The sequence below is a fragment of the Pseudomonas sp. PGPR40 genome (assembly GCF_022014505.1).
In the GTDB taxonomy this organism is placed as follows: Bacteria; Pseudomonadota; Gammaproteobacteria; order Pseudomonadales; family Pseudomonadaceae; genus Aquipseudomonas.
In genome coordinates this window covers 57,672-111,862 of the sequence record NZ_JAKLSP010000024.1, presented here as the reverse complement: position 1 = coordinate 111,862, position 54,191 = coordinate 57,672, and the positions used below count along the sequence as shown (strand labels likewise).

Below are 54,191 nucleotides of genomic sequence, written 5' to 3'. Positions count from 1 at the left end.
CTCATCGAGGCGCGGGGCCACAGCCCCACTCAGACGCCGGATAGATGAAAGCAAGCCAAACACGCATCAAAAACAGTATTGCAGAAAAGGGGGTAACCATAGATGTGGGAGCGGGCTTGCTCGCGAAAGCGGTGGATCAAGCAACCAAAGACTTACTGACTCACCGCCGTACCTGCTTCAGGGTCTCAGCAATCAAAAACGCCAATTCCAGCGACTGATCGGCATTCATCCGCGGGTCGCAGTGGGTGTGGTAACGATCCGACAGGCCATCCTCGGTAATCGGCCGCGCGCCGCCGATGCATTCGGTGACGTTCTGTCCGGTCATTTCGATATGGATGCCACCGGCATAACTGCCTTCTGCTTCGTGAACCTGGAAGAACTGTTTCACCTCGCCAAGGATCTGCGCAAAATCGCGGGTCTTGTAGCCGCTGCTGGCCTTGATGGTGTTGCCGTGCATCGGGTCGGAGCTCCACAGCACCTGCTTGCCTTCACGCTGCACGGCGCGGATCAGCTGCGGCAGGTGATCGCCGACCTTGTTCGCGCCCATTCGCGCAATCAGGTTCAGGCGGCCCGGATCGTTGTCCGGGTTGAGCACATCGATCAGGCGAATCAGGTCTTCGGGGTTCATGCTTGGGCCGACCTTCACGCCGATCGGGTTGTGCACTCCGCGCAGGAATTCGACATGCGCGCCGTCCAGTTGACGGGTACGGTCGCCGATCCACAGCATGTGGGCCGAGCAGTCGTAGTAGTCGTTGGTCAGGCTGTCGCGGCGCACGAACGCTTCTTCGTAGTTCAGCAGCAGCGCTTCGTGGGCGGTGAAGAAACTGGTTTCGCGCAGTTGCGGCGAGCTGTCCATGCCGCAAGCGCGCATGAAGGCCAGGGTTTCATCGATGCGATCGGCCAGATGGCTGTATTTCTCGGCCAGCGCCGAGTTGGCGATGAAGTCCAGGTTCCACTTGTGCACCTGATGCAGGTCGGCAAAGCCGCCCTGGGCAAAGGCACGCAGCAGGTTCAGGGTCGCGGTGGACTGGTGATACGACTGCAGCAAACGTTCCGGGTCCGGCACACGGCTTTTTTCGTCGAAACCAATTCCGTTGACGATATCGCCACGGTAGGCCGGCAGCGTCACGCCGTTGATGGTTTCATCGTTGGCCGAACGGGGTTTGGCGAACTGGCCGGCCATGCGTCCGACTTTGACCACCGGGCAACCGGCGGCGAAGGTCATGACGATCGCCATTTGCAGCAACACTTTAAACGTATCGCGAATTTTTGCAGCGGAGAATTCGGCGAAGCTTTCGGCGCAGTCGCCGCCCTGCAACAGAAACGCCCGGCCCTGGGTCACTTCGGCAAACTGACGACGCAACTCCCTGGCTTCACCGGCAAACACCAGCGGTGGATAGCTCGCCAGAGTTTGCTCGACGTGCAGCAAATGCGCCGCGTCGGGGTAGTGGGGTTGTTGCTGGATCGGCAGGGCGCGCCAGCTGTCAGGGCTCCAGGGTTGGCTCATTGCAGTCTCTAGTGTTTTCCGCTCGGACGGTTATGTTATCAGCAATTAGTGCGTGACCTGCTCCCGTCGCTTCGCGGACAATCGCGCCTTTGCCGCCTTATTGCGCTGCTATTGACTGCGTTGCGGGCCCGGTAACGATCAGGAGACGAAATGACTGAGGAGCGCGTCGAGCATTTGCTCGCCGAGGTACAGGATGAATTCGGCGTGATTCGCGTGCTGGAAGTGGCTGATTACCGTTTTCTGGAGTTCGGTGATGCCATCGAACAGAGCTGCGTGTTCACCGCTGACCCGAGCTGGCTCGAGTACGATTACACCCGGGCGATGCTGATTGGCGCGCTGTGCCACGAACAGCCGGAAAGCGCGCTGTTCCTCGGCCTCGGTGCCGGGACACTGACCCAGGCTTGCCTCAAGTTCCTGCCGCTGGAGGACGTCGAAGCCATCGAGCTGCGTCCGGATGTACCGCGCCTGGCCATCGAATACCTCGGGCTGGATGATGATCCGCGGCTGTACATTCGCGTCGGCGATGCCCTGGAGCTACTCGAAACCGCTGAACCGGCCGATCTGATTTTCGTTGACCTCTATACCGATGTCGGGCCGGGTGTCGGGCATCTGGCCTGGGGTTTTCTGGAAAACTGTCAGAAGCGGTTGAATCCGGGTGGCTGGCTGGTGATCAACCAGTGGGCCACCGACGATGGTAGACCGTTGGGAGCAGCGTTGTTGCGTGGTCTCTATCACCGGCATTACTGGGAGTTGCCGGTGAAGGAGGGCAACGTGATTCTGATCGTGCCATCGGAGCTGGATCAGGCACTGGATATGGATGGGCTGATCGCACGCGCCGAAGGTCTTGCGCCGCGATTGGGGTATTCGTTGCAGTCGTTGATCAAGGCGATACGGCCGGCGACATAGAGGGTGGTTGGCCTTTAGGGCCTCTTCGCGGGCAAGCCTCGCTCCTACAGGTTTTATGTCGTCCGCCGGAAATGTGAATGACCCCAAACCTGTAGGAGCGGGCTTGCCCGCGAAGGCTTCCTTCCCGTCAATACATACCTCAAAGCCCTTTGAAAACACCCGGCCGCTTCTCGACCATCGACCGCACACCCTCCTTGGCATCCTCGCTGTTCAGCAACTTCTTCACCAGCGCCGGCAATGCCTGAGCTGCCGCGGTTTCACCCTCATAACGCGCCTGCCGGGCAGACATCAATGTCGCCTGAACCCCTAGCGGTGCCTGCCGGGCAATCCGCTCCGCCAATTCAATAGCTCGTGGCAACAAGTCCTCGCTGGCCATGATTTCCTGCACCAATCCCAGGTGCAAGGCGTCATGAGCGTCGAATTCATCGCCGGTGAGCAACCAGCGCATGGCATTGCCCCAGCCGGCGACCTGATGCAGGCGCAAGGTGGCGCCGCCGAACGGGAAGATCCCGCGCTGCACTTCCTTTTGGGCAAAACGGGTATTGCTGGCGCACAGGTTGATGTCGGCAGCCAACATCAACTCGATGCCAACAGTCAGGCAGTAGCCTTGCGCCGCGACGATCACCGGTTTGCTGACCCGGGGGCCGGCGAGTACGCCCCATGGGTCGCAGCCACCGGGCGGTGCCTGCCAGCCTTCGGCCAGGGCCGCGCCGGCGCTGACCAGATCGAGCCCGGCGGTGAAATGCTCGCCATGACCGAACACCACCGCCACTCGCGCCTCGCTGTCGGCCTCGAACTCGCCATAGGCCAGGCTGAGTGCGTTGAGCAAGTCGAGGTCGAAGGCATTGCGTTTGGCCACCCGATCCAGGCCGATCATCAGGACATGACCGCGTCGTTCACGGGTTACACGACTGGGGCTGGGCTGATTCATAGGACATTTCCTCGGGTGGGGAAGGGGGCATGAGACCGACGGTCTGCCTCACAAGAGTGAACCGCTTTAGCGCCATCGTCAGCAGGGCCGGGCCTTTGCAAAATAGACCGTCGTACGATTATCCGCAAAGCCCATGACACAACGCTGTACGCCGGTTTTTTCCGATAAAAAAAGCTCCCTTTTCGGGCGAATTCCGGTATAGTGCGCGCCGGCCTTTAACCGGGCCGCGTTTAGGTAGCGCAATTCCCCGAAGCCAGCTTCGGCTGCACGTCCGTACAGCGGACTCTTCCTTGACGAATCTTTTTCATTCATTCGTTTTCGCAAATCCCCGCCGACAAAGCAGCCAGGGCGACTCTTGAGTCTTACACGGCATGCGCAGCTTTGGAGCATGGGTCTTTGCGGATGCACTTTGAGGCAGACCCATGACCCAGGAAACCGGCGGCTTCGCCGCTTTTAATCTTAATCCGAATATTCTTGCAGCCGTCATTGCGACCGGCTACGAAGAACCTTCGGCTATTCAGCAGCAATCGATCCCGATCATCATGGCCGGCCACGACATGATTGGCCAAGCGCAAACCGGTACGGGTAAAACCGCCGCGTTCGCCCTGCCGATCCTGCACCGCATCGATCCTGCAAAGCGCGAGCCGCAAGCCCTGATCCTGGCGCCAACCCGTGAGTTGGCGCTGCAAGTAGCAACCGCTTTCGAAACCTACGCCAAGCAAATGCCGGGCGTTACCGTTGTGGCCGTTTACGGCGGCGCGCCTATGGGCCCACAACTGAAAGCAATCCGTAATGGCGCACAGATCGTTGTCGCCACGCCGGGCCGTCTGTGCGACCACCTGCGTCGTGACGAAAAAGTTCTGGCTACCGTGAACCACCTGGTTCTCGATGAAGCTGACGAAATGCTCAAACTGGGTTTCATGGACGACCTCGAAGTTATCTTCAAGGCCTTGCCTCCAACCCGTCAGACCGTATTGTTCTCGGCCACGCTGCCGCAGTCGATCCGTGCCATTGCCGAACGCCATCTGCGCGATCCGCAACACGTGAAGATCCAGACCAAGACTCAGACCGTTACCGCGATCGAACAGGCTCACCTGTTGGTTCACGCTGACCAGAAGACCTCGGCTGTATTGAGCCTGCTGGAAGTGGAAGATTTCGACGCCCTGATCATGTTCGTGCGCACCAAGCAAGCGACCCTGGACCTGGCCAGTGCCCTGGAAGCCAAAGGCTACAAAGCCGCTGCGCTGAACGGTGACATTGCTCAGAACCAGCGTGAGCGCGTGATCGATTCCCTCAAGGATGGCCGTCTGGACATCGTTGTGGCGACCGACGTTGCCGCTCGTGGCCTGGACGTTCCGCGCATCACTCACGTGTTCAACGTTGACATGCCGTACGATCCTGAATCCTACGTTCACCGTATCGGCCGTACCGGCCGTGCCGGTCGCGAAGGTCGTGCACTGCTGCTGGTGACTCCTCGTGAGCGCCGCATGCTGCAAGTGATCGAGCGTGTAACCGGTCAGAAGGTTGCCGAAGTTCGTCTGCCGGATGCACAGGCCGTTCTCGATGCCCGTATCAAGAAACTGACCAACAGCCTGTCGCCGCTGGTCGCTGATGCCGAATCGACTCACGGTGATCTGCTGGATCGCCTGACTGCCGACATCGGTTGCACCCCGCGTGCACTGGCCGCTGCTCTGCTGCGCAAGGCAACCAACGCTCAAGCGCTGACCCTGGCCGCCATCGAGAAAGAACGTCCACTGGTGCCGAACAACGCACCGCGTGGCGATCGTCCAGAGCGTTCCGGTGATCGTCCGGAGCGTGGTGATCGCGAGCGTCGTGCTCCGGTTCCATTGGCCGAAGGTCGTGCTCGTTGCCGTACCGCGCTGGGTGCGCGTGATGGTATCGCTGCCAAGAACCTGCTGGGCGCCATCCTGAATGAAGGCGGTTTGGCGCGTGAAGCCATCGGCCGCATCCAGGTGCGTGACAGCTTCAGCCTCGTCGAGCTGCCGGAAGATGGTCTGGAGAAGCTGCTGACCAAACTGAAGGACACTCGCGTTGCCGGTAAGCAGTTGAAGCTGCGTCGCTATCGCGAAGATTGATCCGCTCTCGAGCTGATTGATCGCACATAAAAAATCCCCGACTGGTTCGGGGATTTTTTTTGCCTGCTGTTTCTGCTCGGCTTTTGAGCGGAGTCGCCTCCTTCGCGAGCAAGCCCGCTCCCACACTTGATCTTCAGTGAATTCAGAATTCATGTACGACGCAGATCCAGTGTGGGAGCGGGCTTGCTCGCGAAGGGGACAACTCGGTCTACCTGTCAGCCAAAGCGATAAATATCCATCCCCAGCGCCCCCATGGTGAAACCCTGGTGCGCAATGCTGAACTCACCCCCAGCCGCGCGGGCAAAGTACAGCGGCAGCAGATGCTCGTCACTCGGATGGTTACGCACAGCGTTCGGAGCTCGCTGACGATAGTCGTGCAACGCAGCTTCGTCGTTCGCTTCGAGTTTCTCGATCATCCAGTCGCGGAACGCCTTGGCCCAGGGTTCGACGCTTTCCGGGCCGGCGTGCCAGTCCAGTTCGCGCAGGTTGTGGGTGATGCTGCCGGAGCCGATCAACAGCACGCCCTGTTCGCGCAGGCTGGCCAAGGCATGGCCGATGCGGGTTTGCAGGGCTGGGCCGCCACGGGTGGGTAGCGAAACCTGCACCACCGGTATATCAGCGTGCGGATACATCAACGACAAGGGCACCCAAACGCCATGGTCGAACGGTCGCTGGGTGTCGATGCGCGCCGGCAGATCATCGGCCTTCAGCAGCTCGACCACCTCCGCCGCCAGTTGCGGATTGCCGGGAGCCGGGTATTGAACTTCGAACAAGGCCTGAGGAAATCCGCCGAAGTCGTGCCAGGTTTCAGGCTGAGGGTTGCCGCTGACCAGCAGTTCGCTGCTTTCCCAGTGCGCGGAAACCATCACGATGGCCTTGGGTTTCGGCAATGCTGCGGCCAGACTCGCAAGGGCCGGTCCGCTGGCGCCGGGTTCCAGGGCTAGCATCGGGGAGCCATGAGAGATATACAGGCTGGGGAACATGAACGAGCTCCTGAGAGTAAGATGGCACCATCTTCAGTCAGATCATTGATCTAAATCTAATATAAGTTTTAGGGTCTTTTGATCGAATTTTTCGGGGTTAATTATGCAGCCGGAGTTTTGGCACAAACGATGGGCGTCGAATCAGATCGGCTTTCATCTGCCGGAAGTGAATCCTTATCTGCAACGGTTCTGGCCAGCGTTGAGCCTGGAAGAAGGTGCTCGCGTGCTGGTGCCGCTGTGTGGGAAAAGTCTGGATCTGTTGTGGCTGGCGCACCAAGGTCATGAGGTCTTGGGAATTGAGCTGTCGGAAAAGGCCGTGGAGGATTTCTTCAGTGAGCATCAATTTGACCCGGACGTCAGTGAGCAGGGGCCGTTCAAGGTCTACCGTGCCGGTTCAATCGAGTTGTGGTGTGGTGATTTCTTCGAGTTGACGGCAGGCGATGTCGCCGATTGCAGCGCGCTGTATGACCGCGCGGCGTTGATTGCCCTGCCGCCGGCGATGCGTGAGCAATACGCGGCTCATCTGATTCGGATTTTGCCGAAGGATTCTTTAGGGCTTTTGATTACGCTGGATTACGACCAGGCGCAAATGGACGGACCGCCGTTTGCTGTGCTTGATGATGAAGTGCGGCGGTTGTTCGGCGATGTGTGGGCGCTGAAGATTCTGGAGGATCAAGACGTTCTGGGTGAGAGCTGGAAGTTTCTTGAGGCCGGTGTCACCCGGTTGGAGGAGCGGGTTTATCGGGTTTCCAGTCATTAAGGTATGTTGAGTTTGCTGGCCTCTTCGCGGGCAAGCCTCGCTCCTACAGTGGACCGCGTCCATTCAGATCACGCGGTCAACTGTAGGAGCGAGGCTTGCCCGCGAAGAGGCCCAGATGAACACCGCATTAATCAAGCAGACAAAAAAAGGCCCGCATTCACTGCGGGCCTCTTCTTTTAGTGCGGAACCGATCAGCCCCGACGACGCAATGCGTCAATGCGCTCTTCCAGCGGCGGGTGGCTCATGAACATGCGAGCGAACCCTTGTTTGAGGCCACCGTTGATGCCAAATGCAGTCAACGTATCTGGCATATGCACCGGCAGACCCTGTTCCGCGCGAAGGCGTTGCAAAGCGCCGATCATTGCACTGGTACCGGCCAGGCGTGCACCGGCATCGTCGGCACGGAATTCGCGTTTGCGCGAGAACCACATGACGATGGCGCTGGCCAGGATACCCAGGACCAGTTCAGCGAAGATGGTGGCCACATAGTACGCGATACCTTGGCCTTCTTCGTTCTTGAAGATCACCTTGTCGACAAAGTTGCCGATGATCCGGGCGAAGAACATCACGAAGGTGTTCACCACGCCCTGGATCAACGCCAGGGTAACCATGTCGCCATTGGCCACGTGGCCGATTTCATGGGCCAGAACGGCTTTCACTTCATCCGGCGAGAAACGCTCGAGCAAGCCCTGACTGACCGCGACCAATGCGTCGTTCTTGTTCCAGCCAGTGGCGAAGGCGTTGGCTTCATAGGCCGGGAAAATCCCGACTTCGGGCATCTTGATCCCGGCTTCGCGGGACAATTGCTCGACAGTTTGCAGCAGCCATTGCTCGTGCCGGGTACGCGGCTGGCTGATGATCTGGGTGCTGGTGCTCATTTTCGCCATCCACTTGGAGATGAACAGCGAGAACAGGGAGCCGGCGAAACCAAAGACCGCACAGAAAATCAGCAGCTGATTGAGGTTGAGATCAACCCCGTTGGCCGCCATGAACCCGTTGAAGCCGACAAGGCTCAGGGTGATGCTGGCAATCAGCACGACCGCCAGGTTAGTGGCCAAAAACAGCAAAATGCGCATCATGGTTGTAGAAATCTCCTCGTGCTAAAGATGTAGCGTACTGCGGGGTTATATAAGGTGCTGCATCGAGCTATTCAACCAAGTGACTATTTCAAACTGTGTCCTACAGCAACAGTCTAGCTGCTTGAAGGACATTTCCGACGTTGGCATGGGAAACGGTTGTCAGACAATCAGCGTCGCAAGCCCCCGCCGTTGTTAGGCGCGGGGATGAAACGTGTCGTCCGTCAGTGCTTGAAACAACGATGCAGGGTGGGTGCACAGATGTGTTGCTGAATTAATCACCGTGCGACTTTAATCAGCGTCGCACGGTGACAGGCCACTTACTGGCGGTAGGACTTGAGGAAGTTGCCGATCCGGCCAATCGCCTGATCCAGGTCGTCGAGCCGTGGCAGGGTGACCACGCGGAAGTGATCCGGCCATGGCCAGTTGAAGGCCGTGCCTTGTACCACCAGCAACTTCTCCGAGAGCAGCAGGTCGAGCACGAATTTCTCGTCGTTGTGGATCGGGCAGACTTTCGGATCGATCCTTGGGAACGCATACAGCGCGCCCATCGGCTTGACGCAGCTCACGCCCGGAATGTCGTTCAGCAATTCCCAGGTACGATTGCGCTGTTCCAGCAGACGCCCTTGGGGCAGCACCAGATCGTTAATGCTCTGATAGCCGCCCAGCGCGGTCTGGATGGCGTGCTGGCTCGGCACGTTGGCGCACAGGCGCATATTGGCCAATATGTCGATGCCTTCGATGTAGCTCTGGGCGTGATGTTTCGGACCGGAAATAGCGACCCAGCCGGAACGGAAGCCAGCCACACGATAGGACTTGGACAGGCCGTTGAAGGTCAGACACAGCAAATCCGGCGCCAGCGAGGCGGTGCAGATGTGTACGGCGTCGTCGTACAGGATCTTGTCGTAGATCTCGTCGGAGAACACCACCAGATTGTGCTGACGGGCCAGTTCCAGCATGCCCAGCAGGACTTCTTTCGAGTACACCGAGCCGGTCGGGTTGTTCGGGTTGATGATCACCAGAGCCTTGGTGTTCGGGGTGATCTTGGCCTTGATGTCGGCCAGATCCGGCCACCAGTTGGCCTGTTCATCGCACAAGTAATGCACCGCGTTGCCGCCCGCCAGGCTCACTGCGGCGGTCCATAGCGGATAGTCGGGAGCCGGCACCAGCACTTCGTCGCCGTTGTTGAGCAGGGCCTGCATCGACATCACGATCAGCTCGGAAACGCCGTTGCCCAGGTAGATGTCTTCGATGCCGACGCCTTCCACCTGTTTTTGCTGGTAGTACTGCATCACAGCCTTGCGAGCGCTGAACAACCCCTTGGAGTCGCTGTAGCCCTGGGCGGTCGGCAGGTTGCGGATCACGTCCTGAAGGATTTCATCCGGCGCTTCGAAACCAAAGGGGGCCGGGTTGCCGATGTTCAGCTTGAGGATGCGATGGCCTTCCTCTTCCAGGCGTTTGGCGTGCTTGAGCACTGGGCCGCGAATGTCGTAGCAGACGTTGGCGAGCTTGTTCGATTTGCTGACCTGCATGGCGATGTGTTCCCGAAAATGAACGATCCAGGCGGCGTATGAACGACCGTGCTGGGAATCCTGCGTATTCACACAGGCCTGACGCCTTGAGCGACGGCACTCAGAATCCGTTTGAATGCGCGTGGTCTGGCTGCCAGACTGGCGTTTGACGAGGCGCAATCATACGTGCCGCCCGATCCGTGGAAAAGGTACAGATCGGGCTTTTTCAACTGCTGAGGTGTGATGATGGAAAAGTTGGAAAAAACCCTGGAAGAATGGCGTGAAATGCTCGACCCGGAGCAGTACAACGTTTGCCGCCTCAAGGGCACCGAACGGCCGTTCTCCGGTAAGTACAACGACAGCAAGGTCGACGGTGTTTACCACTGCATCTGCTGCAACGCGCCGCTGTTCGACTCAAAGACCAAATTCGATTCCGGCTGCGGCTGGCCGAGCTTCTACGCGCCGATCGGTGACAGCGCGATGGTCGAGATCCGTGATGTCAGCCACGGCATGATCCGCACTGAAGTGGTCTGCGCCACATGCGATGCTCACCTGGGGCATGTGTTCCCGGACGGTCCGCCACCCACTGGCCTGCGTTATTGCATCAACTCGGTATGCCTGGACCTCGTTCCCCGCTCGTAATGCGAGCCCTGTAGGAGCGAGCTTGCTCGCGAAGGCGTCTTGGCATTCAACACTGATATTGACTGTGCCGTCGTCTTCGCGAGCAAGCTTCGCTCCTACAGATGAGCGGCGTTCATTACTTTAAATTGCACACAATTCAATTGCTCGCTATGTTTGGTCTTTGTTCTTCCACTCGGAGTTCGTGCCATGAGCGACAACCTGCTGAGCATCCCTTGCACCACCATCAAGGGTGAGCAAAAGACCCTGGCCGATTTCGCCGGCAAAGCGGTGCTGGTGGTCAACACCGCCAGCAAATGCGGCTTCACCCCGCAGTACAAAGGCCTCGAAGAGCTGTGGCAGACCTACAAGGGTCAAGGCCTGGTGGTGCTCGGCTTTCCCTGCAATCAGTTCGGCAAGCAAGAGCCGGGCAACGAGGGGGCGATTTCCGAGTTCTGCGAGTTGAATTACGGGGTGAGTTTCCCGCTGTTCAAGAAGATCGAAGTGAATGGCGCCGACGCCCATCCACTGTTCGTGCAGCTGAAAAAGCGCGCACCGGGCGTGCTGGGTTCCCAGGGCATCAAGTGGAACTTCACCAAGTTCCTGATCGGCAAGGACGGTCAGCTGGTCAAGCGCTTCGCTCCGGCGACCAAACCGCAGGACCTGAGCCGCGAGATCGAAGCCCTGCTCAAATGAACACGTTGTCCGTTGATTCGCTGAAGCTCGACAGTCAGCTCTGCTTCAAGCTGTACGCCGCTTCTCGGGCGGTGATCCGTGCCTACAAGCCGATGCTCGATCAGTTGGGCCTGACGTACCCGCAATACCTGGCGATGCTGGTGTTGTGGGAATGGCAGGAGGCGGCGCCGGAGCAGCCGACGGTCAAGGCCTTGGGGGAGCGTCTGGCGCTGGATTCCGGGACCTTGACGCCGTTGCTCAAACGGCTTGAGCAACTGCAACTGGTGCAGCGTCAGCGTTCGACCCGCGATGAGCGTGAGGTGCACTTGAGCCTGTCGCCCACCGGCAAGGCGTTGCGCGAACAGGTCGGGCCGCTCAAGGCCCGGCTGTTGTGCGATAGCGGCGTCGATCTGGATCGCCTGAATGATCTGCGCGATGGCCTCGATCACCTGCTGGGGCAAATCAAAGCGCTGTCGTAGTGGGTATCCACAAGTCGAGCAGGGCGGCCAGTTCTTCCCGGCGGAAAGGCTTGGCCAGGTAGTCACTCATGCCTGCCGCACGGCAGCGTTCGCGTTCTTCGGACATGGCGTTGGCGGTCAGGGCGACGATGGGCAACTGTGGCCAGCGCCCGCTGCGACGGATCTGTCGACTGGCTTCATAGCCGTCCATCACCGGCATATTGCAGTCCATCAGCACCAGATCGAATTCGCTCTGCTCGAGCTGATCCAGCGCTTCGGCGCCATGGGCCGCGACGCTCACCTCGCAACCGAGTTTTCCGAGCATACCCTTGGCCACCAACTGATTGACCGGGTTGTCCTCCACCAGCAGGATGCGTCCGCGTCGCTGGGGTGAGATGGCTTCGATCCGGGCACCGTTGATCGTGGGGAGTTCCGGCTGCAAGATCCGCCGCAATGCCTGGTAAAGCGCATTGCGCGCCAAAGGCCGCGCTTGTTGCTGCAAGGGGGCCAGGGCATTGACTTGCTCGCTGGGCAGGAAACTGCCATAAGCGGTCACCAGCAGAATCGGCGCGGTGAAGGTAGGGCGCAGGCCAAACAGGCATTCGGGGCAGTCGGTAATCAATACATCCGGCTCCAGGCCGATCAACCGGTCATCGATGGACCGCTGCTGATAGTCGAGCCCCCAGCCGGGCAACAGGCTGCTCAACAATTCCGCCAGACCGCTGCTGGCGGCGGTAATCGCGACGATGTTGCCCCGCAGTGCTGCCGGAGAAATGGCCCGGGTATGGCAGGGCAGGGGCAGGTCGGCGCAGAACTGACTGCCGAAGCCCGCTTCCGAGCTGATCGTCAGACGCCCCTGCATGGTTTCGCAGAGGCTATACGTCAGCGCCAGGCCCAGTCCGGTCCCGCCGAATTGCCGGGTAATGCCGGCACCGGCCTGGGTGAACGGCTGGAAAATTTTGACCTGCGCCTCCTGGGCGATGCCGATGCCAGTGTCGCAGACTTCGATTCGCACACCGTCTTCGAACGTTGAAAGACGCACATCGACCCGCCCGAAACGGGTGAACTTTAGGGCGTTGGATAACAGGTTGCTGACGATCTGCCGGACCCGGGTCGGATCACCGAGCACCAGTGCGGGAAATTGCGGGTCAATCAGGCACGTCAACTCGACACTCGGCGCAGCGTTCTGAGACAGCAGGTTGGCGGTGTCTTCAATCAGCGAACCAAGGTCGAATGGAATGTGTTCGAGCTCGAGCTGCCCGGCATCGAATTTCGACAGGTCGAGAATATCGTTGAGCAGTTCCACCAGCACTTTGCCCGAGTCATGGGCGATAGACAGTTGTTGCTGCTGCTCGGCATTCAGCGGGCCGTCCAGCGAGAGCGCGATCATCCCCAGCAGACCGTTGAGAGGCGTGCGGATTTCATGGCTCATGTTGGCCAGGAATACCGAGCGCGCTTCGGCCATGTCCAGGGCAGTGCTGCGGGCGACTTCCAGCTCCTCGTTGGATTGGCTGAGCCGGGTGTTGATCGCCTTGAGTTCCGCGGTGCGGGCCGAGACGATGTTTTCCAGTTGCGAGAGGTAATCGGTCAGGCGATTTTCGGCGTTGCGCCGTTGCTGGATTTCGGTGGCGATGTTTTCGAACTGCTGATTGGCGACCTCGACCAACACCCCGATTTCATCGTTTTCATGCCCCGTCGGACACTCCAGCCACGTCGGCTCCGCGCTGCGCGGGTCACGACCGCTGAGTTCGCGGATGACCCGCACCAGCGGTTTGGTCAGCATCACGTAAAACAGCGCCAGGAGAATACCCGTGAGAATCAGGCTGCGCGCAAAGCCGTTGAGCAGGGTCACTTCGGCCCGGCGCAGGAAACGACTGCCGAAGGTGTAGGTATCGACTTCCAGGCGCAAGGTCCCGAGGGATTCGTCCGGCAAATGGTCGAGATAAAGGCGATCTTCGAATTGCCGGTTGGCGCCGAACAGGAAGTCGCTGATCATCCGGTCAGTGTTCTCCAGGCCCGGACGTTTGACGTTGGCCAGCACGGTATGGTTGTTGTCGGTCAATTGCGCGCCGATGATCGCCGGGGAGCGCAGCAGACCCAGGGCCAGTTCCTGAGCGAGTTCGGCATCGATGTTGTAGGCGATGCGGGAGGCGGGGTTATGGCTGATTTCCAGCAACGACAGTATTTCACGGTTGATGGAAGCGTCTTCGCTGGCATAATCGATGCCTATTTGAACCAGGCTGAGCAGCGTGCCCAGAATGAAACCGACCAGCACCGTAAGCTTGGCTTGTTTGTACGACAGCCGGTGACTGAACTTGATATCCATGGGATGTTGAACCACTTCCGTTTCCCTTCGCTGCTCAAGCATAGTCGATCATCAATGGATTCCGATGTTCTCGCAAAACACCTGTAAGGGGATAGACGCTGTGTTTCGTCGCTGTATCGCCATCATTACCGTGAATGAGCTCGAGGAGAAGACGTGGATTCCCGATTGAATGCTTTTCTTGAACGCGCCGATGCCGTTCTGGCGCGTATCGAGCCGCTGCTTCCCGCGCCTCGGCAAGCCATCGACTGGACGCACTGCCTGGCCGCACGCTGGCAGCGCGAGGGACGCAGCGGTTTTCTGTTGCCGCTGCAAGTCAGCCTGGACACGCGTTTGTCCGACTTGATCGGCGTTGACCGGCAACTGGAGCAACTGGGTCGCAATACCCGACAGTTTCTCGACGGCATGCCGGCCAATCATGCCTTGCTCTGGGGCTCGCGTGGCACCGGTAAATCGTCGTTGGTGCGCGCCTTGCTGTCGGAACATGCCAAGAGCGGCTTGCGGCTGATCGAGATCGAACGCGATCACCTGGCGGACTTGCCGCGCGTGGTCGAGCAGATCGCCAGGTTACCTCAACGTTTTGTGCTGTTTTGCGATGACCTGTCGTTCGAGTCGGGCGAGGGCGATTACCGTGTGCTCAAGAGCGTGCTCGATGGTTCGCTCGAACAGGCACCAGACAACGTTCTGCTGTACGCCACCTCCAACCGTCGCCATCTGGTGCCGGAAAAGGAAAGCGATAACGAAAACTGGAAAAGGGTCGATGGCGAACTCCATCCCAGTGAGGCGGTGGAAGACAAGATCGCGCTGTCGGACCGTTTTGGTCTATGGCTGTCGTTCTATCCGTTTACTCAGGAACATTTCCTCAACGTCGTCGAACACTGGATCGGTCAATTGGCCGACAAGGCCGGCCTCGAGTGGCAGCGTGACGAAGCACTGGACATCCTCGCCGTGCGCTGGGCCACGGGGCGGGGCAATCGCAACGGACGTTGCGCGTATCAATTTGCCCGTTATTGGGTCGGGCTGAAGCTGTTGGAGCACAAGGCATGATCGATTTACAAAAGAGCGGCCAGGGCCTGGAGGGCTACGGCATGCTGTGGGCGCAGCTGGAATCATTGCTGGCAGACGAGCGTGATTTTATCGCCAATGCCGCACAATTTTCGGCCTTTCTGTTCAACCAGCTCGATGACCTGAATTGGGCCGGTTTCTACCTGAATCGCAACGAGGAACTGGTGCTTGGCCCGTTTCAGGGGCAGATCGCCTGTGTACGGATTCCATTCGATCGCGGTGTGTGCGGGGCGGCGGCAGCCACTTTGCGGACACAGCGGGTCGAAGACGTACATGCATTCCCCGGGCACATCGCGTGCGACAGTGCCTCGAACAGCGAGCTGGTGGTGCCGCTGGTCAAGGACGGTCGACTGATCGGTGTGCTGGACCTCGACAGCCCGACACTCGCGCGTTTTACCGCGCAGGATCAGGCCGGTATCGAGCAACTGGCGGCGATTTTCCTGCGTCTGACCGATTGCTGATCAAACTATCAAGCCGGCTCTGTTCGGTAGGCTTGACGAGTCGACCGCATTAATTTGTCGAGGGTCGAGAAAGCGATTGGCGTACTGCACTGCTCAGCCCCCAAGCATAGTTAATGCTCCTTCATTGTGCTTTTGTCATGGCGTGCCATCTGTTGTTGCAATGATTGCTCCAATTCGAGCATGGCGCGCTCCATGGACTTGCTGCAATCGGCCACTTCATCGGGGTGGAGTCTGTTATTGCAGGCCTGTTCGAGGGCCTCGCAACTGCTGATCAGTCTGGAGGCCTGGACGATTCGGGCTGCGCCCTTGATTTTGTGGGCAATGTCGAGGAGTGACTGCCGGTCCTTCGACTCGGATAACGCCAGCAGCGCTTTGCGGTCCAGGCGGTTGCTGTTCAGCAGTTCGGTCAACAATCGCTGGTTCAATGTCGGGTTGCCACCGGTCAACAGGTGCAATCCTTCCAGACTGAAGGCCGGCTCGCAGGCCGGCGTGATGCCTTCGACCCATTGGCTCAAGGCCGTCAGGCTGAGGGGTTTGAACAGGCAATCGTTCATGCCGGCCAGTTTGCAGCGTTGTCTTTCCTCTGGCTGCGCATTGGCGGTGAAACCCAGAACGATACAAGAAGGACGCTGCAGGTGCTGTTCATGTTGGCGAATGGCACGGACCAGCTCATATCCATTCATGATCGGCATGTTGCAATCAGCAATCACCAGATCGAATGGCTGATTCTTCCATGCCTCGAAGCCCGCCTCGCCATCTGCTGCGAGAGTGAACCGATGCCCCAAAAATTCCAGTTGCTGGCACATGAGCAACCGATTGGCCGGATGATCATCGACCACCAGAACGTTCAAGGGAGCAGTACTCGGGTGGATTTGCGGCTCGGCAGGCTCCGGCCGGCGTTCCATCGGCAGGGTTGCCAGGTTCAGCGAAATCCGGACTTGTGTGCCGACTCCCGGCTGACTGTTCAATTGCAGATTGCCGCCCATCATTTCGCACAGATTGCGGCTGATCACCAAGCCGAGTCCCGCACCGCCCCGGGCTAACTGGCCGGAGTTATCGGCCTGAACGAAAGGCTCGAACAGCCGCTGTTGATCCTGCTCGCTGATCCCTGCGCCACTGTCTTCAACCAGCAATTGCAGGTTGACCCGGTCGGACTGGTCGGTCGGTTGCAACTCCACGCGGATACTGACTTGACCCTGTTGCGTGAACTTGATCGCATTGCTGACCAGGTTCGACAGCACCTGCTTGAAGCGCATCGGGTCCAACAGGACATCGAACGCCGGTTTGGCAGGGCTGAACTCCAATTGCAGTCCGAGATTTTTCTGCCGGGCCAGCCCGTCGAAAATCCGCACCACCGAGGCTACGGTTTCAGCCAGATTGACGCGCTCCGGGCTCAGGCTCAAACGCCCGGATTCGATGCGCGCAATATCGAGAATGTCCCCGATCAGTTCCAGCAGGTCTTTCGCCGAGTGGTACGCGACGTCGATGGCGGGTCGATCCGGATGACTGTGATCGATACGTTTGAGCGTCAGTTCGAGCATGCCGATGATTGCATTCATGGGCGTGCGGATCTCATGGCTCATGGTCGCCAGAAAGGAGCTTTTAGCTCGGTTGGCAGCATCGGCTTGCTCTTTTGCGGCCCGCAATTCATCGAACAGTTGCCGCCGTTCGCTGATGTCGATCCAGCCGCCAATGATGCCTTGCACGTCACCGCTGGAGTCTCGATAGGGAAGAATCCAGTGATAGATCGTCAGCTTGCGGTCGTCGATGTGCAATGGACGATCGAGAATCAGTGGCGTTCCCTCGGTCATGACGCGCTGGTAGTCCGCCTGATATTCCCGTGCTTCGAAGGCGTTGCCAAGGGTGCCCGGTATGATGCCTTTACCGATGATGTCTTCGCGTTTCGCGCCGAAGGTTTCCAGGTAACTGTCGTTGCAGCTTTGCAGCAATCCCTGGCGATCGCGTACGTAAATGGGATGAGGCGTGCCATTGACCAGCGATCGCATGAATTCCAGTTGATCGTTCAATGCACGCTCGGCCGCCTGCCGCTGTTTTATCTGGCGCCTCATATAGGCGTTCCAGGCAATGGATATCAGCAGTAACACACTGGCACTGATAACGATCTGATAGAACACGCGGTGATAGTTGTGCCAGGTACTTTGCGAGGCCGCTGAATAGCCACGCCAGCGGTTGTTGATGATGCCCAGCTCTTCCGGTGAGATGCTCAGCAGTGCCTTGTCGAGGATGCCATTCAATTCTTTGGCGTCGCGCCCTGTCGCCAGGGAAAACGCGGCCTGACGGGTGCCGATGGTGGTGCTGATCTGAAGTGTCTGTTCGAAGATCCGTGATGTGATGAAGTAATTGGCTATCACCAGTGAGTTCACCGCACCTTCGGCCCGGCCCTCGGCGAGCAACTCCACGGCACTGAACGTGTCCGGGGTTTCAACCAGATTGATCCGTGGAAACTCGCCGCGCAGGTAGTCCACCAGTGGATTGCCCTGGGCGATGGCCAGGCGTTTGTCCTGCAGTTGCGTGAGGTTTGTCGGGCTGTCGGCCGCTTTGCGCGTCAGCAGCACAAAGGAGTTTTCCAGGTAGGGGCGGCTGAAGTTCAACGTCGTTTCACGTTGCGCGCTGGGGAGCAGGGCGGCGATCAGGTCGGCCTGATGGTTAGCGATCTGCTCGATCATCTTGTCATCGCTTCGGCTGCGCTGGATCTCGAAACGTAAACCGGTGCGCAATCTGATCAATTCGAGCAGGTCAGCTGTGACACCCCGAAAGTTTCCGTCGCTGTCGAAAAACGTCAGCGGCGCAAACGCTTCATTGACCGCGACGCGCACGACCGGATGTTGTGCCAGCCACTGTTCTTCGCGGTGGCTGAGTTGCAGTTTGTGATCGGTGAGAAGAATGTCGCTGCCGGCACTCCAGCGTTTGACAATGTTTTCTCGCTCACTGGTGGGGATGGTCTTGAGTACCGCGTTGATGATCCCGAGCAGATCCGGGTTGCCCTTTTGCACGGCAAAACTGAAACCATGGGCTTCGTGTTTACCGAAGTTGGCCATGCGGATGTTGTTCAGATACCCCTTGTTGATCATGTAGTGAGTTGAAATGGTGTCGCCGAGAAAAACGTCGGCCTGGTCGAAGGCGACCGCATTGATTGCATTCTGGTAGGACGGGTAGGAGGTGATGATTGCCTTCGGATACAACGCCCTGACCTCGTCCAGAGGCAGATAGTGATACACCATGCTCAGTCGCATCCCGGCAAGTCCATCAGTCAGCGATCTGGTTTCTCCTTCTCGTGTCACCAGAACGGGTTGATCCACCGCATAAGGTGTGGATAGGGCAATGTCGGCATTGTTGGCCTCAAACCCATTGGCGGTGCCGAGCATGTCAACCTGGCCTTTTCCCAGCGCCTCGATCGCGGCCCCTCGGGAAGCGAAGCGCTGAACCTTGACCGGCAACCCTATGGCCTTGCCGAGGATGCCTGCGTAATCAGCGGTGAAACCTTCATAGTCGTGGCCGCTGAGGGTCAGGTCGAAGGGAGGATAATCCGGGGCCGATGTACCCAGGATCAATTCACGTTTGTCTTTAACCCATTGTCGTTGTGAGGTATCCAGTGGGACTTCCATGTGCCCGACCGTCGAGCGACTGAGCAGGGTGTAGTGCTCGCTGGCTGTCTGAGCCGCGGGTACTGAGGTGCTCAGGCACAAACCCGCGGCCATGAGTATTAGATAATCCTTAAAACGGCTGGGCATCCTGTTTCTCACACTAACGCATTACGTTTTGCCATATCGATGAGTTCAACCAGGGATTTGGCCTTGAGTTTTTGCATGAGTCGTTTTTTATAAGTGCTGACCGTCTTGTTGCTGAGAAACATCCCCTTGGCAATTTCCTTGTTGGTACGACCTTGGGCGAAAAGTTGTAATACCATCAGTTCTCGATCATTAACGGATTTAAATAATTCCAGGTCGGCCCAGCGCGCGTCGTCGCGACGCACAGGGTTCAAGGCTTGACTGGGGAAGTAGTTGTAACCTGATAAGACCGCTTTGATCGCACTCATCAGTTCACTGAGGTCTTCCCGATCAATTTCTGTTCAGGTTGATATGGTTGACTGTGGTTGGTGCGAAATTCATGAAGCCTTGAAATGCATGTTTTCAAAAAAAATAATACTGATGAATATTGTTGGGCGAAAACTTATACGAGTGAAAGTGCTGTCGGGTGGCCGTAGGAGGTTCACGGCTTAATACTGCCCAGTGACCGAGTTAGTCCTATGTGGGTAAAGTTTAAAAGTGGCAGGGGGCGTGGCGAGCAGAGATCGGGTGCGAATGGCTTGAAGAAGTGTCGTGGTTGGAGATCGATGTGATGTTGGGAGAGGATAGTGATACCCTGCTCGATTGAGTATTAAATGCGCTTGTGATTATTTGAGTTTGAGATAAGAGCTCACGGGGTGGTTGATAAGGTAATACGATATCATGTCCCGCTGTATTAATGGTTTGGCGATAAAATTGGATAGGTGTTCTCCTATCAGAATGCTTCTTCTAATCAAGCATCGACTAGTTCCGGAGTTGTTGAAAATCAATCTGTCGGCCATTGCGCAGGTGATGTGCGAAGCGAGGATGTGTTGGCACTTATCAAAATCTTTTCTGTTTAGGTATTTTTCCTTCTCATGTCTGATTAGTGACACAAAGTCTTTCTTTAGAAACGTGTCATGAAAATCGTTGTAGCTGATTCGGAATTGTTCAAGGGCAACGCTGAGCAATATGCAATCGGGCGGGAGAGTTGGTACCTTAGGGCGGAAAAAATGTGCCGCTTTTTTTATTTTGGTTAAAATAGGGGAGTCAATTGGTGTCTCTGAATTTAGATACGAGAGTATGTCGGCGCTGCTTCGATAGAATTCCGCCGTATTGGTCCTGGGTGGTATTTCTTTGGTGTCATATTTGTACAGCTTCTCGATAAGTCTAGGGGTTGGTCTTAACGGAAAGCCCATTGGGGCCAGCAGTGTTTCAATAATCGAAAATTTCTTCCGAAACAGATCCAGAACGCTGGGCCGAAAATAAAACGATGACTTACCCGCTACGTGAGAGAGTACATTGCGATAGGCCAGGGCTCTAAGGGTGTGTTCGGAAACTTGTGCACGTTTAGCGGCTATAGTAATGCTCAGGTAATTTTGATTTTCCGTAGGCTTTTCTGTGCTTAGGTGAATGGCAAACTTTGAAATTTCTTTTTTTCTATAGATGGCAGTGGTTCGGGATTGTGCTGTGGCGGGAAAGATTAGTGGCTGGATGCCAAAAAACTGCAGCACATCGGCCAGGCGGTTTACAGAAATTTTCAGAATTTTGCTTGTGGTTTTGCTATTTAAGTATTTTTGTTTGAATTTTTGTATTTCCGTTTTAGGAATGTAGATTTTTTTCACGGATATGTAACAATGTTTCAAGTAATGCCACTTTATGAGCTCATGAACGGCTGCTTTTTCAATTCGAAGTGATTTCGCGGTCTGCGCATAGCTCAGGAATTTTGCGAAAAAAACTGGATCAGCTGGGAGGTTTGGTAGAATTAGCGGAAACGCTTCCGTGGCTCGTGATTTTTTGTGTGCCAACGTTAGCTTGATTGACTGGATGTCTTCTGAGGTAAATAGCCAGTACGACCAGTGGAGTTCGGCATTGTAGCTGGGTTCAACTTGGGATTCGAGAATGGCTTTGCGGATTTTTATGACTTTAACGCCGCAGGTTGCTGCAATGTAGTGCGGAGGTTGGAGTGGATCGAGTAGGCAATCCACGTCAGCTGGAAGAAAAAATTTCCTGCCCTTCTTGCCGCAATAGAATGGCAATAAACCATCTCTGGAATAAGTTTGTACGACGTTCGGTTTTACATTTAGCCGCCTTGCGACCTCTTTGGTAGTCCACATCTCTGACTGTGCGATGGGTAAACGTCCAGCACTCTTGGCGTGATATTCTTCAAGCGCTAGAGATAATGCAAAAATTTCATCATTGGTAAAGAATTTTCTCGTTGCGTTAACGCTTTGGCATATCCGGCTTATGCTCGCGAAGCGTAAGCCCTCCGCTTGCATTTTTCGTCTGGCTTGTCCGGCCGTTAATAGAAAAGGTGTATCGCTCTGGATGCTGTCCTGAGAAAACGATGTCCTTTTCATGAAGGCATTTATAGCTTCATTCACTTCAGGGCTCTTGAAACCTGAGAAACGGGCGGCTATCCAAGACTTATCGATATCGGGATATATGCTATGTAACGCTGATAGGTGTTGCAGAATTCCGTGCGCATCATTATTCGCAATGAGCATAGCTGCTTCATTAATCTGGCAGCGGCTGGCCTCGGGGGCGGTAGGTTTTTTTTGCATAACACTTCCCAAATTGCGAGCAATTCTCATAACCTTGTCAAGGTAAGCTTGATCGTGGGTCTTCAAACTCTGTACAAGATATTGCTCATGCCTGCAGTCTTGGGCAGTGCAGGGAGTACACTTAAGGACAACCCCACAGTAGTGACATTTGCCATGTAGAGCATGCCACCACTTAAAATCTCCACCGCATGCGGGGCAGTGCGCCAAGTATTTTTTCTGGTGATATGGGCAAAATTCTGCAAGTTTTATGTCTTGAGTTTGGCGTTGCCAGCCCTCTTCGAAACAGCCATCACAGTACACAAAAGAACGTAACCTTAGATAAATGCTAGGTATTTCAATTCCGCTGACCAACAAATTCATCGTCTGGGCGCGGTTTACAGTTTTGTAAAATCCACTGAGTACTGCGGGGGCATAGGTCCCCGCCTCTTCTGCTAAAAATTGAGCGATCGCTGATGACTGGGTTACTGCAATGTGTTGTACAGCTGATTCACCCACGCAGTGGCTACTGAATTGACCAATCGTGTGAAATCCATGAAACAGTGTTACCCGTCTGATCAAGCTGTATGGGCTTTCTTCAGCGAGCGGAATTGGTACGAAGATTAGCTTGTTCATTGGTGTACGCCGTTATCAACGCTAGACACTCACTCAGCGTCAAAGTGAATGGATTGGTTGTCTCACTGAGCTGTTTGGGGAGATTCAGGCATTGGCAGGCCTCGAAGAAGTCCTGGCGGGTGAGAGTAGTTGAGTTACGGGTTAAGGCACAGATAACCGCTTCGTGCACGATTTGTCGAAGGTATTCCAGGCTTCCTACGCTCGCAACGTAAAGCGGCGCCATGATCATCAGATCGTGGAGATGAACATCGCCTTCGAACTTCATTAGCTTAAATAACTGCTGATCAAGAACCTTAAGCGTCATGTAGTACTCAGAGGTTTCGAGCTCGCTGAACTTGAAATGCTCCAGATACGCGACGTAGCAGTATCTTCTGATGAACGGTGAAAAACTTTGTTTTTTCTGTTCCTTAAGCAGAAGTTTGCACTCTTCGGTGCCTGCCAGCATGATGGGGATCTCACCCTTGCTCAGTAGTGTTACCAGCCAATCCAAGGTCACGCCGCGTGATTTCTCCGCTTCCGGTTTCAACAAGCGCTGGATTTCGTCCAAGATTATGACTCTGACCCGGCATTTTTTTAGACGATCGAGGAGTAGTTCGTTAAGCGCATGCACGTCGCCGTGCGGCGGGTAAACACCCAGCGCTTTGAGTAACGTGGTGCAAATCCCCTTGATCGTCACCGGAGCGGGCACGATGCAGTAGAGCGCGGTTATAATTTTGAATATGCCGTCTTTATCGCACTCTATATACGGCGAATTAAAGGAATCGGTGAACAGCTCGCACAGACGAGATTTTCCGGAGCCGGACGGCCCGATGATGAAGGCGCAGCTTGCCGTTTTACGTATTTCAGTGGCTTCCACGGCTTTGGAAAGCTGGGAGTAGGCGAACTGATAGCTGGGAAAGAACACGGTCTGTTTATTGAATTCGACCATGGCTTGAGCTTTCGATTCATCGAGCATGTTTGGTCACCACGCTCGCATAATCCGGTGGGGTATCAGGATGGAATTGATAACGTCTGTTGCTGTCATCCTCCCGAGCCACTGAAGGGGCGGGCAAGCTCGGCCAAGCGTTGAAGTCGCCACGCTCCTCCGCGCGTTTCCTTGTTTTCCATTCAGTTTTGGTTTTCGCTTTGGCCAGTTCTCGTAATATCTGAACCCGCGCCTCGCGTGCGGCACTGTAGTTTGGTGATTGCTTTCTGGCTCTGAGCCGGGCCTTGATCATTTCGTGAAGGTGCATGGTCAAACCCTTTTGATAATCGGGATCAACCGCCATGACTTCGAAGAGTTCGCTTGGCGAATTAGGGTCGCAGACCCAGGCCTTGCCCAGTTCGGAAATGTCATAGAGCAGCCGCAGCGACCTAGGTTTGCCGGAATACTGGGTGGCCAGATAACTCACTGCTGGGCCCGTCCAGGCGAGTCCTTGGAAGCGCAACCGGCCATTGTTGGGTTTGACGTAAGCGACACACAGCAGATGGCGATTAAGGTCTTCCTCGCTGTACCTTTTCCGTTCGAACGCGAGAGTATTGGCCTGGTCCTCGTCCCAGGCTTCCAGGGGTGATTTGCCCAAGCCATCTTGGAATCCTGGATGGTATGCAGTAGCGAGCCAATCTTCGAAATTTTTCATGACGTCCTCCAAGGTGAGGGTGGCATTGGCTTCGGAGTCATAAGGATTTGGCCCCGAGAATGTCGTACCGGGCATGCAATGGGCGATGGATGTGGTCCAGGTCTTGAAGAAACTTTCGATGTGCGGTTTTTGATCTGGATTACCCGGTTCACAGTAGGTCACGTCACTGCCAAGGTCCTGAAGGACGCTTTTCAAACGGGCATTGGCGAATTCGCTTCCATTGTCGAGACGATAGCGGCGAGCCAGTCCTCCATAGGGATTACTACTCAACAGTGAATGTTTCAGCGCGCGCATCGTCTTTTCGGTGCTGGGCGGGTTGTAGGAGATGTCCCATCCTGTGATTACCCTGTTTCTCACTTCAATCAGCGCAGTCAAGTAAAGGCGTCCGGTCAAGTGGCCGTTCTCATCGACGGTTTCCACATCGAGTTCATGCGTATCGCCTTCGACGAGGTTGAAGAGCTCCAATGGCCGCCTACATTTTTTACTCCATTTTTGCCTTTTGATGGCTCGACGATAACCGAGCTGATGGCGGTCGGTCTCGTACCGGTCCAATTCTGTAATGATTCGGTACAGCGTACTGGTCGACGGACAGGCAAGCTGATCGTGTGGAGGCCGTTTTTCGTTGCAGGCGTTAATTGAGCATTGGATGGCACTAATAAGGTCGGTTTTCTTGCACGGCGTAGGCTTAAAGAACAATTGAGCCAAATTGAGCTGGATGAGTTCTTGCACAACCTCTGGCTGCCTGAAAACACGCCGGGTTGGCGAATTCCGGATTCGCGGGACGAGAGCGAGCTTATTTTCGCCCATGCTCAGGTAGGCTCTTATCCATAGGTAAAGGGCACCGTAGCTCGGCCTCGCTTCGCCCCTCTGCGCGGCAATTTCGGAGAGCAAAGTCAGCACCGGCTGGCGAGGCAGACGGCCGCCCCAGCGCTCCAACACGGGTAGTACATAAGCCAGCCGTTGAGCCATGATGTTCTGCTGGCGTGCATTCAATGCGTCGACGATCAGGTCCACCCGCGGAGCAAACGGTGCCTCCTGGGTTTTGACCAAGGTGCCATTCCGCCAGGCGCGCACCAGGCGCTCATACGACTGAATCACGATTTGCTTGCTGAATTTCAGCGAGCGCAGCTGATAGCGATTGCCTTGGGCCGCGACCACCTGGTAATCGGAACCGCAATATTGGTAATGCTCGCCGACATTGAGCTCCAGAGTGTTCATCACATTCACCACACGCGGCTGAGTAAGTTCAGCGGGCGCTGCAGATTGCAATGCAGCCGTTGATGAAACAGCGCACAGGTGATATCAGCCTGCGGAACTCCCTGTTTCAGCAAAAACCTGATCGACGCACTTCTTTGTGTTTGCTCGCGCAGTAGGCGAAGCATATACGGCACACTGGCGAGACTGCCGTTGTAGCCCAAATGGTATAGCGTGCGAAGGTTTTGGATCTGGATAGGATGGCAAAACTGACGCTCTTCAACGCATTCGAACCCTAAACCGTTTCGGCTAAACAGTTGCTCAAGTACGGCACGACGTATTTGCCATTTTCGATTGCGAGCACCCGCGCAGCTTTTCACCTCGTACACAACCTGGTTACCGTCCACCAGTGTTGCAAGAAAGTCAGGGGTATAGCGGGTTTTCGACTCGGTGAAGCAGATGGTGAAAGGCTGCGATTGGTAGGCGGCGATAGCTGCTTGATATTCCAGATGAATGCAAAAATCAGCCTCCAGTAAGGTCTCGCAGCCTATGGAGACCTGGTTCTTGCGCGAGGCAACGAAGGTCACCAGTTTGCGGGGTTTTCCAAACACCAACGGTTTGCTCGGTTCTAGCGTATAGCCCGCATTTGGCGCTTGCCGATCATATCGAGTAACCATTGATTGGGCTCCGAGAGTGTTAGCGATGGTTGGTCCACATCACTCACCGCCAAGGCCCTCAAGTAAAGAACGGACATGTCGAACTCAGGGCCATTGTCCAGGCAATAGCGAAGTGGTTCACCGACATGCTTAGGAGCGAAGGGACGCAGCTTTTTCAGCTTATGTGATCCAGCACTTGACCGCTGGTTCGTTGGGGGGGAAGTCTGCTCGTTCCGAGGGTAATTGTTGATGCCGGCGCGAGTTCGGCCAGGCCGTCTAATGGGATGATCCGTCAAGGCTTCGACCTTACCAATTACCCACTCGCAGACCGCATACCCAGCGCAAAGGTGTGCCCCGAGTACAAGGCGTGTCCGTGTATCGGACAGTATTACGATTTGCATAAGCCCACCCATAGGTTCGTCGACATGGATGTAGGGTATCCATGTCGTCAGCGGTTCGACGCAGACCTTCTTCCCGAGCGCGCCCAGCAGGTAACTGAACAAGCTATGTTTGGGATCGCGAGAAAAATCCCCCGCGAACAGCAAACTATCCCGGCGAAACAAATTCAGGTTGGGGGGCGTACTGGCCTTTGGAGACGGATAGGGGCAGTGATGGAGGTTGGCCAGCGACAGCGTCGTTCGTAAAGGAAAGGCGTGGTGCCGAAGCGCTTCGTCGCGCTCAGGTTGAGTGATTGATGAGAGCGGAGAGATCGCCAGCGGGGGCCGTAGACGAGGCGAGCTAAAAGCCGATTCTGCACTGGCGCGACGTCGAGTCGCTTCTTTTCGTAAACGATACCGATTAAGTATGGTGTTCATCACTTCGCTCCAGGCGCCGCACAGAAGGGCGGCCTGTATCTCAGAGTTGTTAATATTATTAAACGCCTATTTAGTTTAAAGAACTTCCCCCTCTTAGTGATTTATTTAGAAACTTATCTCATTGATATAACATAAATATTTTCCAGTATTATCAGTGTGTGTTAACTGTTAGCCTCCGGCACACATTCGCTGTGGACAAAACAGTGCTTCACTACAGGTGTTGGAAGTTGCAATGGAAGGTCGTGCCATGGGCCGCATTTCGTTAGTCCGGCGCCTTAGAAACCGAGTGTTTGCTCATAGCCTGCTGAGTTGCTGGGGATGTCGGCATAACGGGAGCGCGCTGACCCAATGTGGTGGAGCTTGGCAGCAGCATCGTCAGAATGATCCGGACTTACCCCCAAACAACAAGTGGGCACGGTTACTAGCGGGCAGTGAGTTACGCGATCCGTGGTTGAGCGCATTGCTGATGGCTTATCCCGCAGTGCGGCCTTGCTGGACCAACTCGTTGTGGAACGCCCTCAGTACACTCTGGGATGAGCGTCGCCCCACTGATCATTTGGCGCAGACCCTACACTTGGAAAACGGCTATAAGTTGCCGGCGCATAGCTCCTTTTTAATGCGTCGCCTGTTTGGCTGTCCCGATTGGAACAACCTAGGATGTGTCCTTGCCCTATTGGGCTCGAAGTCCAAACAGTTCGCGCCCCACCGTCGCTGGTTACGCACGCATTTTCTGAACTATCTGATCCTAGTGTGTATGGCTGAACCGATGTGCTTCGTCCGCGCACCGCTGTATGAGTTGCTCCATAAACTTTACCTGCGCGATTTTTTTGAACTTGTTGATGATTGGCCGTCAGACTTCGCCGCCTTCAAGCAGTGCTGTGAGGCCATGGAGCGCTGCGGTGAATGGATGCGCGGTCACGACTGGATCGCCGGTTGGGACCTCCACGCGTGCACCCTGTTGCAGCTTTACCGGCCGGACCAGGAAATGCTGCGACAGGAGGCCTTAACGCTGGCCCGCCCGCCACCACCTGTTGAACTACCGTCATGGATTGCTAGGAAGGTCGAGGCAGCGCTTGAGGACCACCGACGTGACCGTTTTGTGATGGGAGAATGGCCTGACGTTTCCGCTGCGTCAGCGACCGAACCTGCCCCGGTAGCAACGGGCTTCAGCTAGGGGGGGCCTAAGAGCAAAGCTAGCTGTCATCTGTGGTCAAGGGTGGTGGTGCCGATTGACTGAGCAAGTCCTGCAAGCGCTTGATCTGTTGCCGCTGGAACCGCAGCTCGCGACGGCTCTGCCGTTCCGTGAGCACCTGACGCTTGACCCGTTCGCGCAGGCTGGCGTGTTCGGTGGTCAACGCTTGGACCCGCGCTTGCGCGCTCTGCTCGCGGACTTCCGCATCCTGGTTTTGTTGTCGCAACTGCAGCAGTGCACGTTCACGTTGGCGAGCTTGCTGGCCTTTATGGCGCAGTTCACCAACCAGCCGTTCGTTGTCCTGGAATAGGCGGGCGAGTTCATCCTGCTTGTCCGAAAGACTGATACGTAGTGCACGCAACTCGTGTTGCAACTGCTGCACTTGCGCGTCGTGACGCTGGGTTTCCTGCTCACGCTGGGTCAGATGCTCTTGGCGAAAGTGCTTCAGAGCCTCGCGCGCTTGGCGGTGCTTGTCCTCCAATGACTGGAGGTGCGCCGCCCGTTCGATCAACAGCTGGTTCAGGTCGTGTTGCAGCTGGCCCAAACGTTGGCATTCGCCGTCCGCTTGGCGCAGTTGCTCCTGGAGTGTTCGTTCGTGCTCACGCAGGGCCTGCAGCTCACGATCGAGGCCGGCGTAAGCGCTCTGCAGGTGATCGATTTGCGCCTGGTGCTGCAGCCGCTGCTGCTCATACGCCGAACGATCCCGCTGCAGGCGCTGGCGATCCTCGGCGACCGCCTGTTCGGCAAGCACCGTGAGGCGAGCACTTAAACCGGCGACAAAGCTGTGCAGTTCCTCGTCGGGGGTAGGCGGCAGCGCCTGCTCTCGGGCGCCGAGTTCCTTCAGGTAGCGCTGAATGGTGCTCTTCGAACCGGTGTTGCCCAGCTCCACGCGCACGGCGTCGATGCTGGGGTGCTGACCGCGGGCGAGCAGCGCTTCGCGGGCGATTTGCACCACGGCCTTGTTGATGCCACCACGTGCCATGGCCTGACTCCGACGATTTTGTACTGGTTTACGGAGTATGCAATTACAGCTGTAACCCTGCCTTTAGGACGGCAGGAATTCGGACGGACTGGCGTTCGAGAATGCTGAATTCTTGAACGTGATAAGCCATTTTCGGCGCAGGGGCTGAAATGGTTGTATGCGGGAGGTGAGATGAGCGATTCAGCCGAGCGATACCTGCAGGCGGCGCGACGCGACAGCACCCTGCGGCGCTACGCGCAAGCCGTTGAACACTTTGAGGCGGAGTGGGGCGGGGTGCTTCCGGCCTCCAGTGAAAGCGTCGTACGCTACCTGGCCGCCTATGGTGCCCAGTTATCCAGCAACACCCTGCGCACGCACCTGGCAGCTTTGGCCCAGTGGCACCGGCAGTACGGATTCGATGATCCGACCAAGGCGTCGCGGGTGCGTGATGTTCTGCGTGGAATTCAGGCGCTGCATCCGCAACCCATCAAGCAGGCTGAAGCGCTGCAGTTACAGCGGTTGGAAGCGTGCATCGAGGGTCTGACCGGGCAACTGACTGCCGATCAGTGGGCGCTGCGGTTACGTGCGGCGCGGGACCAGGCGTTGCTCCTTATGGGTTTTTGGCGTGCGCTGCGGGGTGACGAATTGTGCCGGCTGCGTGTGGAGCATATTCAGTTACGCGAAGGGCAAGCATTGGACATCTTCCTCGCCAGCAGCAAGACCGACCGCGACCATCGCGGACGTACTTTGGTGCTTCCAGCGCTGAAGCGGCTCTGCCCAGTGGATGCCTACCAACACTGGCTGGCGGTCAGTGGCATCAATCATGGGCCGGTGTTTCGCGCCATCGATCGCTGGGGCCATTTAGCGGAGGAGCCGGTCAACCCGAACAGTCTCTCGCGCATTTTGCGACTTGCGTTTTTGCGCAGCGGTGTGTCTGGCGAGGAATACACTGCGCATTCACTACGCCGAGGTTTTGCCACCTGGGCCAGTCGCAACCAGTGGAGCAGCAAGGCGTTAATGGAGTATGTCGGTTGGCGCGATGTACAGTCGGCAGCCCGCTACATTGAAGCTGATGCGCCCTTTGGCGATTGGGCACGCTGAGTGCACGGAGTGCCAATGTATCAGTCCGCCCGAAAAGGGCATGGGGGGGCATGCTTCGACTGAATCCGGGAGGGCGATATCGGCGGCTTCCCTTTGCCAAATGGTAAGGGGGGAGGCCGTCATCCCTGGTAGCTGAGCATGGTGATCGCAGTGTTGCTTGTAAAACCGAACCGACGGATCATGAGGTCTAGTAACGCCATGTAAACCGATTTTTTGCTCTGTAAACCACCGTAGTTAACGCTTCAAAAAATTGGTTTACAGTAGACGTATACGGCCCTTAGAGATACTTTGATGTGACCATTTCTCCATTGTCTATCTCCTCTAACAGCCCCGTGCGAAATTGCATTTTAATTGATCATCCATTTGATGTTTATTTTGGCCGACGATTGCATCGTTTTTACTTAAAAAGACTAAGAGCATGAATAAAGACAGCTATTTTGGCAGATCCAAAACAGGTGGGGCTAACTCATCATTAGGGCTAAGCTTTCAAGATTCATGCGCCATCTATTACCTCATGAAAAATTTGAACGAAAGTAGTTTTCTGTCGGTGGGGATAGAAACAGATGACGATTTTTCCCTGATATATGAAAATGAAAAAGTTCTATTGCAAGTTAAACTTGAAGAGTTGTCTGTGCCGCTGGCCATTGAGCATGTTGGTGAAAACAAGATACTTATAGGATCCACCATAAATAAACGCCTTTCAACTTTTTTGACATACCTAAAGCATTACAGAAATGTCGAGTCATCTGAAGAGAGTGCAACATCAAAAAGATTGGTTTCGCAAGATTTTGAAGAGGTGCTACTTAGATTCGGATTCAAAAATATTGATGATGTACCGAGAACGTGGCTCATTGATACTGTTCCCGAAGGGAAAGTTGAGGAAATCGTTAGCCTGCATATTTTGTCTTGGGGGATAAGCAGAGGTTTATTGATCGATGGGGATAATTGCATGCGTGATTTTCAGCTCCTGGCGGCTAAAAAAAGAGCTGATCGAGGGTTTATCACTAAGCAAGAAGCAATTGGTTTACTTCATAAGCACTCAAAACAAATTGCCATCGAGCATGGCTACGTAAGTTCGATTAAAAGAGAAATCATCCTGGAAAAGGTCGAATCAAAAATAAGTCATGCCGAGACATTGTTGAAGAAAAAAGAATACGATCGTGCGCTGGAATCTTACACTGAACTCGCAAACGTGCTTGAGTCCGAGCAAATATATATTAAGTGTGCTGCAATTCTGCATGTGCTCGACCAGCACGATGAAGCAATCACTTATTGCAATAAAGCCCTTGCAATTGACCCATGCCTACATTATGCGCTCGCCATTAAAGGTTCTTCGCTGGGAGAAAAGGGTGATTACGTTCTCTCGCTGGATTTTTTAAAGTCCGCAAATCATTACAAGCCAGATGATGCAGTAATTCTTTACAATCTTGGAGTTGCATATTTAAGAGTCGATAAAGTAGATCAGGCCATTGATTATTTTGAATTTTCCACCTGTGTAGACAAGAAATTCGGGGCGCCACACTTAAATCTAGGTGTGTGCTTATACAACAAAGGTCAATTCAGCGCCGCCCTTGAACATATAGAAATCTGCCTTTTACTTGAGCCTGGCCTTCCCGACGCACTTTCGCAAAAAGGAGAAATAAAGAGGTTCTACGGTGAAGTCGAGGAAGCACAAGAGTTGTTTGCTAGATGCCTTGCGGAAGCCCCAGATAATTATATCGCAGGAAGGGGGTTGGCTTTTTGTCTACTCGAAAAAGGAGATTCTCTGGGAGTACCTATGTTAATCAGGAATTTATCCGATCAACTGAATAAATTAAAGGTTAATGAATCGGTAGGGGTTTTAGATATAGGTTGGAAAAGGACGCTAGCGCTATCGGTTAAACGTATTGACGAATCATCTTACGCGGTTGAGTATAATAATCTAACAGTTTTTGTGTCAAGCTATGCCAAAGATACTATTGCTGTCGGGATGTTGGATTTAGAAGTAGGGCGATTTCCAGTAGTAATAAAAACTTATGAGAAACTGGATGATTATAAAAATGCAGTAAACTTCATAATGCTGGGTCAGGACTTTGATTTGGTTTATTTTGTGAGTGGCTCGCTTACCAATCACCATGATCATTGTGAGGTTAGGATTGAATTTAAACACCTAGTTATTCACGGAGAAACAGACAGGTGCGACAATGAGGGGTTTAACTCCTTTAAGGGTTGCTACGATGGCTATTACATGTTGTTGCTGCAGCATGGTCAAACTAATAAAAAAAAGCTATTTAATTTGATGGGGTTGGAGATTAACTAGATAAGTGTTTTATCTACAATAAAGCTGGCTACTCCCGACATTTAAAATTCAGTGCCTCTCATGGTGCCACCGTCTGTTGTTATCGAAGTTGTAAACACTTGCTGAGGGGGGGTGGTGTCCGCAGTGGGCACCATTACAGTAAGTGGTTGGCGTCAGAAGTCTCTATAATTTACAGTGTTTAGATGCTTTTATTGGTGGTGGTAAATAACGAAAGTTATTGAGAAGCGATATCTGGGTTTTTGGTAGGAAGAGGACAGTTGGTGGTTAGATTTGTAACGTTAACATATGCTCCATTGGTGAAACTGCTTAAATCATTATTGGCCGTTGCAGTGTCAATAATTTACTGGGGAAGCTATTTATAACTTAACAATTAAGTTGGATTGATAAAACACCGTCTCGCTCAAAAGAGTATCTGGTTACTCAGCCTAAAAAAACTAGGAAAGCCTAGGGTTTGGTAATGTATGGGTCGAAAGGAGCACCAGCCGAGAGGTGCCAATGCTACGAGCTGGACAAAAGCAAAGAGTAGTGCTAGACATAAATTAAAGAGTATTGCTCGTTCTGAAAAAGGCCAACTCTTAATGCCCTCAGGTCCCTAGATATAGAATACATGTCAAGGAGTGGAGTGATGACTAAGTTGGGCTCGGAGCACATCTCACTTTATCCTGAATTTTCGCATTACAATACTCCATATGATAAAGGCTTTGACTCAATGCAGTCGGGAATGCTAGATGGACGAACAATCCATTTTCACTTTCAATTCGTTGAGCCAGTTTTAGGTTGTTTATATCCTGAAGCCCGCGAAACGAAGGATAAATTGAGGATGGGATCATTAGATCTGATATCCCTCGCAACGAGGGATGAGTACACCTCAGTTAAATGCACCAAAAAAGTTAAAGGGCCTTTCAATACAAATTTCCTTGTGGACTCGTTGTTAAGCAGCAAGCAAGGCAGGTCGAGAGTGGGGCGGGCGTTATCTTACCTAGATGATTTAGGGCTTGTTTATTTACCTGTTATGTCTATAGGTGCTGTCGCTTTGAACTTGAGGAAGGATGTAAATTATGTTGCGTCACTCGATCTTGAAGCTCGCACAGTTGATGAGGATGCGATGCAAATTTTACTGGCTGCAGCAGGTAACATCGCTCATATGTGGATGCGATCGGAGGATGCAGCGAGAGCAAGATGTTTCGATGAGGGGAGCGACATAGTGCAACTGACTAAAAAACATTACTCAAGTCTTATGTCGCAAGAACTAAAAAGTAGAGCTGGTGTGCCCTTTGAGGTAATGTCATTAAATGATAGCGAGTCCATAGCAGCTTCTTTAGAGAGTTACCCTTTAACTAGACACCTTATCATGTATTGGAATCGATGCTGGAATCGCCAGGCTTTTCTATCAGGCTCGGCGTTTGATCACGCACCAACTCTACAAGAGCTATATAAATGATGCCTTTCATCGTTCTAGAGGGATGTGATGGTGCCGGAAAGACGACGATCCGTGAGCTTATCAAAAGCGAATTGGAATCACGAAAAATCGCCGCTGTCACAATTGGGCAACACTCTTGGCTTCATCCATGGAACAGTAGACTAATAATTCAAGCTCGTGAGCAGCGGAGCAAAGTGCTCCCAGAGGTACTCACCAGCGCCTATCTAAGCGATAAATCCCTTCATGGGAAGCATAACGTGATGAAAGCAATAAGTTCGGCTGCGGTTATTGCTGACAGATGGATCTATAGTGATGCTGTTTATCATAGGGTTTTATATGGGATTCCGATGCGAGAAACGCTAGAAGCGCACTTTAATGCCGGCACGCCAATCCCGGATTTGGTGGCTTATGTGGCGATAGATCCCGAGGAGGCATATCGAAGAATCCTACAGAGGGGTAAACATACACGCCACTACGAGAGGCCTGCCGATCTAACGCGTATCGTTGATGCCTACGAAGAACTCTGGAAGTCTAATTTTACGTTTCTCCATGAGCATCAAATCTTTAGGCTCGACAATTCGGAGGAGAAGTCCAGTCTCAAAGAGAAGGTTTGCTCATTGCTGAATGGTATCCTACGCTTACAAAACCAAGAAAATTCACCTCTCCTAGGCGTGTGATTCGTGGGGAGCTATTAGAACATGGGGAGTGGTCACTGCATGACTCACCAAAATTTAAGCCCTATACTCTCCCCGCCAAAGGCTGAAGATGCCTGCTCAGTTATATTGAAGCTCGTAGGAGAAAGTTGCAATTTAGATTGCAGCTATTGCTACGAAAAACGCAAGCCTTATTCCGGTAGTAGAATACTTAAAGCCAGTACAGTACAAGAGTTTCTGCTGTCTATCCCTCATCCAAAGCTCGCAATAGAACTACACGGCGGAGAGCCGTTGCTGTACCCGAAAGAGGAATTTAAGTTTCTCTCAAAAGTTCTGGAAGATAACCAGTCCCGAATCTCGAGAGTGACAATCCAGACTAATGGAACGCTTTTAGATGAGGAGTTCATACTATACCTGCACAGCGCATTCCCAAATATACAGATAGGGATCAGCATAGACGGGCCGGATGAAATAAACTCGCAAAGAGCAGACATTAAAGGAAATAGCTCATTCGATAGCGCTCTGAAAGCGATAAGTCTATGCGGTGAGTTAGGCGTCGATGTTGGTGTGATCTGTGTAGTGAGTCGTCAATCACTCGGTAAGGCCTCTCATATTCTGGATTTTTTTTCTAATTATACAGCAATTAAAATCGTGAAATTTGTACCTTGCTTTGACTTTGGAGTAACCCAAGGTAATGGGCCTCTACGCCGCAATGAGATTAGGGGAGAAATTAACGCTCATGGTGAGCAAGGAACCCCCTGGGCAATTTCGCCTGCTGAATACACTGATTTCATTTTGGCAGCTACAGACTATTGGATAGAAGGCACTGGGGTTGATCTTTTTTTGATGGAGCCCGCCGTCTCAACACTGCGTGCAGTTAGTGGAGTTCCACTTAATAACTGTCATTATACGTCCCGTAAGTGCGCCCACGTCTACACACTGTATCCAGATGGAACATCCGGTTCATGCGATGAATTAGAGCGTTCATTTGCTCATTATTCAAACGAGCCTTCAAATGCATATAGTGGCTCAATACAGAAATGGTCAGAAAATATTTCGTGTGAAATTAATAGTTTAATCAGAAAATGTCTCTCATGCGAATATCAATCAACGTGCGGTGGTGGTTGCTTAGCGACTCGCAAGAGGCTGTATAAGCTTGACCGAGATGATGAGTATTGCAATCATCGGAAAGCGTTAATTGATAATGCAAAGATAATGCTAAAGAAGGAGTAGTATGCGAAAAGAGAGGCCGGCCCAAAGAGATGTAAACTCTATTGATGACTTGAACGCATTTATTTGCCGATGGGACTCGCCGAAGAAGGCTGAAAACCAGCCCCATAAAAGCTTTAAGAGGTCGCCGGTCGGAAATATAAATTTTCGTGGGGAAGTTGCCGGGTCATTTGCATATCCGTATTTTCCCGATGAGGTTGATTTTTGGTCATCTATTGAGCCGGGAGTTCGTTGCTTAGTGAATGTTATTGTCTCTGATGGTGGATTTATAACTTACACTAGCTGTGAAGGGCATCAGTATGATGGCGACAGTGGGGCAGAGTGCCACGTAGGGATAGTGCCACGAAAATTCCAAGAGTTAATTATTCTATATAGAACTCTAAAAAAGGTTGAGGCAGACCTCAGTGGATATCTTCGCCACTCTAGATTCGAGATTGTACCAGGCCATCTATTGGACTGCCGTTCCAATATCAAAGTATCGGTAATAGACTTTTATCTCAGGAAGCTAAGCGATGTCTCTTGGTCACGCTATCTCGACACCCTTACCTTCGAGGCTCAGCTTGCCTCGGAAAGTATGAGGGAGAATCTCGCTGTATTTTAGGGTGGAGGTGGATCATGAACACCAATATTAGTTTGGTAGAAATCTTAAGGAGGACAAATCTCCCTTCATTTCACGAGTTGCCACTGATCACTCTATCAAATGTAAATTGGGCAGATCCAATAATTGGTCAAGCTATGCTAAAGTTTCAAGTCGATCCCTCTACTGATCAAGCTTCAAGAGGGGTGAAGAACTCTAGTATAATTTCAGTTTGGATGTCAGAGGTCATTGAAGAGTGCAAAATGGCATCAGTTCTTGATCTGTTTTCTGGTTTGGGTGCAATATGTCTTAAACTATTTAAGGAAGGTCACATACGAACATATTTAGGGGTGGAAATTAATCCAGCTATAGTCCAGATGGCAAGCACGTCTACTCAAGATGGCGCTAGATTTCTATGCTCTGATATCATGTCTTATTTAATTAAAAGTGATCGCCTGCAATTCGGCCTCATCTGCGTGCTATACGAATGTCTCAATGCAATAGGTATTTCTAATGTCAAAAAATTATTAGGTTTGATCGCATCAAAATCTAAGCCAGGCGTAATCATCGCCGGGGATGTTAGGCTACGCAGTTCAAACTCCGCGAGCCTTAAAGTTATACAGGTTCTTCCGGACGCAGCACCACCATGGATTGCGGGTGTAAATAAAAGCGCGTATGTTTTAGATGAATATGGACAAACGATGTGCGGCAAATTCTATGGTCATCGTTATATGGCCTTTTCCGATTCCGGAAAAAATATAGATGCCAAACACTGCCTTTTGGAATTGTTCGATAAAGATGGTTTTTTTGAAATGCTAAACGCTCTTGGGTTCGAATTAATCTCCTCGAAACAATTGCTACAAAATCAAATTACAGATGTTCCGGAGTGCCGAGATAATCTGTTCTTTGCGGCGAGGCTTAGGGGGTAATTGGCTATGCTTAATAAGCAAAAGTCGGCTATATACGCTACGTCAAAGTATGGACTTCTGATTTTCTCTCATGCAGACCACCCTGAAGTTGGCTACCAAGTGCCTTCCGGCACCATTAAACCAAATGAAGCTCCTGTGGAGGCTGCTGTTCGAGAATTTGAAGAGGAAACTGGCTTAATAGTACCAGTTGAGAAATTTCAATATCGTGGCGAATACTACCATGATATGCGTCCGTTCCGAGTGGAAGTACAAAGGCGTCATGTATTTGAAGTTTTAATCGAGTCTCCTTCCGAAACATGGAATCATTGGGAGATGCACCCGGATATTCCTGGATCTACCCCAACAAGCTTTTGTTTTCAATGGGCACCGATGAGCAAGCGTCTACCTGATCTTCTAGCAGTGGGGCAAGGTCGGCCACTGATAAATAAAAAATACTCACAGGGTGATAACGCTCTTAAAAGATTGGAGTACGTGCAACTAAATGAAGATATAGCGTTTCATCGTCTTGTAAGATATCAGCGTAATCTTAAAGCGCTGGAGGTCTTGTTTCAGGTGGGGTTGGATAAATTATATAGTTCAAACAAGCCAAGCATTATGTCTCTTGTAAGTCACGCGACCTATATGGCTTCATACTTGATAAAAAACAACCAAGACGTCAATCCGGCCTTTATTCTTCTTTCAAAGGTGATGGAGTTTGCTGAAAGCTGTAAGGACGTGGTGATACTTGATGCAAACAAGTGCTTTTTTCCGAAAAAGCATGGATACGAGACCCCTCCATATTTGGCTACTGCAACTGCGCTTCAAGCGGAGCAGGCTATGTTCCAAGTCTCATTCTCGAAAGCAAATGAACTATTACAAGAATGGGGCTTCGCTGAAACGACGAGCAACTCAGTGGGGGTCATCATCACTCTTCGCGAGATAGGAATGCTTGATGCAAGCAATAGTTACACATTAAGCGGCGTGCCGGGAACAATGTATAGCGATGTGATGAAGAGCCCTCTTAGGCTTGCCGAGACTCTTTTACATGAAGCGACGCATAATTGGCTAAACGATGCTTTAGCAGTGTTTCAACCCGAAGGTTTCCAGGATGAGGACTTTTGGTCTCCTTGGCGTCATAAGCAGCGACCAGTTTATGGAATTATTCAGGCCTGTTTAGTGTTTAGCAAGCTTACACAGTTGTTTGCTAAGGCAATCCGCTCCAACGATGTGTCCTCGGTCGATCAAGCGTATGCAGTCTCTAGGCTAAGAATCGAACAGAAGGTGCTTCGGGACCAGGTTGAAGTCTTGACAACGGCAATATCTAGGCTAAACCTCAAAGAGTTACGTGCTGTCTGTGAGGAGGAGTTAAACCGCGCACTCAATATCGACTCGGCACTCTGAAGGAGTTCTGGAAATGGATCAAAAAAAGCTGGAAAGATTCAAGGCCTTCCTTACTGCGCTTGAAGCCAGTGGGCAAGAAACGGGGGGAGGGGAGATTGCATGCCATCATTCGGCAGTAGAGGTTAATGACTGGAGTGCGATCCGAGAGGCAATGTTAAAGGCAAGTAAAGATCAACTTGATACTAAAATTATACCTCCTCATTCAGATGGTTAAAAAAATGTATTTTTGATCTGCCCATTTTTCATAGTAACCCGCGGTCTAAGCGATTGCGAGACGTTTGCACTAGGTTATAGGAAGAGAAATGTATGGACATCCAAGATCAACTTGCCTCACTCGAACGTGTTGTTGAATCCCAAGAGTATTTTGCGATAGCAGCACGAACCGAGCTAAACAAACTATCAGAGATGTTACAGCCGACACCGTTCGATGTACTTCGGTGCCAGGCTTTTGTTCATGCGCATGCTGGGATGAACGACTTGGCCGATTCGGAGCTTAACGCGCTCGCGAGCCAACCAGAAGGACAAACTCCAGATATTTTGAATAAATTAGCTCAAGTAAAGCTAAGGCGCTCTCGTGAAGATGATGCGTTAGAGGCAAAATTAGCTGCGGAGCGCGTATTAACTCTCGATGGGCTTACTGATGGAGATAAATGGTTGGCTCATCAAAATTTAGGGCTGGCATTTTTAGCTCTTGGTGATGTGGGGGCAGCGGAGACGCATGCCAACACGGCTCTTAAGCACTCCGACGATCCGCGGACTCGTGATCTAATCACCTCGATTAATGAAATGAATGGAGGTGTAGTTTCTTTCTTGTCCTCGATGGAACGTTGAAATATGTATCCACAAAGTCGTCGACTTATTAGTAAGGCAGACCTACTTGAAAGTCTCGGCCTGTGTTTATTTAAAATTTTGTCAGAAATTGATTTTCATGCGTCCTCCGATTATGTACTTATAGGTGGGTCTCTGGTTGAGGGTTTTGGTAATAGACTTTCCGATATAGATGTGCTTGTAATAGGGCGGAAACAAAGTCGACCTACAACTATTTTTCATTCTGAAACCCTCCAACGCTGGGTAGACGTGACCTACCTATCATTGCCCACTTTACAAGCATATATGCATTCACTGCCAAATTTAAATATTGATCATTCACAATGGGGTAATTGTCGGCCGGCGCCATTTGAAGCACTAGAGATGATTCATGATGTTTGCTATGGGGTTGTTATCTCCGAACCGTGGATTGGTGAACCTCTACCTCGCAATGATCACACAGTTAATCTTTTGAGGCGGTCATGGGCGCTGTCCAATATTATTGCAGCTAGAGCGCGATGGCAGGACGCAGTCGGCGCTTTGCAAGATGGGCAGAACTCTCAAGCAAAGTATATGCGCGATATATGCATCGGGCATTGTATTGATGCCTATACAAGCTTGCTTGGCGAAACTGACATCAATGTAAAGTGGAGGTTCGCAAAGTTGGCTAGAGTGCGGTCTTCCGGCAAAGACGTTATAAATTTATCTGGCTTTCTTTTTGATCACACTTCGCTAGATAATCTTTCATGGAATGATGCTGCGCAATTGCTCTTTGACGTTATTTGCCTATTTGTCAAAGGGTGTCTCTATGACCCCCCCTATTCCCCTCTGCAAGAGGGAGGAAGGTTCGAGATAGACTCTGGCCGATGGGTCTATATTAATGTCGAGGGGGTAAGTCAGGTGATGGCTGCACCGAACCTTCGTACTCTATGAAACAGAGTACGTTAGAAGCATCAATCTCCTGGGCTGTATCAACTGACTGTTTAGGGTTGTGGATTCAACCGGTCGACGCAACACAACTAAATTCTGTGTAATCAGAAGGAGTGTTGCAGATGAAGCCGAGACCTCGGATCTATTACACTGAAAGCCAGAAAAAATCGATGTGGGATCACTGGCAGAAAGGCGACTCTCTTTCCAGCAGATCGCCCAACTATTTGAACGAAACCGCTCATCGATACAGCGCATCCTGCCGAGACTGGGGGCTTCATACCCGCTGTACGCCGCGGGTCCAGATTGGCGCTGACGTTGGCTGAACGCGAAGAGATTTCGCGTGCAGTGGTGGCAGGTAACTCGATCCGTTCCATAGCCGCGCTTCTAGGGCGAGCATGGGCCTCAACGCCACTTTCCGAGGCAACCCGACAGAGCTTGAAGCGATTGCTCCGGTTCGAGCCTGATATGTCGTATTTCGCTGTTTCTGGGTTGCCTTGGCCGATCGCATAGCTGGAGTCATAGCCGAAATTGAATGGCTTTACTCAGCTTTTTATTTGCATAAGCAGGGGGATAGTTTCGGTCTGCTGCCCATCACGATGGGCAGAAATCGGCCAAAAGCAGACGCTCGTAACTGACCGCTACCGTCCTTTTCGATAGAGGTCTGAGGGTTGTTTTGGGACATTCGCTACAGACGGATCTCGGCCCAAAACGGAGGTTCATTATGGCTCAGTTTGAGAACAAGCTCGCGACCTGCTTAGGTGTTAAAATTTTCAAAATAATTGTAGTTCGAAATAACAGGTGCCCATCGGAATAGAACCCGCTGCGTCAAATTAGCAGGCCCTATTCTGAAACTTAAGCGTGACCGCAACTTTCTAATTCCTCCTTAATGTCATACTAATCTCGCGGGGGCCGCAGCGCTCCAACTCGTCAGCGTCGAGCCGATACTTTTCCATAAAGCCTCCAGTGTAGGACATTCATCTGGACATATCGGAGTGAGTTGTTCGATGTGCATGCGCATCTCTGCTCTATTCTGCAGCGGCTTCAATAAGTCGCATGTGCAGCTATCTGGCTGGCAACCTTTAGGGCAGCCCTGAACAAGCCCGAGCAAAGCCGTACTCCAGTACCTATGCGCATCAGGGCAGGCGTGTAAATAGCTATATTTTAATCCTTTCTTGTAATCGTAAAAAAGCTTAGCTTCTTGATACCCATTTTGCTCTGCGGACTTCAGAGCAGCAACCATTACATCGGTATGTCGAGAATTAGATTTTGCTGCGATAAAAGATAGAGGTACCAGGTTTTCTATTTCATGAAAATCCAAATCTAGGTGGTGCGCAAGGACTTTGGCTATATCGTTAGATTCTCGGACTTTAGTACTGGTCGCTCCACAGTCATCAGATGGATATTTTTTGTCAGTATCAGTTATACAAAGACAGAATAAATTATTATCTCTTTGCGCTCTTTCGAACACGGAATATGTCCGATTACCTCCTCCATGGATAGGCCTATATTTACGATCAAGTGCTCTTACATTTAAAACTCGACTTACATACCACTCAGTAATTATTTCGTAAATGTAGTGATCATTTATTTCTTCAAAAATTATCTCGAGAGGAGCCCTCAAGTTCATATCGGCACAGAAAAGCAGCGGGATAGAGATAATCTGTTGGTTTCCTATAGTGCCAAGAACCGGAATACCATCTCCCGGTTCGACTCTTGCATAAATTTCAACCTTCTCAAGGATTGATTCTTGCTGAGGAACTCTAACAAATACGCTTTTATACGCTGCTCGTGCAGAAGCTCCTAGCTTGACAAATTTACTAAGAGCTAATAACGACTGACCGTCGCCGAGCACTAAGTGATCGCCAGATCGAACTGCTGATGCGATATCTTCAAGAGCACCGATTTCTGCAGGGCTCAAACTTCCGTTTGTGACAAAATCTCTGATGGCCTCACCAATGTAAATAATCATTTAGGCCTCGTAATCAAAGAAGCCATAAGGCCAATTGTGAAGAGACCCATTTTCACGATACCCACTAAACTCAACTGTTGTTTGCGAGGTGTTTGGCTCTTTCGAGAACAAAACTATAGTTGAGTCGTCTTTTTTCAGAGTTCCCATCGCCGTCATTAGGCCGATCTTATTGACGATCACTTCACTATGCGTCTCGATCACAAGGTGCAAGGTTATGTTAGCTTCTTTAGCTGTATTTACTACAGAAACTAACATCTCTGCTAGCTTCGACTGCATACGCGGATGCAAGTGAAGTTCGGGTTGTTCTATAACACAGGTGTAAGATAGCCCCGGAATTCCATTTCGAATTGGTTTATGCAATATAGTCCAGAGCTGTATTATGATCGGAATGACCTGGGAATAGCCAAACCCCATGTCGGCAAGATTATAAGAGTCTTTGCTTTTGTCAAATGCAACTCCTAAATTTACATGCCCTCCGTTAAACTGTACCACGGTCCTAAAACCAAACTCTTTCATGGACCATTCGTCTAAGGTGTTTTTTTCGCGCTCGCTTAAGTTCCGTAGAAACATCGCTAAGTTCTCACCTTTCGAGTCTAGCTCTTTTACACCGATGTCCTGCGAACGGTAGTATCGTTGTGCCGAGGCGCGAATAGGTTCAATATATGAAACCCGCCTAAAGGTTTGATCTAAAATTTCGTCTAAATTGTAAAGCGCTATTCCCGTTCTGGCCAAAATCAGCAGATTTTTGAATCGAACAAAAACTTCATTATCAAGATCTGCATCAATAGTTTTGTTTTTCCAAGTATTAGTGCTGAACATTTTTTTGAAATGAAGAAGCATCTCTGACTTGTTGCCAATCAACGCTTTGAAAACCGCACTGGAAAGCGAATCTGAACTAGTCCGCTTATTTGAATAAGCTCTCACTGTATCTACTAAATCCTCCATAATTTCGTCTGGCCAGAACCCACTCCACCATGACCTGTAGATGTCCTCTTTCGCTGCATCGCTTTTGGCGCGAATAAACGGGAGTAATCTGACCGCCGAACTGTACGAATACAGATCGCAGTAATTACTGTAATTCTCCCCATTGACAACAATTGAACTGATCTTATTTGATTCGCTGATATCAATTTTAACAGAGTTTCCTTTTATATCTAAATCAATTCCTGCGGTTCTCGTCAACCCATCTTTTCCTAAGGATGCTAGGCGGAGATTGACAGTAACTTTAGAGACACCCTTATCGCGAGCGATTCCCTGGGCCCTTATCGGACGATAATAAATTTGATCTGGCACTGTCAGTCCGAAGGAGAAAACTATTTCCTTTTCGCCTTGCTTTCTTATAAGCGCCTGATCGAAATCTCCGAAATCTACGTATTTTCCAAACCAAAGAATTGAGCTTCTAGTTGTGGTCTCAGCACTTTGTTTAAGTAGAGGAAAAGTTCGTAGGAAAGTGCTTTTCCCAGAGCTATTTTCACCCAGTAGAATAGTTATTGGAGAAAGCTTTACCGTTCCGGTATCTCTTAAGCTCCGTAAGTTTTTAATTCTAAACTCGGTTAACATCCTGTAAGCCTCTTGTAATTTTTGAGCCGTAGACGTGAAATAATGAGTGTGTTGACCATGCAGGCTCGGCATCGACTCAGCAGACCGCCGGGATTCCCCAATGATCTTCGTCACCTTATAACACTTATAAGCCAATGGCTAAATGACACCAGAACAAAAACTGGTTAAAGGCAGCAATGAATCCGGCACCCATGGTTCGAGCATATTTTGGTCAACTAAATCTCAACCTGCTGGAATGTTCATCCAAGGGGTATCGATTCGCGGACATCTGATTGACAGCTTTTGGCCGATTTCAGCCCTTCGCGACAGGCAGCATTCGGCCAGAAGCGGTGAGTTAACGCCCCACTTGCGAAACAGTAGTCTTCTTATAGAAGGTACAGCGCGAAGGGTAGCTTGTGTCGCGTTTATCTTTTTGTCATGACGTGCTTTGTTGGAGCTATAGTGCTGGCCAGGTGACGGCATTCGGTGGTGTGGTAATGGAAGACCTAGTAACGAAGATTATCCCTCTGGTGCAGACGCTCATACCAGGGTTCATCACGACGATGATCTTCTACTGGTTGGCCGAGGCGAAGAAGCCTGGACAGTTTGAGAGAACAGTCCAGGCGTTGATCGGCACTGGTGTCATTACGATGATGGTTCCTGGAATCGAACAGCTGTTTAAGTACATCGGAGATCACTGGTTTCTGTTGGGGAACTGGACACCACTGGTCGAAAGTGCGTGGGGAGTCGGCCTCGCCGTGATCCTCGGCTTGGGACTCGCTTATGCGTCGAACCACGACTATCTGTATGGCATTGCCAGGGGGCTAGGCCTCACCTCGCGCGCCTCGTATCCCGAGTGGGTTTATGCATTTCGCAAGCGCGCAGGTAAAAGTGTGGTGCTGACTCTACTTGATGGTCGGACTTTTTGGATACCCAGCAGTTTGGCCTACAGATCCGGCAGTTGGGCACTTCCTCATCACGCAGCCGTGCTGGATGGACGATCAGAACCAATGGGTGGAGATGCCAGGGATTGAAAGCTACCTTGTCTCCAACTCCGATGTTTTTTTGGTCGAGTTTCTTGAAAACTAGGAGACGTTGAATGACCACCGATAGCAACAAGCCCAGAGAACAGTTGGTGGTGCGGGTTAGCAATGAGGGGATGAACGTGAGCCCGCCAGCCCCGATTAATGTGCGCCCCTCTACTCCGCCACCCGCTCCGCCCAAAGCACCCAGCAAATAAATAGAGGTGAGTTATGTACGAGGAAAGAGGTATATCACCACCGCCACGCAGGCCGAGCGGAGGTGACCACACACCCCAGAATCCGACTAGCCAGCGTCCAGTGACGCCGCCCAAGGCACCACCTTTGCCTCCAGGTCGGAATGGATTGGGGGGTATGTGATGAGCAATGACAAGCCAGTAGACAAAGGACCGACACATGTATATTTCAAGGATGGGATTAGCCCTCCTTCGAAATCGACTGCTACTCGGCCATCAACTCCGCCATCAGCGCCTCCACCAGCAAGCAAGAAGTGAGATCAGCATGTCAAAAAGGCAGGTAATCAGTCTGGCTCTCCAGTAACAGGTGGAGTTAGCAAAGAGACGACAAGTCAGCGCCGGCAACGTCCCCCAAAGCGCCACCTCCTGCACCGAAGAAGGGATAGAAGCGGGATGGCAGGTTGTGATCAATACCAGAGAGAAAGCCCGCCCCGTGCGGGCTTTTTCGTGGCAGCCAAGGCTTGTGCAGCTACCTCTTTCGGGTAGTATCAACCTTCATCGCGACGTGTTTACAGAAGGCTGGCCTTTCAGCGGAGCAGTTACAGAAAGCGCTAGATACCGTGGATGTGGTCAAGCAGCAGTTTGAGTTAGGGAAGCCAAAGAAGTCAGTAGTGATTGCATTGCGGGAATCCATTCCTACTGTGGCCAAAGCAGCTACTGCTGTCTCTGGACTCATCGCATTGTTGTATCTGAATTGCCCCCGCTTATGCAGGCAAGACGATAGACAGCTATGGGTCGTCCTCTGCCGGTTATGACCACGAAGCGTGCTGGTCGAATTCGAGCCAAAGGGCTGATCAGGTCGAATGCAAACAATAGGGCAGACCAGTGCAATTACCCACCCCCGCCCCAGCCAACAGCTAGATGATCCAGGCTTCCCGCACCATCACTCAAGGACGATAGCCATGCCAGATAGCCCAGAAAGCAAGATCGCAACGGCGGATGCTTTGACGCTGCTTCTTTACAACCAGCACGCCTTAGGGGCTGCCATAGAAGAGATCACCAAGTGGCTCTCAGAGAACGGTGTGGGGAGTGTCGCCGCTAACGCCATGGTTGCCATGGAAACGCTGGATACGAATGCTAAAGGGATTACTGACGCCATCATGCGACTACGCCTTTAATCGCTGACAGCCAGAGAGTAGCAACCTACAATCTGTCCCGCTCGCCCGGTGTGTGCAGTGCCTATTCTCGCTGGATGCAGTACGTCGCACTGGGTGAGCCCCATCATTATTTATCTGGCTGGCGTACAGATCGACCCCCACCGCATGCAAGTCTGTCAGAGACGGGGCAAAAAAAATCTGTGGAAAAACGGTCTTGGTCACTTCTCGGCCAGTTCTTGCAGCAGGTGTGTCACTGCCGAAAAGAACATTTCAAGCGGATGCGCTCGGCAGTAGTTCTCTAGCCAGAGTTGGACGCTAGTGGCGTCAGTGCCTTTAAGCGTTTCGCTGCCGCTCAACCCACTGCTGTAGCTTGCAAACCCTGCCATCCACGACATGAAGAGATCCGAGGAATAGGGATCTCCGGCCTTTTTCTGATCTGTGGCCTCGACGAACTTTCCGCATCCTTGCGCCCCATAACCGTAGGCCATTCCGTTAGCTGAAGCATGACCAGCTGTCAGTGTCGCTACCAGTGCCATCGCTGCCGCTGCCGCCATCCCTGCTTTCATGGTGATTCCTTTCCCATAGTTGGCGCATGTGCCGATGAGTCTAGTGCACTGGTATCCATCCGGTGTTCTAGTACGTGGCCCACACCTTTGGCTGGTAACATCATCGGTTCTGTAACGAGACTAAGGACCGGTGATGACAACGCCTCACGCATGGAAGCACGGTTGGGCTGATGCCTACGCCTCTCGTAACGGTGCCATCGCCGAAGAGTTCCTTGATCTAGTGGTGAGGCCGTCAGTGGCTGCACTGGAACAGAAACACCTAGAGCTGGCGAGCAGTGACAACTTAGCGATTGCCGGTTTCGCAGCTAGCGACCATCGCGACCTGATCGACAAGACGAACATGGCGTTCTGTCTGTCAATCCAATCCCTCTGGGAGCAACAGCTTCGCCGCTACCTTGGTCACTGTGTTGGCTCCTTGGGAATCGAGGGTGTGACAGCCGACGAACTGGAGCATATGACTTGGGGCGAGAAGACTAACAAGCTGTTCCAGTACATCCGTGGCACTGACCTGACCGCCTTCGATTCCTACGTCGCCCTGAACAAGTTGCAGCTTTTGGGCAATGCGTGTCGGCATGGTGCTGGAAAGTCTTCAAGGCAACTGTTCAAGTTGCACCCAGAGCTGTGGCCCCAGCACGACACGTTGCCAACGCCGCACCCTGTGATGCGGGATACGTCGATCCAGTCCGTTCAGATCGGTGTTGGGCTGTTAGCTGGCTTCGTCGATGCCATTGTCTTGTTCTGGATGGATTTGGAGATTCTCGGGCTGAAGAGTTTCGCCAATCAAGATGCCGGTGTGGTCGCTCGCATTGCCTATCTTCGCAACCGCCGTGCGTCGAGGCTTGCGTGAATCACGCGTTCGCCCTGGGACTCAAGGTTTCTCGCGTTTCGAGTAGTCGCCGTACTGGTAGCCCATCCTTGCCGTTTCCCGCTCGCTCTCACGCCGGTACATGTCACTCAGGGTCCACTTCAGCCGCTCGTGTTCAATCTTCAGGGCGGCCAGCTCCGTCGAGCTTTCCCGGTACATGACGATCAGTCCGGCGATGTTCTGGTGAGCCTTCCTCAAGTCTCGACGTGTCGTCTCCAGCTCGGCACAAAGCAAATCACACTGATGCTTGAGCATTTCCTCGCGAGAGGGGAGGCCTAGTTCAAACCCGCTGTCATCGATCAAATCGTCTTTCATCCCGCACGCACCGAATACTGTATGTGTATACAGTATATGGCTGGACGATGGTGTTCAATCTGCCTGCGATGGGTGGCAACAACGCTGGGAACCACGAAACTGTATTCATCCGAGTAGTGGTCATCAGGGCGTACCTAATTAACACACTCCATCCACTCTCTAGCCTCGGCCTAATCAGGATCGAATTGCATGCCTCAGTATCCAGAGTTAACGCAGGGTTCAGCTTGGGTTTCATGGCACTTCTCAAACCGCATCGCACCAATTGCGAGCAACAGGTGCCGCATCTTCAAGCTCAAAAGTAGATATGGTTTCGAGGCACAGTGGACATAACGCTTTCAAATGAGTATCCGTCCAATTCCTGAGCAGTAACTGGAGGATTGTTCACGACCTCTACAGCCACACCTTCAAACCCTCCACCCGAATAACTCATCTCTAGACTCGCATGATCTCCCTTAACATTCAAAAGCATAGTTCTATGGCCCATCCTGTTTAAGAGCAGGAAGCGAAGCTCCTGCCAATACGACATTTTCGAGGTATTGACCTTCACTTCGACTGCTATCAAACCTAGTTCGTCTTTAGCCACGAAATCGAATCGACCGGGATGACCACCCGGAAATCTCTTCTGCTGCTGTCGCATATAGAGACGATTGGCATCTTTCATTCCCTCTGCTTCAGGAGTAGTCATACCCGCCGTTCTTATGTCCTCCCCTGAATATGGAAGTTTCATCTCACCGCTCGCATACTTCTCCCAGGTTTTCTGTATGTAGCCAGATACCAGATGATTGTCTCGCATAAAATCACCTAGAGGGATAATATCGCCAAGATAGTCAGACGCAATGATCTCCGCAAGATGATTAGAACAATCATAAGCAAAGTGCATCGCACTTCTCTTCAACTGAACACCGTCACGAGACTGGATTGAGACTCCAAGAGGATAAACCTTAGCAAGGTTTGCTCGCTCAAATAGCCCCACTCCAGCAGCACAAGGCGACTTCTTTTGACTGCCATCCCGCATGCGACACTTAGATGTCGCCCGACAAGTCGAGGTAAGAGCATCAACCGTACCATCTGATAGGTCTGCCCATCCGGGAAGATTTCCTGCGACCCATGCATTATCATTTGTGAATTGCAATGTAGCGAGATCAGCCCGAGAAGAGCCTATCCAGTACCTAGTTATCCGAGGGAGCTCCTTCACAAGTTTAGAGGCAGCTGTTTTATCATCCCCTCCAAACGTAACCAATTCATATCCCTTGCCTTGGAGATATCGTACTGCGATATCCTCACCGAATACCCCAACTATCTCCGCTTTGAATTTCGCCACTTCTCGTCCCTCGACAGCATTGAATAGATTTCCTAATTGGCTGAATATACCTAGTCGCCTTTGGAATCAACAGGCATATTGATAGCTGTTTTATGAGGCTCCACAAATGCTGCTCTGCGGTCCACCCCTAACCGGAAAGCCGGTAGCGATACGCTGGGCAGGCACAGGGGTTAATCAGGAACTAACATGGAGTCCTGTAGAGCTGTATTAGGCGATTGGACGACCAAGCTGACCAAAGGGAGCTTGCCACAGAGGGGCGTGGAGGGTCGAAGAGGATGAGTTGTTTTACGCACAATCCTTACGTACAACATATATACAAAAAAGCCCCACAGACCTTGATCTGCGAGGTTCTACGTATAATGGCGGAAAGATGGGGGTGTTAACCTGCAACTCACTCGTCAAACCGCCGCTTTTTCCTTGCTTTTGAATAGAGAGAAGCCGCCGCTGAAAAGAGCACCATCCCTCCAGCGATGGAAACAATGATGGGGGCAGCATTAACAATGGCAGGAGCACTGACAACACCAATTGTTACCCCCAATACGGTCAATCCGGTAGGAGCGGCAATTGATGCACCAGCCACAGTATCAGCGTGATCAGCAATCCGATCTCGATGGTCATCGAGCTTCTTTACTAGCGTAACCTGGTGCGTACAAAGGCAGTCAGGTGGATACAGACCTTCGTAACCGCATCACGATACCGCTGAATGACGGCAAGAGCATTCGCGAAGTAGCCCACATGCTGGAGTGCAGCACGACTACAGTTCAAAGGGTTAAAGCCACTCTGTGAGCCCATTGGGCAGTGTATAGATCACACTAGTGCAGAAGCTTGTGTCATCCACTGGATATTATCTCGCCCGCTATTTCACTGTGGGAACAGATCATCGCAAGCACGCCTGATATTAACTGCTGCAATCCTACTCGGTGTTTTCTTAGCAGTATCGCGAAAACATTCAGCTGCGGTGCTATATCCAAAATAATCCGAATCCGTCTCTTTTGCGTAGTAAGGAAATTGAAGGCAATCTTGATTCATAACCTGAGCACTATAATCATTTTGAGCATCAGGGAGGTTCTTAATAACGCAGCGCTGATAAGACCATGACGAATGTGAAGGGCTATTTTTATATAACATCTTGTACCTCTCGTCCGCCTCTATCCTCCGTCTCTCAGCCTCCTGCTCCTGCAACGCACCATTACGACGAAATGAACACGTTAGGAACTCCACAGTGGGAACTGTAGTGCCTGGCGTCATATACGAACTGCAATTTTCATTCCCGTCTTGAAGCTCACCTCCATATGCCAGATCGCTAGACAACACCACAAAGACTAGATTAATCGCTATCCCTGCTTTCATCACGACATCCCAATTAAAAGTGCAATGCTAGCTGCAGTCTGACGGATCCGCCAACATACCCTGGAGGCTAGTGCCGAATCTGGTGATTTGAGGTATTACAGAAGCTCTGCAAGCGCCCTCAAGTCCTCACTAAGGGCCGTAGCATGCTGAACAGAGCGAAGGGGCACGAGGCTCAATGGCAACGGGCGGATGAGGGTGCAGCGTCACTCCAAGATGCGATTGAACTATGCGTACTAAAGGGAGCAAGCAGCCTCCAGGCCCTACCGCCACCATGCGTGGAATGAAGCGTCTCGGACTGGAGCGGAACAAGACGAATACAGTCTCTGTACGCTCGCAGGAAGCGATTACAGCAGCGATTTATGAGTGGCCTATGTCACACCCGCTGATATTCGGAAAAGAGCTTTTTACGGCTATACGGGCAAGTGTATACGGGCTTATGCCGACCCATTCCGAGTCGGAATTTGACCAATTCTCCAGATACCCAATGTGATATTCCCCGCCACAGATTCACGACCGATATTCGCTAGGGCCAGTGTCGATTTTGAAAAAAGTTTGGCTATCAGCGGGTTTCAAAGAGTGACTGACGACTGACAGAGAGGGGCCAGAGGCGGTCACTCACCACAGGCATCGGCCCACTTGCGGTCACTGGGATGCACCTGGAAAACGAGGTGATTCACTGCACATACAGAAACAAGTCCCAAATGAAGGGGGAAGGAGGCTATTCCTCACATCTACATGCAAGCTCGTTAAGTACTAAGCTAATCGACGTGGATGGCCATCTGGTGTATCAACGTGCTACATCACGTACCGGGTACATCGCTATCCCAGTCAGACAACATCGGAATCGTGCGCCTCATCTATAAAAACGGTCACAACTAGGAGGTGCCAGTGATTTCGATAGGCGACATCTACGATAAGGACGTTAATTTTCTGTTTGGTTCGGGGGCTTCATTCGGGCTTCTGCCCACGCTTCAGCTACAACTACAGAGCGGTAATGGCAGGTACACACTAGAAGAACTGGCGACCAAGTTTGAGCACGACAAGGACCGGCGCCTGATCCCGCTGTTCATGCACTACTACAACGAGTGCATCAGGCCTGCGGAGCAGCTCACCATCCAGACTGCGACCGCTACCGACGAGGGGCGGAAGGTCATCGACAACTACCGCACGTTCCTGTCGACAGTCCTTGAGATGGTGAAGCGCCGAAAAGCGTTAGATCGTCGATGCAACGTCTTTACCACGAACTACGACGGGTGCTTTCCTCTTGTAGCTGACGAGTTGCTGAACGAAGGCAACACAGACTTCGTACTCAATGACGGCGCACGCGGTTTCACGCGGCGTACTTTGCAGGCCAGCAATTTCGGATCCTTTCTCTGCCAAGCTGGCGTCTTTGGCCGCTACCAGAGCAGCATCCCTCAGATCAATTTGATTCATCTGCATGGGTCGGTTTACTGGAACAAGATGCAAGGGGCTATCCAGGTCCGATACGATCTGTCGGAGCGGCCTTCGCTGATAAATGCCGATGCGCTGGTTATGCTCCAACAGTTCTCCGCGACGTTGGCCAACCCCGATGCGACGCTGGCAGACTTAAGGGATCCCGGGTTCTCCGATGAAGCGCTGAAGGAGTTCTGGGAGAAGTACGAGCAGGCTCCCATCGTCAATCCGACCAAGTGGAAGTTCCACGAGACGGTGTATGAGGAGCACTATTACCAGATGCTCCGACTGCTGAGCTACGAACTCGAGAAACCGAACGCAGTCCTAGTCACCTTCGGGTTTTCGTTTGCCGACGAACACATTCTCAACTTGGTCATGCGCTCGCTATCCAATCCGGGTCTTCAGGTGTTCGTCTGCTGCTTCAGTCAGAACGGTTACGAGGCAATGCACCACAAGTTCAAAGGCAATCGCAACGTTAAGTGCATTGTTCTCGAAGACGGTGTGCTCGATTTTTCTGCATTCAACGAGAAGGTTTTGACTTGGCCTGAGGCACTAGGGCCGGCGACGGCAACGAAGCCCGCGACTGCCCTGCCTTTACCGGTTCTTGGCGCCGCCGCGAGAGGCGTACCCGCAGCAGACGTAGCGAACGACCCGAAGGAACCAGCATGAGTATCCGCGTTGGTGAAGTCATCGCCGTTCATGGCACCAAGGTCATTCTAAAAATCGACGAACAGTCCAGTAAGGAGACGCTCTTTCACGATGGAGAGAAATACAAAGGGGTGTCGATCCGGGAGTATTTGTCGATCCAGCGAGGCTTTCGCGACATCATCTGCATGGTCGAGGGAGAATACCTGGATGAATCTCGGATGGAGACGCAGGGCGGTAAACCGATTTATGTCCGGAAAGTTGAGGCCAAGCCCATAGGATTCTTTGACAGAGCAGGCTTTACACAGGGCATCAAATACTTGCCAATGATTCAGGATCCGGCGTTCCTGCTATCCGAGAAGCGCATCCGATCCATCTTCGACCGCAAGGAACAGGACGATTTCAAGATTGGCAACATGCTCAAAGAGGAGATCGCTGTTGGGCTTCCTTGGAAGCGCCTATTCAATAGTCACATTGGCATCTTCGGCAACACTGGTAGCGGCAAGTCCAATACGCTGGCGAAGCTTTACACAGTCCTCTTCGATCAGAAGCTGCAGCTCATTGCGGGTAAGAGTCGCTTCATCATCCTCGATTTCAACGGAGAGTACGGCGGTGAGCAACTGGCACCAGCAGCCCACAAGATGGTCTATCAGCTTTCGACGATGACCAACCCAGATGTCAACGATGTCAGCTCCAGGTTTCCATTGGAACAGTCTGAGTTCTGGGATCTTGAGACACTTTCCCTGTTGTTTCAGGCGACCCCCAACACGCAGCGACCCTTCCTCAACCGGGTCATCGTGGGCAAGCTGAAGTACGGGGCGAATCCGGCATCACTAGCGGCTTATGCGAAGAGTAAGTTTCGCCAATCGTTCTGTGCCGGAGAGGTCAAACCCGCCACGCTGGACCTAATGCGAACGGTCGCGAGACGCATGAACAATCAGGCTGTTCAAGATCTACTAGGCGACGTCACTTGGTATCGCAACGGGCGTTTCAACTATAGAGGGGCGTTCATCGATCCAAACGGCGGTGCATACACAGCACACATTGAGCAAACCGTCGACACGCTGAATATCCAAGGCCTTGACGAGTTCGACCAACTCGTCCTTCGCGTCAATCTTCAATTGATGTCTGACCTGAATGCCGGCCATGTGCAGTTCGAGCATATCCAACCGCTACTTAAGCGCGTCGAATCATCGCTTACCAGCCTGCGAAGGGTGTTGGTGATCACGGATGCGCCGCAAGTCGAGAAGCTGCTAACCGTCATTTCGCTTCGCCGCTGCAACAATGAGGTCAAGAAGGTCCTGCCGCTGCTTTTCGCTAAACACTACTACAACGTGCACAAGTCCACTGTGGCCACTCCTCCTGATCGCACCGTTCACATCATCGTCGATGAAGCCCACAATATCCTTTCCGAACAGTCCAAGCGCGAAAGCGAAAGTTGGAAGGACTATCGACTTGAACAGTTCGAGGAGATTATCAAAGAGGGTCGCAAGTTCGGCATGTTTGTTACGATTGCCAGCCAGCGCCCCGCAGACATCTCCCCGACCATCGTCTCGCAGCTCCACAACTTCTTCATCCACCGGCTGGTCAACGACAGAGATTTGTTTCTCATCGACAACACAATCTCGACGTTGGACGGCATGTCGCGCAGCCTGATCCCCGGGCTGTCTCAGGGGTGTTGCGTTGTAACGGGCACGGCTTTCGATCTCCCGATGGTGAT

At 52.4% G+C, this 54,191-nt stretch carries 44 protein-coding genes and 2 pseudogenes (1 of these 46 only partly in view); 26 read left to right on the top strand and 20 right to left on the bottom strand.

Annotation, left to right across the window (positions count from 1 at the left end; translation table 11 throughout):
* Positions 1-160: 160 nt before the first annotated feature.
* Positions 161-1,507 (bottom strand): class II 3-deoxy-7-phosphoheptulonate synthase, encoded by a 1,347-nt coding sequence (locus MEB48_RS20640; RefSeq protein ID WP_123357693.1) that lies wholly within the window; start codon positions 1,505-1,507, stop codon positions 161-163.
* Between the two features lie 150 nt (positions 1,508-1,657).
* Between MEB48_RS20640 and MEB48_RS20635 the strand changes: the two genes are divergently transcribed.
* On the top strand, positions 1,658-2,413 hold the full coding sequence (locus MEB48_RS20635) for a spermidine synthase (RefSeq protein WP_237885775.1): 756 nt from the start codon (positions 1,658-1,660) through the stop codon (positions 2,411-2,413).
* A 139-nt stretch (positions 2,414-2,552) separates the two neighbouring features.
* Here MEB48_RS20635 and MEB48_RS20630 read toward each other — a convergent pair whose 3' ends face one another.
* Positions 2,553-3,344 carry a crotonase/enoyl-CoA hydratase family protein gene (locus MEB48_RS20630; protein WP_237885774.1) on the bottom strand — a complete coding sequence of 264 codons (792 nt, stop codon included), beginning with the start codon at positions 3,342-3,344 and terminating at the stop codon, positions 2,553-2,555.
* 78 nt (positions 3,345-3,422) lie between these two features.
* Positions 3,423-3,656, bottom strand: coding sequence for a hypothetical protein (locus MEB48_RS20625; RefSeq protein WP_237885773.1), 234 nt, complete (start codon positions 3,654-3,656; stop codon positions 3,423-3,425).
* A gap of 110 nt (positions 3,657-3,766) precedes the next feature.
* Here MEB48_RS20625 and MEB48_RS20620 point away from each other — a divergent pair, with 110 nt between their 5' ends.
* Positions 3,767-5,440 carry a DEAD/DEAH box helicase gene (locus MEB48_RS20620; protein ID WP_237885772.1) on the top strand — a complete coding sequence of 558 codons (1,674 nt, stop codon included), beginning with the start codon at positions 3,767-3,769 and terminating at the stop codon, positions 5,438-5,440.
* Between the two features lie 215 nt (positions 5,441-5,655).
* Here MEB48_RS20620 and MEB48_RS20615 read toward each other — a convergent pair whose 3' ends face one another.
* A complete protein-coding gene (locus MEB48_RS20615) occupies positions 5,656-6,423 on the bottom strand; it encodes a DODA-type extradiol aromatic ring-opening family dioxygenase (RefSeq protein ID WP_237885771.1) in 768 nt (255 codons plus the stop codon).
* A 103-nt stretch (positions 6,424-6,526) separates the two neighbouring features.
* Here MEB48_RS20615 and MEB48_RS20610 point away from each other — a divergent pair, with 103 nt between their 5' ends.
* Entirely contained in the window at positions 6,527-7,183 is a 657-nt protein-coding gene (locus MEB48_RS20610; protein ID WP_237885770.1) for a thiopurine S-methyltransferase, read from the top strand.
* Positions 7,184-7,374: 191 nt separating this feature from the next.
* On the opposite strand, the gene htpX is transcribed toward MEB48_RS20610, so the two are convergent.
* Entirely contained in the window at positions 7,375-8,262 is an 888-nt protein-coding gene (gene htpX, locus MEB48_RS20605; RefSeq protein ID WP_237885769.1) for a protease HtpX, read from the bottom strand.
* 317 nt (positions 8,263-8,579) lie between these two features.
* Positions 8,580-9,791, bottom strand: coding sequence for a pyridoxal phosphate-dependent aminotransferase (locus tag MEB48_RS20600; RefSeq protein WP_030132315.1), 1,212 nt, complete (start codon positions 9,789-9,791; stop codon positions 8,580-8,582).
* Positions 9,792-10,016: 225 nt separating this feature from the next.
* On the opposite strand from MEB48_RS20600, the gene msrB reads away from it, so the two are divergent.
* The 3 genes from msrB (at position 10,017) to MEB48_RS20585 (ending at position 11,542) form a co-directional block, all read left to right on the top strand.
* Positions 10,017-10,412, top strand: coding sequence for a peptide-methionine (R)-S-oxide reductase MsrB (gene msrB / locus MEB48_RS20595; RefSeq protein WP_030132314.1), 396 nt, complete (start codon positions 10,017-10,019; stop codon positions 10,410-10,412).
* A gap of 186 nt (positions 10,413-10,598) precedes the next feature.
* On the top strand, positions 10,599-11,084 hold the full coding sequence (locus tag MEB48_RS20590; protein ID WP_237885768.1) for a glutathione peroxidase: 486 nt from the start codon (positions 10,599-10,601) through the stop codon (positions 11,082-11,084).
* Positions 11,081-11,542 carry a MarR family winged helix-turn-helix transcriptional regulator gene (locus tag MEB48_RS20585; protein WP_237885767.1) on the top strand — a complete coding sequence of 154 codons (462 nt, stop codon included), beginning with the start codon at positions 11,081-11,083 and terminating at the stop codon, positions 11,540-11,542. The genes MEB48_RS20590 and MEB48_RS20585 overlap by 4 nt, the downstream gene beginning before the upstream one ends.
* Here MEB48_RS20585 and MEB48_RS20580 read toward each other — a convergent pair.
* Positions 11,526-13,847, bottom strand: coding sequence for a hybrid sensor histidine kinase/response regulator (locus tag MEB48_RS20580; protein WP_237885766.1), 2,322 nt, complete (start codon positions 13,845-13,847; stop codon positions 11,526-11,528). The two genes, MEB48_RS20585 and MEB48_RS20580, sit on opposite strands and share 17 nt — an antisense overlap.
* Before the next feature lie 153 nt (positions 13,848-14,000).
* Here MEB48_RS20580 and MEB48_RS20575 point away from each other — a divergent pair, with 153 nt between their 5' ends.
* Positions 14,001-14,891, top strand: coding sequence for an ATP-binding protein (locus MEB48_RS20575; protein WP_237885765.1), 891 nt, complete (start codon positions 14,001-14,003; stop codon positions 14,889-14,891).
* Positions 14,888-15,370: a GAF domain-containing protein gene (locus MEB48_RS20570; RefSeq protein ID WP_237885764.1), complete on the top strand. Its 483-nt coding sequence runs from the start codon at positions 14,888-14,890 to the stop codon at positions 15,368-15,370. The genes MEB48_RS20575 and MEB48_RS20570 overlap by 4 nt, the downstream gene beginning before the upstream one ends.
* 110 nt (positions 15,371-15,480) lie before the next feature.
* On the opposite strand, the gene MEB48_RS20565 is transcribed toward MEB48_RS20570, so the two are convergent.
* The 6 genes and pseudogenes from MEB48_RS20565 to MEB48_RS20540 all read right to left on the bottom strand — a co-directional run bounded on the left by MEB48_RS20565 (position 15,481) and on the right by MEB48_RS20540 (position 25,821).
* Positions 15,481-19,122 (bottom strand): transporter substrate-binding domain-containing protein, encoded by a 3,642-nt coding sequence (locus tag MEB48_RS20565; RefSeq protein WP_237885763.1) that lies wholly within the window; start codon positions 19,120-19,122, stop codon positions 15,481-15,483.
* A gap of 8 nt (positions 19,123-19,130) precedes the next feature.
* Positions 19,131-19,448: pseudogene (locus MEB48_RS20560) on the bottom strand (LuxR C-terminal-related transcriptional regulator); the annotation flags it as partial.
* Between the two features lie 336 nt (positions 19,449-19,784).
* Positions 19,785-22,331 (bottom strand): TniQ family protein, encoded by a 2,547-nt coding sequence (locus MEB48_RS20555; protein ID WP_237885762.1) that lies wholly within the window; start codon positions 22,329-22,331, stop codon positions 19,785-19,787.
* Positions 22,294-23,286 (bottom strand): ATP-binding protein, encoded by a 993-nt coding sequence (locus tag MEB48_RS20550; protein ID WP_237885761.1) that lies wholly within the window; start codon positions 23,284-23,286, stop codon positions 22,294-22,296. Before MEB48_RS20550 ends, MEB48_RS20555 begins: the two co-directional genes overlap by 38 nt.
* Positions 23,276-25,168, bottom strand: a complete 1,893-nt coding sequence (locus tag MEB48_RS20545; protein ID WP_237885760.1) for an integrase catalytic domain-containing protein — start codon at positions 25,166-25,168, stop codon at positions 23,276-23,278. Before MEB48_RS20545 ends, MEB48_RS20550 begins: the two co-directional genes overlap by 11 nt.
* Positions 25,169-25,173: 5 nt before the next feature.
* The gene (locus MEB48_RS20540) at positions 25,174-25,821 is read right to left on the bottom strand and encodes a TnsA endonuclease N-terminal domain-containing protein (RefSeq protein WP_046043416.1); all 648 of its coding nucleotides are present in this window, start codon (positions 25,819-25,821) and stop codon (positions 25,174-25,176) included.
* 1,245 nt (positions 25,822-27,066) lie between these two features.
* Here MEB48_RS20540 and MEB48_RS20535 point away from each other — a divergent pair.
* Complete coding sequence (locus tag MEB48_RS20535) at positions 27,067-27,789, top strand: hypothetical protein (RefSeq protein ID WP_237885759.1); 723 nt, start codon at positions 27,067-27,069, stop codon at positions 27,787-27,789.
* A 19-nt stretch (positions 27,790-27,808) separates the two neighbouring features.
* Here MEB48_RS20535 and MEB48_RS20530 read toward each other — a convergent pair whose 3' ends face one another.
* Entirely contained in the window at positions 27,809-28,789 is a 981-nt protein-coding gene (locus tag MEB48_RS20530) for a DNA-binding protein (protein ID WP_237885758.1), read from the bottom strand.
* A 171-nt stretch (positions 28,790-28,960) separates the two neighbouring features.
* Here MEB48_RS20530 and MEB48_RS20525 point away from each other — a divergent pair, with 171 nt between their 5' ends.
* The 11 genes and pseudogenes from MEB48_RS20525 to MEB48_RS20475 all read left to right on the top strand — a co-directional run.
* Positions 28,961-29,869: a site-specific integrase gene (locus tag MEB48_RS20525; RefSeq protein ID WP_237885757.1), complete on the top strand. Its 909-nt coding sequence runs from the start codon at positions 28,961-28,963 to the stop codon at positions 29,867-29,869.
* A gap of 418 nt (positions 29,870-30,287) precedes the next feature.
* On the top strand, positions 30,288-32,168 hold the full coding sequence (locus MEB48_RS20520; RefSeq protein ID WP_237885756.1) for a tetratricopeptide repeat protein: 1,881 nt from the start codon (positions 30,288-30,290) through the stop codon (positions 32,166-32,168).
* A 625-nt stretch (positions 32,169-32,793) separates the two neighbouring features.
* Positions 32,794-33,609: a hypothetical protein gene (locus MEB48_RS20515; protein ID WP_237885755.1), complete on the top strand. Its 816-nt coding sequence runs from the start codon at positions 32,794-32,796 to the stop codon at positions 33,607-33,609.
* Positions 33,606-34,265, top strand: coding sequence for a dTMP kinase (locus MEB48_RS20510; protein WP_237885754.1), 660 nt, complete (start codon positions 33,606-33,608; stop codon positions 34,263-34,265). The genes MEB48_RS20515 and MEB48_RS20510 overlap by 4 nt, the downstream gene beginning before the upstream one ends.
* A gap of 39 nt (positions 34,266-34,304) precedes the next feature.
* Positions 34,305-35,474, top strand: a complete 1,170-nt coding sequence (locus tag MEB48_RS20505) for a radical SAM/SPASM domain-containing protein (protein ID WP_237885753.1) — start codon at positions 34,305-34,307, stop codon at positions 35,472-35,474.
* Positions 35,475-36,086: 612 nt separating this feature from the next.
* Positions 36,087-36,977 carry a class I SAM-dependent methyltransferase gene (locus tag MEB48_RS20500; protein ID WP_237885752.1) on the top strand — a complete coding sequence of 297 codons (891 nt, stop codon included), beginning with the start codon at positions 36,087-36,089 and terminating at the stop codon, positions 36,975-36,977.
* 6 nt (positions 36,978-36,983) lie between these two features.
* Positions 36,984-38,357, top strand: a complete 1,374-nt coding sequence (locus MEB48_RS20495) for an aKG-HExxH-type peptide beta-hydroxylase (protein ID WP_237885751.1) — start codon at positions 36,984-36,986, stop codon at positions 38,355-38,357.
* A gap of 13 nt (positions 38,358-38,370) precedes the next feature.
* On the top strand, positions 38,371-38,571 hold the full coding sequence (locus MEB48_RS20490; protein WP_237885750.1) for a hypothetical protein: 201 nt from the start codon (positions 38,371-38,373) through the stop codon (positions 38,569-38,571).
* Between the two features lie 92 nt (positions 38,572-38,663).
* Positions 38,664-39,188 (top strand): hypothetical protein, encoded by a 525-nt coding sequence (locus tag MEB48_RS20485; RefSeq protein ID WP_237885749.1) that lies wholly within the window; start codon positions 38,664-38,666, stop codon positions 39,186-39,188.
* 3 nt (positions 39,189-39,191) lie between these two features.
* Entirely contained in the window at positions 39,192-40,097 is a 906-nt protein-coding gene (locus tag MEB48_RS20480) for a hypothetical protein (RefSeq protein ID WP_237885748.1), read from the top strand.
* Positions 40,098-40,216: 119 nt separating this feature from the next.
* Positions 40,217-40,490 (top strand): annotated as a pseudogene (locus MEB48_RS20475) (helix-turn-helix domain-containing protein); the annotation flags it as partial.
* A 493-nt stretch (positions 40,491-40,983) separates the two neighbouring features.
* Here the strand turns inward: MEB48_RS20475 and MEB48_RS20470 are convergent.
* Both MEB48_RS20470 and MEB48_RS20465 read right to left on the bottom strand, forming a co-directional pair.
* Positions 40,984-42,063 carry a hypothetical protein gene (locus MEB48_RS20470; RefSeq protein WP_237885747.1) on the bottom strand — a complete coding sequence of 360 codons (1,080 nt, stop codon included), beginning with the start codon at positions 42,061-42,063 and terminating at the stop codon, positions 40,984-40,986.
* Positions 42,064-43,623: an AAA family ATPase gene (locus tag MEB48_RS20465; RefSeq protein ID WP_237885746.1), complete on the bottom strand. Its 1,560-nt coding sequence runs from the start codon at positions 43,621-43,623 to the stop codon at positions 42,064-42,066.
* A gap of 476 nt (positions 43,624-44,099) precedes the next feature.
* On the opposite strand from MEB48_RS20465, the gene MEB48_RS20460 reads away from it, so the two are divergent.
* Both MEB48_RS20460 and MEB48_RS20455 read left to right on the top strand, forming a co-directional pair.
* The gene (locus MEB48_RS20460; protein ID WP_237885745.1) at positions 44,100-44,636 is read left to right on the top strand and encodes a DUF6338 family protein; all 537 of its coding nucleotides are present in this window, start codon (positions 44,100-44,102) and stop codon (positions 44,634-44,636) included.
* Positions 44,637-45,780: 1,144 nt separating this feature from the next.
* Positions 45,781-45,996: a hypothetical protein gene (locus tag MEB48_RS20455; protein ID WP_237885744.1), complete on the top strand. Its 216-nt coding sequence runs from the start codon at positions 45,781-45,783 to the stop codon at positions 45,994-45,996.
* A 197-nt stretch (positions 45,997-46,193) separates the two neighbouring features.
* Here the strand turns inward: MEB48_RS20455 and MEB48_RS20450 are convergent, their stop codons facing one another.
* The gene (locus tag MEB48_RS20450; protein ID WP_237885743.1) at positions 46,194-46,541 is read right to left on the bottom strand and encodes a hypothetical protein; all 348 of its coding nucleotides are present in this window, start codon (positions 46,539-46,541) and stop codon (positions 46,194-46,196) included.
* Between the two features lie 133 nt (positions 46,542-46,674).
* On the opposite strand from MEB48_RS20450, the gene MEB48_RS20445 reads away from it, so the two are divergent.
* Positions 46,675-47,388 (top strand): hypothetical protein, encoded by a 714-nt coding sequence (locus MEB48_RS20445; protein ID WP_237885742.1) that lies wholly within the window; start codon positions 46,675-46,677, stop codon positions 47,386-47,388.
* A gap of 21 nt (positions 47,389-47,409) precedes the next feature.
* Here MEB48_RS20445 and MEB48_RS20440 read toward each other — a convergent pair whose 3' ends face one another.
* Both MEB48_RS20440 and MEB48_RS20435 read right to left on the bottom strand, forming a co-directional pair.
* On the bottom strand, positions 47,410-47,721 hold the full coding sequence (locus tag MEB48_RS20440) for a hypothetical protein (protein ID WP_237885741.1): 312 nt from the start codon (positions 47,719-47,721) through the stop codon (positions 47,410-47,412).
* A gap of 292 nt (positions 47,722-48,013) precedes the next feature.
* Complete coding sequence (locus tag MEB48_RS20435) at positions 48,014-49,042, bottom strand: hypothetical protein (RefSeq protein ID WP_237885740.1); 1,029 nt, start codon at positions 49,040-49,042, stop codon at positions 48,014-48,016.
* A gap of 663 nt (positions 49,043-49,705) precedes the next feature.
* Here MEB48_RS20435 and MEB48_RS29150 point away from each other — a divergent pair.
* Positions 49,706-49,828, top strand: coding sequence for a helix-turn-helix domain-containing protein (locus MEB48_RS29150; protein ID WP_330932716.1), 123 nt, complete (start codon positions 49,706-49,708; stop codon positions 49,826-49,828).
* 75 nt (positions 49,829-49,903) lie between these two features.
* Here MEB48_RS29150 and MEB48_RS20430 read toward each other — a convergent pair whose 3' ends face one another.
* On the bottom strand, positions 49,904-50,392 hold the full coding sequence (locus tag MEB48_RS20430) for a hypothetical protein (RefSeq protein ID WP_237885739.1): 489 nt from the start codon (positions 50,390-50,392) through the stop codon (positions 49,904-49,906).
* An 888-nt stretch (positions 50,393-51,280) separates the two neighbouring features.
* Between MEB48_RS20430 and MEB48_RS20425 the strand changes: the two genes are divergently transcribed.
* Entirely contained in the window at positions 51,281-52,495 is a 1,215-nt protein-coding gene (locus MEB48_RS20425) for an SIR2 family protein (RefSeq protein WP_237885738.1), read from the top strand.
* Positions 52,492-54,191, top strand: partial view of an ATP-binding protein gene (locus MEB48_RS20420; RefSeq protein ID WP_237885737.1) — the 5' portion only. Its footprint extends 106 nt past the window's final position; 1,700 of the gene's 1,806 nt are visible here — the first part of the coding sequence; the start codon lies at positions 52,492-52,494; the stop codon falls past the right edge of the window. The genes MEB48_RS20425 and MEB48_RS20420 overlap by 4 nt, the downstream gene beginning before the upstream one ends.

Excerpts from the sequence above, each read along its gene's own strand:
- MEB48_RS20640 (WP_123357693.1), bottom strand. The coding sequence starts at position 1,507 with ATGAGCCAACCCTGGAGCCCTGACAGCTGGCGCGCCCTGCCGATCCAG.
- MEB48_RS20635 (WP_237885775.1), top strand. The coding sequence starts at position 1,658 with ATGACTGAGGAGCGCGTCGAGCATTTGCTCGCCGAGGTACAGGATGAA.
- MEB48_RS20630 (WP_237885774.1), bottom strand. The coding sequence starts at position 3,344 with ATGAATCAGCCCAGCCCCAGTCGTGTAACCCGTGAACGACGCGGTCAT.
- MEB48_RS20625 (WP_237885773.1), bottom strand. The coding sequence starts at position 3,656 with ATGAATGAAAAAGATTCGTCAAGGAAGAGTCCGCTGTACGGACGTGCA.
- MEB48_RS20620 (WP_237885772.1), top strand. The coding sequence starts at position 3,767 with ATGACCCAGGAAACCGGCGGCTTCGCCGCTTTTAATCTTAATCCGAAT.
- MEB48_RS20615 (WP_237885771.1), bottom strand. The coding sequence starts at position 6,423 with ATGTTCCCCAGCCTGTATATCTCTCATGGCTCCCCGATGCTAGCCCTG.
- MEB48_RS20610 (WP_237885770.1), top strand. The coding sequence starts at position 6,527 with ATGCAGCCGGAGTTTTGGCACAAACGATGGGCGTCGAATCAGATCGGC.
- htpX (WP_237885769.1), bottom strand. The coding sequence starts at position 8,262 with ATGATGCGCATTTTGCTGTTTTTGGCCACTAACCTGGCGGTCGTGCTG.
- MEB48_RS20600 (WP_030132315.1), bottom strand. The coding sequence starts at position 9,791 with ATGCAGGTCAGCAAATCGAACAAGCTCGCCAACGTCTGCTACGACATT.
- msrB (WP_030132314.1), top strand. The coding sequence starts at position 10,017 with ATGGAAAAGTTGGAAAAAACCCTGGAAGAATGGCGTGAAATGCTCGAC.
- MEB48_RS20590 (WP_237885768.1), top strand. The coding sequence starts at position 10,599 with ATGAGCGACAACCTGCTGAGCATCCCTTGCACCACCATCAAGGGTGAG.
- MEB48_RS20585 (WP_237885767.1), top strand. The coding sequence starts at position 11,081 with ATGAACACGTTGTCCGTTGATTCGCTGAAGCTCGACAGTCAGCTCTGC.
- MEB48_RS20580 (WP_237885766.1), bottom strand. The coding sequence starts at position 13,847 with ATGGATATCAAGTTCAGTCACCGGCTGTCGTACAAACAAGCCAAGCTT.
- MEB48_RS20570 (WP_237885764.1), top strand. The coding sequence starts at position 14,888 with ATGATCGATTTACAAAAGAGCGGCCAGGGCCTGGAGGGCTACGGCATG.
- MEB48_RS20565 (WP_237885763.1), bottom strand. The coding sequence starts at position 19,122 with ATGCCCAGCCGTTTTAAGGATTATCTAATACTCATGGCCGCGGGTTTG.
- MEB48_RS20555 (WP_237885762.1), bottom strand. The coding sequence starts at position 22,331 with ATGAACAAGCTAATCTTCGTACCAATTCCGCTCGCTGAAGAAAGCCCA.
- MEB48_RS20550 (WP_237885761.1), bottom strand. The coding sequence starts at position 23,286 with ATGCTCGATGAATCGAAAGCTCAAGCCATGGTCGAATTCAATAAACAG.
- MEB48_RS20545 (WP_237885760.1), bottom strand. The coding sequence starts at position 25,168 with ATGAACACTCTGGAGCTCAATGTCGGCGAGCATTACCAATATTGCGGT.
- MEB48_RS20540 (WP_046043416.1), bottom strand. The coding sequence starts at position 25,821 with ATGGTTACTCGATATGATCGGCAAGCGCCAAATGCGGGCTATACGCTA.
- MEB48_RS20530 (WP_237885758.1), bottom strand. The coding sequence starts at position 28,789 with ATGGCACGTGGTGGCATCAACAAGGCCGTGGTGCAAATCGCCCGCGAA.
- MEB48_RS20525 (WP_237885757.1), top strand. The coding sequence starts at position 28,961 with ATGAGCGATTCAGCCGAGCGATACCTGCAGGCGGCGCGACGCGACAGC.
- MEB48_RS20520 (WP_237885756.1), top strand. The coding sequence starts at position 30,288 with ATGAATAAAGACAGCTATTTTGGCAGATCCAAAACAGGTGGGGCTAAC.
- MEB48_RS20515 (WP_237885755.1), top strand. The coding sequence starts at position 32,794 with ATGACTAAGTTGGGCTCGGAGCACATCTCACTTTATCCTGAATTTTCG.
- MEB48_RS20510 (WP_237885754.1), top strand. The coding sequence starts at position 33,606 with ATGATGCCTTTCATCGTTCTAGAGGGATGTGATGGTGCCGGAAAGACG.
- MEB48_RS20505 (WP_237885753.1), top strand. The coding sequence starts at position 34,305 with ATGACTCACCAAAATTTAAGCCCTATACTCTCCCCGCCAAAGGCTGAA.
- MEB48_RS20500 (WP_237885752.1), top strand. The coding sequence starts at position 36,087 with ATGAACACCAATATTAGTTTGGTAGAAATCTTAAGGAGGACAAATCTC.
- MEB48_RS20495 (WP_237885751.1), top strand. The coding sequence starts at position 36,984 with ATGCTTAATAAGCAAAAGTCGGCTATATACGCTACGTCAAAGTATGGA.
- MEB48_RS20490 (WP_237885750.1), top strand. The coding sequence starts at position 38,371 with ATGGATCAAAAAAAGCTGGAAAGATTCAAGGCCTTCCTTACTGCGCTT.
- MEB48_RS20485 (WP_237885749.1), top strand. The coding sequence starts at position 38,664 with ATGGACATCCAAGATCAACTTGCCTCACTCGAACGTGTTGTTGAATCC.
- MEB48_RS20480 (WP_237885748.1), top strand. The coding sequence starts at position 39,192 with ATGTATCCACAAAGTCGTCGACTTATTAGTAAGGCAGACCTACTTGAA.
- MEB48_RS20470 (WP_237885747.1), bottom strand. The coding sequence starts at position 42,063 with ATGATTATTTACATTGGTGAGGCCATCAGAGATTTTGTCACAAACGGA.
- MEB48_RS20465 (WP_237885746.1), bottom strand. The coding sequence starts at position 43,623 with ATGTTAACCGAGTTTAGAATTAAAAACTTACGGAGCTTAAGAGATACC.
- MEB48_RS20460 (WP_237885745.1), top strand. The coding sequence starts at position 44,100 with ATGGAAGACCTAGTAACGAAGATTATCCCTCTGGTGCAGACGCTCATA.
- MEB48_RS20455 (WP_237885744.1), top strand. The coding sequence starts at position 45,781 with ATGCCAGATAGCCCAGAAAGCAAGATCGCAACGGCGGATGCTTTGACG.
- MEB48_RS20450 (WP_237885743.1), bottom strand. The coding sequence starts at position 46,541 with ATGAAAGCAGGGATGGCGGCAGCGGCAGCGATGGCACTGGTAGCGACA.
- MEB48_RS20445 (WP_237885742.1), top strand. The coding sequence starts at position 46,675 with ATGACAACGCCTCACGCATGGAAGCACGGTTGGGCTGATGCCTACGCC.
- MEB48_RS20440 (WP_237885741.1), bottom strand. The coding sequence starts at position 47,721 with ATGAAAGACGATTTGATCGATGACAGCGGGTTTGAACTAGGCCTCCCC.
- MEB48_RS20430 (WP_237885739.1), bottom strand. The coding sequence starts at position 50,392 with ATGAAAGCAGGGATAGCGATTAATCTAGTCTTTGTGGTGTTGTCTAGC.